The 57671-nt window shown below is 55.0% G+C and carries 59 protein-coding genes and 2 tRNA genes (1 of these 61 running past the window's edge); 2 read left to right on the top strand and 59 right to left on the bottom strand.

Annotated elements, in window-relative coordinates:
- From fliF to rny, 10 genes are all read right to left on the bottom strand, one after another.
- Positions 1-774, bottom strand: partial view of a flagellar basal-body MS-ring/collar protein FliF gene (gene fliF / locus HMPREF1992_RS05950; RefSeq protein WP_021684954.1) — the 5' portion only. 807 nt of this gene lie to the left of the window's left edge; only the first 774 of its 1581 coding nucleotides appear in the window; it begins with the start codon at positions 772-774; its stop codon lies off the left edge, out of view.
- Between the two features lie 71 nt (positions 775-845).
- A complete protein-coding gene (gene fliE, locus HMPREF1992_RS05945) occupies positions 846-1148 on the bottom strand; it encodes a flagellar hook-basal body complex protein FliE (protein WP_037358891.1) in 303 nt (100 codons plus the stop codon).
- 33 nt (positions 1149-1181) lie between these two features.
- Complete coding sequence (gene flgC, locus HMPREF1992_RS05940; protein ID WP_021684952.1) at positions 1182-1637, bottom strand: flagellar basal body rod protein FlgC; 456 nt, start codon at positions 1635-1637, stop codon at positions 1182-1184.
- Between the two features lie 18 nt (positions 1638-1655).
- Positions 1656-2078 carry a flagellar basal body rod protein FlgB gene (gene flgB / locus HMPREF1992_RS05935; protein WP_021684951.1) on the bottom strand — a complete coding sequence of 141 codons (423 nt, stop codon included), beginning with the start codon at positions 2076-2078 and terminating at the stop codon, positions 1656-1658.
- A gap of 173 nt (positions 2079-2251) precedes the next feature.
- The gene (locus HMPREF1992_RS05930; RefSeq protein ID WP_021684950.1) at positions 2252-3103 is read right to left on the bottom strand and encodes an Asp23/Gls24 family envelope stress response protein; all 852 of its coding nucleotides are present in this window, start codon (positions 3101-3103) and stop codon (positions 2252-2254) included.
- A gap of 35 nt (positions 3104-3138) precedes the next feature.
- Entirely contained in the window at positions 3139-3972 is an 834-nt protein-coding gene (locus HMPREF1992_RS05925; RefSeq protein WP_021684949.1) for a PHP domain-containing protein, read from the bottom strand.
- Between the two features lie 15 nt (positions 3973-3987).
- Positions 3988-4770 (bottom strand): TIGR00282 family metallophosphoesterase, encoded by a 783-nt coding sequence (locus tag HMPREF1992_RS05920; protein WP_037358767.1) that lies wholly within the window; start codon positions 4768-4770, stop codon positions 3988-3990.
- Between the two features lie 30 nt (positions 4771-4800).
- Complete coding sequence (locus HMPREF1992_RS05915; RefSeq protein WP_021684947.1) at positions 4801-5358, bottom strand: hypothetical protein; 558 nt, start codon at positions 5356-5358, stop codon at positions 4801-4803.
- 26 nt (positions 5359-5384) lie between these two features.
- On the bottom strand, positions 5385-7160 hold the full coding sequence (locus HMPREF1992_RS05910) for a diguanylate cyclase (protein ID WP_021684946.1): 1776 nt from the start codon (positions 7158-7160) through the stop codon (positions 5385-5387).
- Between the two features lie 88 nt (positions 7161-7248).
- The gene (gene rny / locus HMPREF1992_RS05905) at positions 7249-8805 is read right to left on the bottom strand and encodes a ribonuclease Y (RefSeq protein WP_021684945.1); all 1557 of its coding nucleotides are present in this window, start codon (positions 8803-8805) and stop codon (positions 7249-7251) included.
- Positions 8806-9004: 199 nt separating this feature from the next.
- Here rny and HMPREF1992_RS05900 point away from each other — a divergent pair, with 199 nt between their 5' ends.
- Complete coding sequence (locus tag HMPREF1992_RS05900; protein WP_021684944.1) at positions 9005-10078, top strand: M48 family metallopeptidase; 1074 nt, start codon at positions 9005-9007, stop codon at positions 10076-10078.
- Positions 10079-10131: 53 nt separating this feature from the next.
- Here the strand turns inward: HMPREF1992_RS05900 and HMPREF1992_RS05895 are convergent, their stop codons facing one another.
- From HMPREF1992_RS05895 to motA, 43 genes are all read right to left on the bottom strand, one after another.
- Positions 10132-10599 carry a hypothetical protein gene (locus HMPREF1992_RS05895; RefSeq protein WP_021684943.1) on the bottom strand — a complete coding sequence of 156 codons (468 nt, stop codon included), beginning with the start codon at positions 10597-10599 and terminating at the stop codon, positions 10132-10134.
- A gap of 10 nt (positions 10600-10609) precedes the next feature.
- Positions 10610-11608, bottom strand: a complete 999-nt coding sequence (gene floA / locus HMPREF1992_RS05890; RefSeq protein ID WP_021684942.1) for a flotillin-like protein FloA — start codon at positions 11606-11608, stop codon at positions 10610-10612.
- Positions 11609-11641: 33 nt separating this feature from the next.
- A complete protein-coding gene (locus HMPREF1992_RS05885) occupies positions 11642-12274 on the bottom strand; it encodes an NfeD family protein (RefSeq protein WP_021684941.1) in 633 nt (210 codons plus the stop codon).
- Positions 12275-12339: 65 nt separating this feature from the next.
- Positions 12340-12416, bottom strand: a tRNA-Pro gene (locus tag HMPREF1992_RS05880).
- 35 nt (positions 12417-12451) lie between these two features.
- Complete coding sequence (locus HMPREF1992_RS05875; protein WP_369791853.1) at positions 12452-13255, bottom strand: hypothetical protein; 804 nt, start codon at positions 13253-13255, stop codon at positions 12452-12454.
- A 58-nt stretch (positions 13256-13313) separates the two neighbouring features.
- Positions 13314-13649, bottom strand: coding sequence for a hypothetical protein (locus tag HMPREF1992_RS05870; RefSeq protein ID WP_021684938.1), 336 nt, complete (start codon positions 13647-13649; stop codon positions 13314-13316).
- 17 nt (positions 13650-13666) lie between these two features.
- Positions 13667-15265 carry a DUF342 domain-containing protein gene (locus HMPREF1992_RS05865; RefSeq protein ID WP_021684937.1) on the bottom strand — a complete coding sequence of 533 codons (1599 nt, stop codon included), beginning with the start codon at positions 15263-15265 and terminating at the stop codon, positions 13667-13669.
- Positions 15266-15328: 63 nt separating this feature from the next.
- A complete protein-coding gene (locus HMPREF1992_RS05860; RefSeq protein ID WP_021684936.1) occupies positions 15329-16084 on the bottom strand; it encodes a FliA/WhiG family RNA polymerase sigma factor in 756 nt (251 codons plus the stop codon).
- A 29-nt stretch (positions 16085-16113) separates the two neighbouring features.
- Entirely contained in the window at positions 16114-16515 is a 402-nt protein-coding gene (locus HMPREF1992_RS05855; RefSeq protein ID WP_021684935.1) for a hypothetical protein, read from the bottom strand.
- A gap of 16 nt (positions 16516-16531) precedes the next feature.
- Positions 16532-17017 (bottom strand): chemotaxis protein CheD, encoded by a 486-nt coding sequence (locus tag HMPREF1992_RS05850; RefSeq protein ID WP_021684934.1) that lies wholly within the window; start codon positions 17015-17017, stop codon positions 16532-16534.
- 1 nt (position 17018) lies between these two features.
- The gene (locus tag HMPREF1992_RS05845; protein WP_021684933.1) at positions 17019-17642 is read right to left on the bottom strand and encodes a chemotaxis protein CheC; all 624 of its coding nucleotides are present in this window, start codon (positions 17640-17642) and stop codon (positions 17019-17021) included.
- A 45-nt stretch (positions 17643-17687) separates the two neighbouring features.
- Entirely contained in the window at positions 17688-18155 is a 468-nt protein-coding gene (locus HMPREF1992_RS05840; RefSeq protein ID WP_021684932.1) for a chemotaxis protein CheW, read from the bottom strand.
- An 18-nt stretch (positions 18156-18173) separates the two neighbouring features.
- On the bottom strand, positions 18174-20225 hold the full coding sequence (locus HMPREF1992_RS05835; RefSeq protein WP_021684931.1) for a chemotaxis protein CheA: 2052 nt from the start codon (positions 20223-20225) through the stop codon (positions 18174-18176).
- Between the two features lie 18 nt (positions 20226-20243).
- Positions 20244-20864, bottom strand: a complete 621-nt coding sequence (locus HMPREF1992_RS05830; protein ID WP_021684930.1) for a CheB methylesterase domain-containing protein — start codon at positions 20862-20864, stop codon at positions 20244-20246.
- On the bottom strand, positions 20857-21546 hold the full coding sequence (locus tag HMPREF1992_RS05825; protein ID WP_037358761.1) for a flagellar brake protein: 690 nt from the start codon (positions 21544-21546) through the stop codon (positions 20857-20859). The genes HMPREF1992_RS05830 and HMPREF1992_RS05825 overlap by 8 nt, the downstream gene beginning before the upstream one ends.
- An 18-nt stretch (positions 21547-21564) precedes the next feature.
- A complete protein-coding gene (locus tag HMPREF1992_RS05820) occupies positions 21565-22455 on the bottom strand; it encodes a MinD/ParA family protein (RefSeq protein ID WP_021684927.1) in 891 nt (296 codons plus the stop codon).
- 1 nt (position 22456) lies between these two features.
- Positions 22457-23845 carry a flagellar biosynthesis protein FlhF gene (gene flhF, locus HMPREF1992_RS05815; RefSeq protein ID WP_021684926.1) on the bottom strand — a complete coding sequence of 463 codons (1389 nt, stop codon included), beginning with the start codon at positions 23843-23845 and terminating at the stop codon, positions 22457-22459.
- Positions 23846-25930 (bottom strand): flagellar biosynthesis protein FlhA, encoded by a 2085-nt coding sequence (gene flhA, locus HMPREF1992_RS05810; protein WP_021684925.1) that lies wholly within the window; start codon positions 25928-25930, stop codon positions 23846-23848.
- 143 nt (positions 25931-26073) lie between these two features.
- A complete protein-coding gene (gene flhB, locus HMPREF1992_RS05805; RefSeq protein WP_021684924.1) occupies positions 26074-27195 on the bottom strand; it encodes a flagellar biosynthesis protein FlhB in 1122 nt (373 codons plus the stop codon).
- A complete protein-coding gene (gene fliR, locus HMPREF1992_RS05800; RefSeq protein WP_021684923.1) occupies positions 27158-27940 on the bottom strand; it encodes a flagellar biosynthetic protein FliR in 783 nt (260 codons plus the stop codon). Before fliR ends, flhB begins: the two co-directional genes overlap by 38 nt.
- Positions 27941-27955: 15 nt before the next feature.
- Positions 27956-28225 (bottom strand): flagellar biosynthesis protein FliQ, encoded by a 270-nt coding sequence (gene fliQ / locus HMPREF1992_RS05795; RefSeq protein ID WP_021684922.1) that lies wholly within the window; start codon positions 28223-28225, stop codon positions 27956-27958.
- A gap of 15 nt (positions 28226-28240) precedes the next feature.
- Complete coding sequence (gene fliP / locus HMPREF1992_RS05790; RefSeq protein WP_037358758.1) at positions 28241-28990, bottom strand: flagellar type III secretion system pore protein FliP; 750 nt, start codon at positions 28988-28990, stop codon at positions 28241-28243.
- A gap of 29 nt (positions 28991-29019) precedes the next feature.
- On the bottom strand, positions 29020-29532 hold the full coding sequence (locus tag HMPREF1992_RS05785; protein ID WP_021684920.1) for a flagellar biosynthetic protein FliO: 513 nt from the start codon (positions 29530-29532) through the stop codon (positions 29020-29022).
- On the bottom strand, positions 29532-29894 hold the full coding sequence (locus HMPREF1992_RS05780; RefSeq protein WP_006307432.1) for a response regulator: 363 nt from the start codon (positions 29892-29894) through the stop codon (positions 29532-29534). Before HMPREF1992_RS05780 ends, HMPREF1992_RS05785 begins: the two co-directional genes overlap by 1 nt.
- Positions 29895-30051: 157 nt before the next feature.
- Positions 30052-31221: a flagellar motor switch phosphatase FliY gene (gene fliY / locus HMPREF1992_RS05775; protein WP_021684919.1), complete on the bottom strand. Its 1170-nt coding sequence runs from the start codon at positions 31219-31221 to the stop codon at positions 30052-30054.
- On the bottom strand, positions 31214-32215 hold the full coding sequence (gene fliM, locus HMPREF1992_RS05770; RefSeq protein ID WP_021684918.1) for a flagellar motor switch protein FliM: 1002 nt from the start codon (positions 32213-32215) through the stop codon (positions 31214-31216). Before fliM ends, fliY begins: the two co-directional genes overlap by 8 nt.
- Before the next feature lie 39 nt (positions 32216-32254).
- Positions 32255-32773: a flagellar basal body-associated protein FliL gene (gene fliL, locus HMPREF1992_RS05765; protein ID WP_021684917.1), complete on the bottom strand. Its 519-nt coding sequence runs from the start codon at positions 32771-32773 to the stop codon at positions 32255-32257.
- A 119-nt stretch (positions 32774-32892) separates the two neighbouring features.
- A complete protein-coding gene (locus tag HMPREF1992_RS05760) occupies positions 32893-33093 on the bottom strand; it encodes a flagellar FlbD family protein (RefSeq protein WP_037358756.1) in 201 nt (66 codons plus the stop codon).
- 150 nt (positions 33094-33243) lie between these two features.
- Positions 33244-33975 (bottom strand): DNA repair protein RecO, encoded by a 732-nt coding sequence (recO, locus tag HMPREF1992_RS05755; protein ID WP_021684914.1) that lies wholly within the window; start codon positions 33973-33975, stop codon positions 33244-33246.
- Positions 33976-34665, bottom strand: a complete 690-nt coding sequence (locus tag HMPREF1992_RS05750) for a DUF502 domain-containing protein (RefSeq protein WP_021684913.1) — start codon at positions 34663-34665, stop codon at positions 33976-33978. It lies immediately after the preceding gene.
- A complete protein-coding gene (gene era / locus HMPREF1992_RS05745) occupies positions 34652-35548 on the bottom strand; it encodes a GTPase Era (protein WP_021684912.1) in 897 nt (298 codons plus the stop codon). Before era ends, HMPREF1992_RS05750 begins: the two co-directional genes overlap by 14 nt.
- Positions 35545-36003 (bottom strand): rRNA maturation RNase YbeY, encoded by a 459-nt coding sequence (gene ybeY, locus HMPREF1992_RS05740; protein WP_021684911.1) that lies wholly within the window; start codon positions 36001-36003, stop codon positions 35545-35547. The genes era and ybeY overlap by 4 nt, the downstream gene beginning before the upstream one ends.
- Complete coding sequence (locus tag HMPREF1992_RS05735) at positions 35993-36973, bottom strand: PhoH family protein (RefSeq protein WP_037358754.1); 981 nt, start codon at positions 36971-36973, stop codon at positions 35993-35995. The genes ybeY and HMPREF1992_RS05735 overlap by 11 nt, the downstream gene beginning before the upstream one ends.
- 92 nt (positions 36974-37065) lie before the next feature.
- Entirely contained in the window at positions 37066-37971 is a 906-nt protein-coding gene (locus HMPREF1992_RS05730; RefSeq protein WP_021684909.1) for a DMT family transporter, read from the bottom strand.
- Positions 37972-39327, bottom strand: a complete 1356-nt coding sequence (gene glmM / locus HMPREF1992_RS05725; protein ID WP_021684908.1) for a phosphoglucosamine mutase — start codon at positions 39325-39327, stop codon at positions 37972-37974.
- Between the two features lie 34 nt (positions 39328-39361).
- Positions 39362-40957, bottom strand: coding sequence for an NAD(P)/FAD-dependent oxidoreductase (locus HMPREF1992_RS05720; RefSeq protein WP_021684907.1), 1596 nt, complete (start codon positions 40955-40957; stop codon positions 39362-39364).
- Positions 40957-41886 carry a YbbR-like domain-containing protein gene (locus tag HMPREF1992_RS05715; RefSeq protein ID WP_021684906.1) on the bottom strand — a complete coding sequence of 310 codons (930 nt, stop codon included), beginning with the start codon at positions 41884-41886 and terminating at the stop codon, positions 40957-40959. Before HMPREF1992_RS05715 ends, HMPREF1992_RS05720 begins: the two co-directional genes overlap by 1 nt.
- Positions 41883-42722 carry a diadenylate cyclase CdaA gene (cdaA, locus tag HMPREF1992_RS05710; RefSeq protein WP_021684905.1) on the bottom strand — a complete coding sequence of 280 codons (840 nt, stop codon included), beginning with the start codon at positions 42720-42722 and terminating at the stop codon, positions 41883-41885. The genes HMPREF1992_RS05715 and cdaA overlap by 4 nt, the downstream gene beginning before the upstream one ends.
- A 220-nt stretch (positions 42723-42942) precedes the next feature.
- On the bottom strand, positions 42943-43968 hold the full coding sequence (locus tag HMPREF1992_RS05705) for a branched-chain amino acid aminotransferase (protein WP_021684904.1): 1026 nt from the start codon (positions 43966-43968) through the stop codon (positions 42943-42945).
- 57 nt (positions 43969-44025) lie between these two features.
- Positions 44026-45570 (bottom strand): bifunctional ADP-dependent NAD(P)H-hydrate dehydratase/NAD(P)H-hydrate epimerase, encoded by a 1545-nt coding sequence (locus tag HMPREF1992_RS05700; protein WP_021684903.1) that lies wholly within the window; start codon positions 45568-45570, stop codon positions 44026-44028.
- Complete coding sequence (gene acpS, locus HMPREF1992_RS05695) at positions 45570-45944, bottom strand: holo-ACP synthase (RefSeq protein WP_021684902.1); 375 nt, start codon at positions 45942-45944, stop codon at positions 45570-45572. The genes HMPREF1992_RS05700 and acpS overlap by 1 nt, the downstream gene beginning before the upstream one ends.
- A 117-nt stretch (positions 45945-46061) precedes the next feature.
- Positions 46062-46985, bottom strand: a complete 924-nt coding sequence (locus tag HMPREF1992_RS05690; RefSeq protein ID WP_021684901.1) for a flagellar motor protein MotB — start codon at positions 46983-46985, stop codon at positions 46062-46064.
- Between the two features lies 1 nt (position 46986).
- Positions 46987-47784, bottom strand: coding sequence for a flagellar motor stator protein MotA (gene motA / locus HMPREF1992_RS05685; RefSeq protein ID WP_021684900.1), 798 nt, complete (start codon positions 47782-47784; stop codon positions 46987-46989).
- A gap of 223 nt (positions 47785-48007) precedes the next feature.
- Between motA and HMPREF1992_RS05680 the strand changes: the two genes are divergently transcribed.
- Positions 48008-48904: a LysR family transcriptional regulator gene (locus HMPREF1992_RS05680; protein WP_021684898.1), complete on the top strand. Its 897-nt coding sequence runs from the start codon at positions 48008-48010 to the stop codon at positions 48902-48904.
- A 60-nt stretch (positions 48905-48964) separates the two neighbouring features.
- On the opposite strand, the gene HMPREF1992_RS05675 is transcribed toward HMPREF1992_RS05680, so the two are convergent.
- The 6 genes from HMPREF1992_RS05675 to HMPREF1992_RS05650 form a co-directional block, all read right to left on the bottom strand.
- Entirely contained in the window at positions 48965-50308 is a 1344-nt protein-coding gene (locus HMPREF1992_RS05675; protein ID WP_037358752.1) for an anaerobic C4-dicarboxylate transporter, read from the bottom strand.
- A 133-nt stretch (positions 50309-50441) separates the two neighbouring features.
- A complete protein-coding gene (locus HMPREF1992_RS05670) occupies positions 50442-51242 on the bottom strand; it encodes a class I SAM-dependent methyltransferase (protein WP_021684896.1) in 801 nt (266 codons plus the stop codon).
- Positions 51242-53140 (bottom strand): DNA mismatch repair endonuclease MutL, encoded by a 1899-nt coding sequence (gene mutL / locus HMPREF1992_RS05665; RefSeq protein ID WP_021684895.1) that lies wholly within the window; start codon positions 53138-53140, stop codon positions 51242-51244. The genes HMPREF1992_RS05670 and mutL overlap by 1 nt, the downstream gene beginning before the upstream one ends.
- Complete coding sequence (gene mutS / locus HMPREF1992_RS05660) at positions 53137-55749, bottom strand: DNA mismatch repair protein MutS (protein ID WP_021684894.1); 2613 nt, start codon at positions 55747-55749, stop codon at positions 53137-53139. Before mutS ends, mutL begins: the two co-directional genes overlap by 4 nt.
- 421 nt (positions 55750-56170) lie before the next feature.
- Positions 56171-57484: a tRNA (N6-isopentenyl adenosine(37)-C2)-methylthiotransferase MiaB gene (miaB, locus tag HMPREF1992_RS05655; RefSeq protein ID WP_037358749.1), complete on the bottom strand. Its 1314-nt coding sequence runs from the start codon at positions 57482-57484 to the stop codon at positions 56171-56173.
- Between the two features lie 75 nt (positions 57485-57559).
- Positions 57560-57633, bottom strand: a tRNA-Cys gene (locus HMPREF1992_RS05650).
- Positions 57634-57671: the final 38 nt, after the last annotated feature.

Raw genomic sequence — 57671 nt, 5'->3', positions numbered from 1 at the left:
AAGGGTCTGGTCGAGCAGAGACTGGACTTTCTTCTCGATGTTGTCCTGCACCTTGCGCGTCATGTCGAGCTGCGTAAGCGTCTTGACGCCGATGGAGTTCTCATCCTGGTCATCTGGATCGTTTAGAATTTTTCCTGTGTCGTCAACGATCGTAATATTCTCAGGCGTCAGTCCCTTGACACTGTGCGCCGCAAGGTTGACGATGCCCTTAATCTCTTTCTTCGTCAGCTCCGCGTGCGGCTTGAGGCGCAGCATAATAGAGGCTGTCGCAGGCTTCTCCTCTTTCTTGTAGAGGCTATCCTCTGGCAGCACAATATGGACACGTGCCTTCTCAACAGCCTCAAGCTGCTCAATCGTACGCGTCAGTTCTCCTTGGAGTGCCTGAAGATAGTTCACACGGTTCTGGAACTCAGTGACGCCAAGCTTACTGTCATCGAAGATCTCAAATCCCTTGTTCCCACGAGGAAGCCCCTGCGTTGCAAGATTCAGGCGTGCCTCGTGGACATTCGTCGTCGGTACAAGGATCGTTGTGCCCGTCTTGCTCTCCTGTACCTCATATGCGATATTCGATTCACGCAGTTGGTTGGCGACCTCACCTGCATCCTTGGTCTCCATGTTGGTGAACAGCGGCACCATATCCGGCTTGCTGCCATACCAAAAGCTCAGTCCAAAGATGAGGACGAGGATCGCGAGTGCCGACCCGAGCATGATGTAGCGCTGGCGCTTGTCAAAGCGTTCCCACATGGCAAGGCCGCGCTCTTTCCACTCTCCCATAATCTCTTTCCCTTCAAGTCATCACGGTTATGCGGTGCCTCCAATAGGCACACGAAAACGGCAGGCTGCAATTACACCTGCATTCGCATGATTTCCTGATAGGCAGATATAGCACGATTACGCAGCTGCAGTGTCAGCTGGAGTGCGATCTCTGCCTTCTGCCCTGCCACGACGACCTGAGAGATATCCGAGACTTCGCCAGCAGCAAGCAGTTTGTTCTGCTCATCCGATGCCAGCTGAAGCTTGTTCACCTCGGAGAGGGCGTCTTTCAGATAGGTACCGAAGCTCTTTGGCGGTTCTTTCTCAATGGTCTCACCCAGATGGCTCGTTGCGCGCATCGTTACGGGGGTCATTTGCAGTGCTTGTACTTCCATATACATTGATCTCCCTTAAAATGTGCGCACGGCTTAGTTGCCCGCACCAATACGAAGGGCTGCCGTCACCATAGATTTTGCAGCATTGATGGTCGTTGTATTTGCTTCGTAGCCGCGGGATGCCGAGATCATATCTACCATCTCAGCGACAATATTAACATTTGGACGCTCTACATAGCCATCCGCATTCGCATCCGGGTGCCCCGGATCATAGACAAGCGGCCCCTGCGTGCGATCCGACTGGATGGATACCGCACGCACGCCATCCCCGGGGCGCATACGATCCGATGCACGCGCAAGGAATGCCTCGAATCCGATGCCATTCCCCTTCTCGCGCGGCTGAAACACAACGTAGCGACGATGGTAGGCACCGCCTCCCTGTGCACGCGTTGTGTTTGCGTTTGCAATATTGTTGGAGATCACGTCCATGCGCAGGCGTTCCGCCGTAAGGCCGGAAGCGGCCGCATCAATTCCCAGAAACATTCCCATATCGTGTCCTCCCGCTTATCAGCTGCCCTGTCCACTGGTGATGACAGACTTTAGTTTACTGATATGTCCGCCCACCGCTGTCGCCAGAGCACTGTAATAGAGCTGATTCTTTGCGACCTCAGCCATCTCGATGTCAATATCGACGTTGTTGCCGTCCAGGCGCATGTTCGTCCCAGCATCCTGCTCGATCACAGGACGCACCTTTCCGTGAAAGGCAATGGGAAGATGCCGGTCATGCGTACGCACAACCTTCATCAGGGGGTCCCTGTCAAGTCCGAGTTCCTGCTTCAGAAGATCCTCGAAACGGACATGACTCCGTTTGAAGTTCGGTGTATTCACGTTGGCAATGTTGTTGCTGAGCACTTCGTGCCGCAGAGATGCTGCCGAGAGCGCTCGGCTGCCGATATCAAGCGTCGAGGTGTTTACCAGCTGCTCAAGCATGAAACGTCACATTCCTTTCCCCGTAATTTTTTGAGTACAGAAAAAAACTGCACACAAAACAGATATATATTTAGTTCTACGTTTCTAAAAAAAACCCTTTTCATTCTAACATTTTTTCCAGAAAAAGTGAAGAACGGTTTCGATGATGGCGGCAAATCTAATCTATGGTCGTTCTACGCACGCGCGGCAATTGCCTTGTCCACATGCAGGCTCTTGACGAGAATATCAATTTCGTGCACGACCATGCCCGTCATACGCTCGATCTCGACTTGCAGGTCTTTGCGCAAAGCTGCCATCGTTTCCGCAATGGCATGCCCATAGGAAAACACGACTTCGATCGTCACCATGATCCCGAGATCATCATCGCCATTCACAAGATGTTTTACATGGGTCGTGCCGACACGGTATACTTCTTCAAGTTTTTCTGCAACGATGTGCACAATGCTCTTGATCACTGAGTCATCAATGACGAGTTTTCCATAGTAGCTAAATACTGGCCGTACAATGGAACGTTCGCCGAGACGGCGGCGCTTCGAGGACGAAGTCTTGAAGAGGCTCTTGATCGGGTCGATCAGATATCCGGAAAAATGGGGCTTCAGCTCGATGGTCGGCACGGGAATGATGTGTTCTCCACGCCGCAGGCGGTGGTACTGTGCAAGTTCCATATCCTTCTTCGAGGCGATGTCCTCAATGCGGATTATTTTGCTCACAGAGCCGATCTTGAGTGCCTTTGCAATCTTTTGCACCATATTTTCCGAGGTGCCGAGGATCAGGATGCGGCGCGGCTGCGACTCTGCAATCGCCCGACGTACGTCGGAGGCATGTCCAGGCAGCACGAAGATCGCACGCCGAACAGCCATGATGCGATTCTTCTCCTTTTTTGCAGAGGTACCGCCAATCACCTTTCCATCCTTGATGAGAATGCCATCATCGATGATGGCATCTGCGCCATTTTTCTGAGCTACCCATAGGGCGCGGTGGCTTTTGCCGGTACCGCTTGGTCCGACAAGTGCAATGACGTCCATTGTGTCTCTCCTCTTTCATTTCACGCGACGATCTCTCACACCGGAAGCGGCGGACGATAAAAATTTTCTGCGTAAATATCTTCGATTGAAAACTCTCCAAGTACATCGGGTTCGCGTCCACTGAACCCGCGATAGCCTGACCCCCCAGAAACGAGAAGGCCATTTTTCTGTGCGATGTCGAGATAGTGTTGCGTATCCTGACGGTCATACGTCGGATAAAATGCCTCAATTCCCCCAATTCCCTGCTCGATAAGGCGCTCAATGATGCCCTCGTCCTTAATTTCTTTGGGGTTGGCGAGGACGGGAACCCCTCCCGCCTCTTTGATGAGTGCGATCAGCTCCTCCGAGCTGAGTTTGAAATGCGGTACATAGGCCGGCTGTCCACGGCGCAAAAGTTCATCAAAGCAGTCGCGTATCGATTCAAAGTATCCCTTTTTCACAAGTACGCGTGCCACGTGAGAGCGGCCAACTGCCTTGCAGAGCCCCTCATCCGTCAGCACCTCGGTCTCACCGATTTCATAGCCAAGGCCACGCAGTCGTTCCACAATCTCTGTAAAACGGATCCAGCGCGCTTCACTGATCTCTTCGAGCTTCTCTTGAAGCCCGGCATCGTATATATCGATGTGGTAGCCAAGGATGTGGATATCGTACTCTGCACCACCCGCAGTGAACCCCACTCCAGGAATGATGCGGAGGCTGCTGCCTGATGTATAGTGACCACTTTCATACAGTGCAGTAACGCCCTCAACACTGTCATGATCTGTAATGGCGATGTAGTGCAGTCCCGCACTCTTTGCAGCCTCTGCGACCTCCTCTGGTGTATCCCGACCATCGGAAAAGCTCGTATGAATATGCAGATCACTTGGCATACGTCTTCTCCTCACTCAAGATTCTTCGCGGAGCAAAATGCGCTCGATCGTCGCCGCACGGCTCCCACTGGGGTCGATGTCGACGATCACGGCGGCATACTCCGATGGCCCCTCCGCCATTTCAAACCGCACGGGCATGCCCGTGCGAAACTTCTGAATCACGATGTCCGTACGTACACCGAGGATGGAATCGTAGGGACCCACCATGCCAAGGTCCGTGATATAGGCAGTGCCCCTTGGAAGGATCTGCGCATCTGCAGTCTGCACATGCGTATGTGTCCCGACCACGATATCGACGCGTCCATCAAGATAGTGACCCATCGCTAGTTTTTCCGAGGTGGTCTCGGCGTGAAAGTCGAGCACGATGACATCCACCTGCCCTTCGATCTCACCGAGAAGCTCATCTGCCTTCTGAAATGGACAGTCAAGCGCAGGCATGAAAGAACGGCCTGATAGGTTGAGCACAGCAATGTTTGCTGCCTTGAACGGGAAAATGCAGTATCCTTTTCCTGGGGTCCCCTCCGGATAGTTCGCAGGACGAACCAGAAACGGTTCCTCATCGATGAAGGCAAAGACATCCTTCTTATCCCAGACGTGATTGCCCGCAGTTACAATATCCGCGCCGCCTGAATAGAGTTCGTCAAGAGCCTTGCGTGTAAAGCCCTTTCCGCCGGCCGAGTTCTCTCCGTTGACAATGACGACATCGATCCTGTGCTCCAGGCGAAGACGCGGCGTAATCGTACGAAATGCCCGTCGTCCCGCACGGCCGACAACATCACCGACCAGCATGATACGCACGACTATTCCTCCTCCGAAGCTCCATTCTGCTCATCGATTGTAGACGACGACCTGGTCACGCTCTCGGATACCGACGAGACGGTCCCGCAGAGGAAGCTCCCGCACCGCCATCAGCATGCGTTCAAGCGTCTCATGCTGAAGTGTACGAAACTCCGAGTCGAGGGTATCCGCTCCATGCGGATCGATGCGCAGCTTTTCCCCAAAACGATCTTTCAGAATCTGCACGACGAGATTCAGCTCCCGCTCTGAAACCTCATCCATTCTGCGTGAGAGATGAAACATCGTGAGGCCCTCATGCCGCTCATAGGAGAAATCCATCTCGCTAACCGTGCCTCCCTCGATCATCTGATACGTTTCAATGCTCTCGGCGAGGAGGGCCGCAAATTTCTCGATCTCCGCCGGGGGCACAAGATCACGAACGATGAAGTCCATCGTCAGCAGTTCCTCTGCAGGATCATAGGAAACAGCCTCGATCTCGGGGAAACAGACGAGAACGGAGGCGAGCAGCTGAACCCCTGGGCGAACTTGGTCGCTCTTTGTGGAAATGGAGCGGCGCCCCGAAAAATGTTTGCGCAAAAAATCAAACACGACACCTGTCTCCTTTCCTCATCTTATTATTCCGCACTGCTGATACGTCCAAGGCCGAGCGCATAGACTGCATTGCGGCCTGCGTTCTTTGCCTGATAAAGAGCCTCATCGGCATTCTTAAAGAGCTGAAGCTCGTTGTCGTTCTCCGAGTCAAACGCTGCGACGCCGACACTGACCGTAATGTGACGATCAAAGGGCATATCGGCGGCCTCTACCCTACGGCGAATGCGCTCACCGACTCTGCCTGCAACAGCGATCGGAGCTCCCTCCAGGATGATAAAGAACTCATCGCCGCCCCAGCGACAACCAGCGTCTGATCCGCGGATCGTATGTGAGATAGCATCTGCAACGACCAACAGCACCTTATCTCCCATATCGTGGCCATAGGTATCATTGACTTCTTTAAAGTGATCAATATCCATCAGAATGACAGAGAGCGGTGTCTTAAGTTCCTGCGAGCGTGCAACAGCATCCCTCAGGAGACGATCCATCTCGCGGCGATTCAGGAGATTCGTCAGAGCGTCACGGCTTGCGAGGTCGCTGAGGCGCTGATTTGCCGTAGAGAGTTCCGCCTCCGAGACACGAATAAAGTGGGACATAAATGCGAGCATCTTGCGATTATAGGAAAGATGTGCAACACGTTTGGTCTGGAGTCGAATATTCTTGACATACCCTGGATCCTCTTTCAGTCCAACGAGAAGGACATTCAGATTCGCTGGGGAGATACGTTTTCCCACGCGGCGCACCTCACCGAACACAAATACGGTCGATGATGGAAAGCCCGCACATGGCGTCATCTCTGCTAGAATATCATCTCCCAGCAGAAGATAGTGTCCGATGCAGGAGGTGCCAAGGATGACCTGAGGAGAAAACTCTGACATACCGCGCGCATTCTCTGCCGCCTTGGAGAGGATCCAGTAGGGATCACCATAGGAAAGGCGGAACTTCGTCCCCACCTGCATGGGAATGCCGAAGGTGAGCTCGCCGCTCCCCTCCTCGATCTTGATGGGCACGCGTGCAGAGATAGATCCATCTTCCTCCTCAAAGCAGAGGGGAAAGAGCGCGGCATCCGCACTGAAGTCGCCATCCCCCTTGATCCCGAAATATCGTTCATAGATCTTGAGAGGGGTGTCCCCATCAAGCTCCTTGATCGTGCAGCCATCCACACGTGTTGCAACGATCTCACGCCCGAGTGGGTTCCATCCGAAATTTTGTGTGACATATGCCTCCAATGTTTCGCCGTGGAAGGCAACGGCGAGTATACCGAGGTTTATCACAGCATCATCGGCGATAATGTAACCATGTGCATCCATAGGCGCCGCATCAACAAATGCGCCGAAAACCTCAATGCGCTCATCAATCGCAGAAAAACCCTCAAAAAGATCATCAATTTGATCCATTAGACCAACCACAAAGAACTCGATGAGCCTCGTGTGCGGGCGCGCAGCGACAAAGTTGATGAAATGCTCCGTCGTTGCCGTATCCGATGTGTTGCCGTCCACGGTAACGAATTCCACCTGCGAGGCCTCAAATGCCGTAAAGGTCAGCATAACCCCATCCGTATCGAGGCGCAGATCAGCCATCTTAAGGGCACATGTATGCACCAAAATACGTGCATCCGGAAACAACTCACGCACGGCCTTCTGTATACGCAGGGCCTTATCAATCGGCATCTCACAAGGTGCCGCGATCGTGATCAGCAGGGACTCGACATGTGGGATGCGATCCAGTTTTTCCTTTGCCTGTTCCGCTTTGCGCTGGGCATCAGCGGTACCGGAAACGATATATGTCAGCTGCTGCATATGCCCTCCTAGCAAAATCTCTGCACAGCGCAGAGATTCCTGGAAAAGGGGTTATACCCCCATTCGATCCGTCACAATGGCATTGACATTACTTCGCATAGTCTACAACACGTGTTTCGCGAATGACCGTCGCCTTGATCTGACCAGGATATTCGAGGTCGCCCTCGATCTTCTTCACGATGTCATGAACAAGCACGGCCGCTCCCGCATCATCCACCTTATCCGGCTTCACCATGACGCGGATCTCACGCCCTGCCTGGATAGCAAAGCAGCGTTCCACGCCGTCAAACGACTCAGCAATCTCCTCGAGGGCTTTGAGGCGCTTGATATACGACTCCAGACTTTCACGCCGTGCGCCGGGGCGTGCTGCCGAGACAGCATCTGCTGCCGCAACGAGAACGGCCTCGATCGTCGTCGCCTCCACGTCGCCGTGATGGGATTCGATAATATTGATAACCTCTTTGGACTCACGGTACTTGCGCGCGAGATCCGCTCCGACCGTGACATGCGGTCCCTCGACTTCGTGGCTGACAGCCTTGCCGATGTCGTGCAGGAGTCCGCCGCGCTTTGCCAGCATCACGTCACACTCGAGTTCTGCCGCCATGAGCCCCGCAAGATGTGCAACCTCAATAGAATGCGCAAGAACATTCTGCCCGTAGCTTGTCCGATAGCGCATCCGTCCGAGAAGGCGAACCAGTTCGGGATGAATGCCATGCACCCCCGTCTCAAATGTCGCCTGTTCTCCTGCCTCCTTGATGCGCTGATCGACCTCACGACGAGCCTTCTCGATCATCTCCTCGATGCGTGCCGGGTGGATACGGCCATCCTGGATCAGCTTCTCGAGAGCAATGCGCGCTACCTCGCGCCGTACGGGATCAAATCCTGAGAGGATAACCGCCTCCGGTGTATCGTCGATGATGAGATCGATGCCCGTCAGTGTCTCAAGGGTACGGATGTTGCGTCCCTCTCGTCCGATGATACGCCCCTTCATCTCGTCGTTTGGAAGAGCGACGACCGAGACCGTCGTCTCTGCCACATGGTCCGCCGCACAGCGCTGAATCGCAACGCTCAGAATCTCGCGCGCAGCCTTGTCAGCCTCATCCTTCGTCTGCTGGATGTACTCCTTGATTTTGCGTGCCTTTTCGTGCTTCAGCTCCTCCTCTGCCTCAGCCATGAGGATCGTACGAGCCTCCTCTGCAGAGAGTCCCGACACACGTTCCAGTTCCTGTTTCTGACTTTCATAGAGGGCCGTGATCTCCGCCTGTGTCTTGTCGATCCGTGCCTCTTTACGCGAAAGCCCCTCTTCTTTCTTCTCGATGGATTCGAGTTTGCGGTCGAGGTTTTCTTCCTTTTGAATTGTACGGCGTTCAAGACGCTGCAGCTCACTGCGGCGCTCCTTCGTATCCCGCTCGAAATCCTGCCGCTGACGCTGAATCTCTTCCTTTGCCTCGAGCAGAACTTCCTTCTGCTTAGTCTCTGCACGCCTCTCGGCCTCTTCGAGAATGCGTCTTGCCTCGTTTTCCGCTGATCCTATCTGAGCCTCTGCCGAGCGCCTGCGTGCATAGTATCCTGCAGCAGCACCGATGGCAACAGCAATAATTACCCCCAGTATTTCAGTAAGAATAACGGCCACCTCCTTTTTCATTGTCCATAAAGTCATATAGAATACTTCTATCCATTTTAATGTTTTTTCTCTATAGTGTCAAGAATTCTATGTAAGACGGGTCCTCGTTATTCATGAAATCAGCCTCATATTCACAGGTGTTTTATAACCTCTCTTCCATAGACGAGGATCACTCTATCATATATAATATTGTCCTAGGATGGTGGAATGAGGAGGACATATGAGAAATAAAAAATGGATGAAGAGAGCCATTGCTCTCGCACTCTCCGCGGTGATGACAGGGGGTATTGCTTTGCCGCCTGCCACCGCGGAGGCAGGTACGGGCAGCATCATCGGGGCCGTTATCGGCGGTGCGGTCGCAGCAACCGAAATGAACAAGCAGATCAAATACTACAACACGACCGAAGAAGGTCGCCAGCAGCTCTTGGATGAACTCAAGGGGGAATATGGCATCTACTATCGCCATGATCTCAATAATCAGCTCGACCGCATCTTCGCAAATCTGACGGCAGCAATTGGTTCGATGGACCCTACGGTCTACGATCGTCCCTACAATTACTTCATCAATCGTGAGGAAAGCTTCAATGCCTTCTGCACACTCGGGCACAATATGAGCGTCAATGTTGGACTCTACGGTTATCTGACAAACGAGGACGAAATTGCCGTTGTTCTCGCCCATGAGATGGGGCATGGCCAGAAGGACCATCCTGCAAAAGGGATGAAGCGCTCGTTGGGGCCTGCTATCCTGGCAAATGCTACCGGGACCGTCCTCGGTGCCATCGCTGCAAACATTTGGAAGGGACAGGGACTCACGAAGCCGATGGAGTGGGAGGCAGATAATCTCGCATTTGAGTACATCTCCCGCTCACCCTACAACCCCGGTGCAACGGCTGCTGTCTGGCAGCGCGTCATTGATCTCTCAGGAAACAACTCTGCGAGTGCCTTTGACATCATGTCCGGTGCTGCCGATCATCCATCCAATGCGGCGCGCCGCGACAACTATTCAAAGAAATTGACAGAGATGAGCGGCGGCAGGGTTACGGTAAAGGACGGCGTCGTATCTGTAAATAAGAAAGTTTTGTTAACTCCTGCCCCATCTGGCGGCATGAGCTCTGCCGAACGTGCTTATTTCGTCATGGGGAATCTTGCAGCAGCATATAAAAACGGGCATGCTGCTTCCGGGGCACACGTCGAGGGCCGCACCGTTATGCTCGGTGCACAGCCCATCATTAACTGCACTGACCGCGATGCAAATCCATATGCAATCGCAGAGCTGCTGAATCAAATTAAATAACTGCATCAAAAAAGCCGAGCCCCATCGCAAAGCGTGATGAGTCTCGGCTTTCTTTATCTCTGTGGAAATCTGCGCAGGGCGCGCGGTTTTCCAAGGATTTCAGCAAAGACGACAGCCTGTTTCATCGCATCTGGCGTGAGCTGCGGAAGCACGGCAGCCGTTCTTCGCCCAGCCGCTCGCGGAGCAGCTGAAAGCGCCGCCTCCGCCTCCTCTGCAGCAAGGCGGGCGGCACGCTCTTCACGCTCACGCGCGCGTTTTGCGCGCTGTGCCTCCTTGCGTGCATCTTCCCACTTTGTACGAAGCTCCTGGGCATGCAGTACATCTTCCTCTGCTGCGATCTGCACATCAACAGGAACGCCGCGCATCGGCGGGATATCGAATGTCGCATTCTGTTCTGCACGCTTCTTCGGACGCGGAATGTCCTGCGGCACGGTCGGCGGCGGCACCTTCTTTTTGCCGCGCACACGATCGTCCAAAAGGGCAACCGCTACGGCGATCACAATGAGTATGAGATATGTCATACCACATCCCTCACTTTAGAGGCTGTGCCGGATGTTTTTCCTCCGCCTTGCCTGCTGAACTGATCGCCTGACGCATGTCGGTATCGGATTGGATATTGTTCAGCTGATAGTAATCCATCACGCCAAGTTTTCCCTCGCGCAATGCCTGTGCCATCGCGTGCGGCACCTCGGACTGTGCCTCGACCACCTTTGCCTCCATCTCCTGCGTATACGCCTTCATTTCCTGCTCACGCGCAACCGCCATCGCGCGGCGTTCCTCTGCCTTTGCCTGTGCGATGCGCTTGTCCGCCTCTGCCTGATCGGTCTGCAGCTCCGCACCGATGTTGCGCCCAACATCGACATCCGCGATATCGATCGAGAGAATCTCGAACGCCGTTCCGGCATCAAGGCCCTTGCCAAGAACCGTCTTGGAGATGTCATCGGGATTCGCGAGCACGTCCTTATGGTTCTCCGAGGAACCGACCGTTGTGACAATGCCCTCACCGACACGCGCGATGATGGTCGGCTCGCCCGCACCGCCGACGAGACGGTCGATATTCGCACGCACGGTGACGCGTGCCTTGATCTTCAGTTCGATACCGTTTGCCGCAACGGCGGAGACAATCGGCGTCTCAATGACCTTCGGGTTGACACTCATCTGCACGGCATCCAGCACATCGCGGCCTGCGAGATCGATCGCTGCCGCCCGCTCGAAGGGCAGATTGATCTGGGCGCGATGCGAGGCGATCAGTGCATCAACGACCTTGTCCACATTTCCGCCCGCAAGATAGTGGGCCTCAAGCTGATTAACGCTCACATCCAGTCCCGCCTTATTTGCCTTGATGAGCGGCAGAACGATGCGACTGGGCGGCACACGGCGCAGGCGCATACCGATGAGCGATATGATGCCCACCGAGACATTGGCCGAGATCGCGGACACCCACAGGCCAAGGGGCACAAAGTGCAAAAAGATGGACACAGCCAGAATAACGATGACAATGAGGAATGCTCCTCCAAACAATGTTCCCATACGAACCTCCTTAATTATCTCCGTGAATCTTTATTATGCCTCGCGCACAACGACTCGGCTGCCGTTCACGGACAGGACAACAATCTGCTTTCCCTTCTGAATGAAGGTGCCCTCTGAGATCACATCCACAGGACGCCCGTCGATGCGAGCCGTCCCCGAAGGACGCAGCTCTGTCAGCACCTCGCCCACTTTCCCTACGATATCCAACTGTTCCTCAGCACTGACATAACCTTCTTCCGTGCGTGAACTCTTTTGCAGAACAATCTTATTCCAGAGTTTGCTCGACGGCAGACGCGAGACGATGAGCAGGAACAGCACAATCGAAATGACAAGCGCGATCCCAAGTGCGGCCAGTGCACCAATATCCCCACCGAGAGCAAGGACAATGCTGTAAAGCATTGCCGCAACGCCGAGTCCCGCCAGAAGTCCTACCGTCGGCAGCAGGATCTCCACAATGATCATCAGGACACCCGCGAGAAAGACCGCAATGTGATAAAGCTCCACAAGCCCACGCGTATACTGACTGCCCCAAAAGACGGCAGCCGCAACGATGCCAAGCAGAACACCGACGCCGAGTCCTCCTGTTTTGACCTCCACCATGACAGAGAGGAACATAACGGCAATCAGCAGCACCTGCAAAATGCCGTTATCTACGATCAGATTCATAGAAACCCTCCTCCTTACGCAAAAAACCCTCCGCGCACTCGCGCGGAGGTTCCTATGCTGAAAAATGGTCGGAACGACGAGATTTGAACTCACGACCTCTTCCACCCCAAGGAAGCGCTCTACCAAGCTGAGCTACGTCCCGAACAAGAGGTATTATATCGAGGTTTTGTCCGTTTGTCAATCCCTCTGCGTCATCTGCTTCATGAGGCGAAGCGCACCGATCTCAACTCCAGTTTCACGTGCTACCTGTTCAATACTCCGCCCCGCACGCAAAAGGGCACGTGCCTTGATGAGAGCCTCGTCTTCCTGCACATCCGCTGTCTCCTCGATCACAGCAGGTTCCTCTGTAGGCAGGATGGGCGGAGGCGTGGAGGGATATTGAATATGCGGCATCTCCTGCGGAGGCATATGAGGTATGCTCGCCTGTACGTGTTCCTGCACAACAGCTCTCGGCATCGGTGCGGAAATTGGTGTTGGGCGAGGCGCTGCATAAACCGGCTGCTGGGTTACGTCACTGGCGCGAGCCTGCTCACGCAGAATGGATTGGTGCAGCACAGCCGCGAATTCATCCCCATCCGTACGCCTCGTCTCCTGTACCTGAGGGGGAATCTCTGCCATATGCGCAGCATGGCTCTCCGCAGGATGCACGACTGGTACAGCCTGTATCTGTCCGAGATCACTCAGGCGCCGCTCCAGTTCTTCAATGCGCTGACGCAGCGCCCATTCGAGGCGCTGTGCATCTGCCACGCGCGTCTCGAGACGCACACGGCGGTCATCAGCCTCACGCAGGAGGCCCTCGAGTTTTGTCACGTGAGAGCCGAGCCTCTTGATAATTGTATCTGCGGACTGTTGCAGTTCTTTTTTCAGTTTATCAATGGACGCCGCAAGATCCTCATCATCCTCCTCGCTCCGCTGCCTGCGATGAAGGATATACCGCACGATGAGCAAAAGGACAGCGCCGAGGATGATGAGTGCGCCCAAAATTTCGGTGATGGATATAATAACAGGATGCCTCCCTTATCGGTGCTTTCCTAATGACTTACAAAGTAATATCGAGATGTACGCCGCGATTTGGATCAGAAGCCAGGCGCTGCAGCAGCTCCGCCCCATGATCCTCGCCGCGTGAACGACGGCGCTGATGCTGCTCCTGACCGCCCTGGCGGCGCTCACGTTCCGGGTCATCCTTCACGCGGGCATCCTCACTCGCCTCTTCCTTTGCACGCACCTGTTGGCGCGCAAGTTCGGCATCCTCTTTCTGACGGATCGACTCAAAGCTCTGCTGGATATTAACCTGGTTCTGCAAATTGCTTTGCACATTCCCCGCCTCATTGGACTGCGGAAACATCATCTGCATGCTGATCGGTGTAACATTCATGGCGATACCTGCCTCTCTTAAAAGATACCTACAGCAATCTCCCCGTCAATCATCTGCAGACGTGCGTGATGCAGCTCTCCCTCAATGGATTTCTTTACCCCATTGATCGTCACATTGACACCGGGGTAGATCGTTTCCGAGGCAAGAATCACACCGTTCTTCATCTGCTCCAATTCCTCATTCATCCGCTGAAGCTCTTCCTGCATTTCTTTGACTTTGCCGGCAAGCGGGAACTGCGCGTGCGTCATCTCGACGAGCTGTTCTCGGCGGCGCTCAGAAAGGCTCATAAGAGGTTGTTTTTTTAACGTTTCGAGCGAGAGCCGCATTTCGGTCAACCGCTTGACCGCCATCTCGCATTCCTTGGACAGCGCCTCATAGCGATGCTTCAAGTTTGGATCAACACCAACATGCAAATTTGTCTGCACGTAGAAGTTATTGCCATAGGTCTTAGCGAGGATGGATTCTCCAGCGCCGATGCTCCCTCCGGTAATAACGCCGCGTCGCCCCTCTACACGGACGTGATGTCCGGCCCGCATCTCCGAATGCAGGACGACGTCATTGACGTATATATCCCGTCCAGCAGAGATGTTGGCATTCTCGACGAACGAGATGCTGACATCCTCCGTAGCAGATATCTTTCCAATATTCATGCCGCGAATGCCGCCGTGCACGATGACGTTGCGCCCTTCCACCTGCGCACCGCCGATCATCCCCTTGATCTCAACATCTCCTGCAGCCTTAACCGTGAAACCGCTCTCCACATCCCCCTTAATTTCGACGCTGCCGGCAAAATCAATATTGCCCGTCCCGACATCGACGCTCGAGTCGATCACCAGGTGCGGATCGACGCTGATCTTCTTCCCATCATCCGCAATCTGCCCGTCAATGAGTGCCACGAGCTCATGCTCGTTTACAATCTTGGTATTTTTACCTTGCGGCAACACCGCAGGTTTCCCCGGCCTCGCCGGAACCTCTTCACCAAAGACATTTTTTCCGGACACGCCGGCAGTTTCAGGGATGCGAACCGCGAGCACATCACCAATCTGTGCTCGGATAAAAATATTCATATCCTTATAGTCGACACGATCATAGGCACGCTCAGCAGGACGTCCCTTGGTGCCCATATCAAATTTCTTTTCAATGCGTGCATCTGTTCCCGCCTCGGGCTGCGTCCCACGCGCTGCCATAAAGGGTGTGAGTCGTGCGACACCACGTCCAATCGCCTCGCGATCAATGCCGTAGATTACTTTTTTGGCTGCAAGCGCATTGAGCACATCAGTGACATCAGGCGGCAGATTTCCATGCTTCTCATCGAAACGAATCGCAGCCGTCATTGCATCACGTGCAATCTCAATGGAAAAGGGGATGACCTCGTTGCCCCCCTCATCGTCCGATGCCGGATTCAATTTCACCTCAAAACCGTCCGCTGCACGCACAAGACGGGCCAGCTGGATATCATCATAATTGATGACCCCCTCCTCTGCGAGACGGTCCTTCAATACCGCAACGCTGATGACAGGTCTATCCTTGTCCTCCGGGTAAACGGTAACATAATTTCCATCCGCTTTGATAACAAGCTGAAACCCCTCGCGTACTCCCCCAATAGTTCGATCCACAATACCACTCCCGATCCATCAAAATTGCGGCTCTATTACAACTATTTTCTGTGCAAACGTAGCTCATTCCTCGTCATTCATGCGGGCCAAATACCCGCGCATACGGAAAATCGCCTTCGTGTGCAGCTGTGAGATACGAGCCTCCGAAAGATGCAGAATGGCTGCAATCTCTTTTAGGGTCATCTCATCGTAATAATAAAGACCAACAACAACTCGTTCCTTCTCTGGAAGTTTCTCAATCGCTGCCGCAAGTGTATCCTTGACCTCGCTCCACTCTGCGTACTCGACGGGACCATCTTCCATAGACGCAGGTGAGTCTGTGCGCAGATACTCCTCAAGCGGAATGATTGTCGCAGCACTAACCTGCCCCTCCAGACGGTGCAGACCTTCGATCGAGAGATCCAGCTCTGCAGCCAGTTCCTCATCGGTTGCTGTGCGGCCAAGCTCTCCCTCAAGGCGCGCAACCGCTTTCTCATACTTCTTGATATTCTGGCGTACACTGACCGGAATCCAATCTTTTGCACGCAGATGGTCAAGCATTGCTCCGCGCACGCGCACGCCTGCATATGTCTCAAATTTATTGCCGCGCGCGAGTTCGTAGCGCTCAATGGCATCCAGCAGACCGAAAAAACCGCTGCTCAGCAAATCCTCCCGGTCGACATGCTGTGGGAGACTGATGGCGATGCGTCCGGCGACCAGCCGAACAAGGGGAAGATAGTATTCGGCAATGCGATTGCGCACATCAACCGTCTTCTCGGTTTCATACAACTGCCAGAGGGCCTCAATATTTTCTGCCTCCTGCATCGCCATCTTCATCATCTCCTCCCCTCGAACGCTCGGTGTATGGGTCAAGCCGGCGCTGCCGCTCCGTCTCTATCCTCCGGCTCATCCGCCGCGGGGCTTCTCATATGTGTGAAAGCACCCTCTGAGAGCGGTCGAAAACTCGACGATGCCGCAAACTCCTCTGTTGCACCGCTCCCCTTCTCCACTGCTTCAAAGTCGATATCCTCTGCATCGTAGAGCGTCGCCTGCATATCCTTCATTCGCTCTGTGGGATCCTTATCAAAAGCCGCCCAGCCCTTTGCCTCCAGAATGAATGCGGCGAGATAGGTGAATATTCCCGCGCTTACAAATGCGATAAAGCCGCGGCCGAATGCCGTCATAATGCGTGCATCGCTGACGAGTCCTGTAATAAATACAACGAGCGCAGCAATCACGGAAAACACGAGTGCCATGCCGAGTTTGAACATACTTTTCACCTGCCCCTTATATTGTCTTATCTCCCTTGCTTACGGTTTTCACGGTATAGGTACCATCGTTGAGATCGATTGCCACAGTGCGGCCATAGTTTAGGCCAGTATCCTCCGCAATAAGACGGATACCATGCTGTGCCAAGAGCTCTTTTGCCGCCTGTGCATTCCGCTCCCCGACACGCATGACACTCGTCGTATTGGAGAACGCGAACATCTGTGCACCGCCCGCAATCTTTGCTACGAGACGCGTTTTTGACGCGCCAAGCCGCAGGACATCCGCCAGCATGAGCGGAAATCCCGTATCAATAAACTTTGCCGGCGTATCTGTAGGACGTGCCTGTTTGCTGTCCGGCAGCATATAGTGGAGAAGTCCGCCCACCTTTGCTTGTGGATCATAGAGAGAAAGTCCGATACAGGAGCCCAATCCATAGCTGATGAGTGTGGATGGAGCTGCGCCGACTTTGTAGTCGGCCATACCGACTTTTATCAAATCCGGCATATCATTCAACTCCTACCGCATTCATAATGCTGCTGAGCGATCCGGGATCCGGGACCAGGAAGAAATGGCCGCTGATGCTCCGATCCTCCGCAACAAAATTCGTTTCAATGAGCAGCGCATGGTCGCCCATCTCACCAAGCTGAACCAGAACGACGTTGAGAATGGCACCCGCCATATCCACAGCAAGTGCGGGGATGGACGGCAGCATACTCATGCCTGTAAACGTATAGAACGCATTCAAATAGGATCCTGCGAGGATGTTGCCGATTTCCATGAGAGCCGATTCATCCATCGCGTCGAGTTCTGTCGTCTTCCCCCTCTCGCGCCCCAGCAGTGTGTCTACAAGTGCGAACGCGCTGTCCCGCGGGATGAGAAACAGAATGTTGCTCGGCGCCTTGCCATAGACGCGCAAGAAAATACCGACGACAACCAGTTCCGGTCCGCCGACAAATTCTGGTACATCTTCAATTGGCACAAGTGCCACATGGGGCACATTCATCTCGATGCGGCGCTGAATAAGACGGGAAAGCGCCGTCGCGGAGTTCCCAGCACCGACGTTTCCAATCTCTCTGAGCACATCCAGCTGCAGCTCTGACAGCTCTGTCAGATTCTCATCTACGCTCATTGACTTTACCTCTTAGCACGGCGCAATGACAGGAAGCAAGCTCCCTTATTTCGCATCCTTCGAAAGTCCGACGATCTCCTCCAGATTGAGGAGAACGATAAGCCTTCCTCTGATATTGCCAATGCCGCTGAGGAATCGGCTGCTCTCGCGTGCATTCATCGCCTTCTTCGTATCGACAGGCGCATTCTCGAGGCTGAGAACCTCCGTTACAGCATCGACAAGCATGCCGACATGGACGTCCTCAACGGAGACCGTGACGATACGCGTGCGGTCCGTATAAGGAGTCTCAGCAAGTCCGAGCCGCTGCTTGAGATCGATGACGGGGAGCACCGAACCGCGCAGATTGATGACACCCTTGATAAAGTCTGCCGCAAACGGAACACGCGTGATGTCCGTCAGATTGCGTATCTCCTGCACGTTCAAAATGCTGACACCATATTCTTCATCGCGAAGATTGAACGCCACATACTGCGAGTTCTGCGGCGCATTCCCCTGATTCATATCCTCTGCCATCTTCTTTGCCCTCCCCTTTTACTGCTGTATCATCGTCGCAACGTCAAGAATCAGTGCGACTCTTCCGTCGCCAAGCACAGTTGCTCCGCCAAAGAGTTTGAGTCCGGCGAAGAGATTGCCAAGTGTCTTGATAACGATTTCCTGCTGACCGATCAGGTTGTCCACAACGATGCCTGCCTTCGCCTCGCCCGCATGGACAACAACAACGAAATGCTCGTCGGAATCCTTCGTATGCGGAACCTGAAGAGCTTCCTCCATGCGGATGATCGGGATAATCTCCCCGCGCAGGACGATAACCTCCTTGTTCTGGACGGTCTGAATGTCACTCGGCTCGATGTTGATCGTACTGTCGATCGATGTGAGAGGAATGGCGTACATCTCCTCCTGCACTCGTACGAGCATCGCCTGAATGATCGCAAGCGTGAGCGGCAGCTTGATCTTGAACACAGACCCTTCGTCGATATGGGTCTCCACATCGACGTGCCCGGAGAGTGCCTCGATCTTGCTGCGCACAACGTCCATGCCGACGCCGCGGCCGGAGATGTCCGTGATCTGCTCTGCCGTCGAAAAACCCGGCAGGAAGATCAGGCGAACGGCATCCGCGTCGTCGAGACTATCCGCTTCACTCTGCGTGACCATGCCCTTCTCGACCGCCTTGCGGCGAATCTTGCTCGCATCAATTCCTGCGCCGTCGTCCGTGATCATGATGACGACGTTGTTGCCCTCGTGCCGCGCGATGAGCCCCACCTCGCCGGTACGCGGCTTCCCCTTCGCCTCACGCGCATCGGGGCTCTCAACACCATGGTCGAGCGAGTTGCGCAGGAGATGCATGATCGGATCACCGATCTCGTCGATAACGGTACGGTCAAGCTCAGTCTCCTCACCCTCGATCGTGAGGTTGATGTCCTTGCCAAGTTCCTTCGATACATCACGCACCATGCGTGGGAAGCGGTTGAACACAGCACTGACTGGAACCATGCGGACCTTCATGACAATGTTCTGCAGATCGCCAGTGACACGATCCATCTGCTCGAGAGTCTCCATAAGGTCGCTCAGGCGATGTGTCTGACCAATCTGCTCCAAACGAACTTTATTGATAACGAGCTCACCCATGAGGTTCATAAGCGTATCAAGTTTTTCGATGTCAACGCGGACACTCTGACTTTGATGCGGCTTCTTCGCGGGAGCTGCAGCAGGCTTCGCAGCCTCCTTCTTGGCCGCGGGTGCGGCGGCCTTTGCCGCAGGCGCAGGAGACGTCGCCGACGCAGGAGCCTCCGACTTTCCGACTTTGTCCGGATCGAGCGGCTCAACGAGAACATCTTCAATTTCCGAAACCGTATCCACGGCATTCTGCACCGCCTGGGCATCACCACCCGTGGCAATCACCACATCAAAGCTGCGCTCGAACTTCTCTTGCTCGAGATCCTCTGCCGGCGGAATGCTCTTAATGACATCACCGATCTCATCGAGTGCATGCATAACCATGACGGAACGCGCGGCCTTGAGCACACAGGTTTCCATGAGGGTAACCTTGACATGGAACATATTCATGCCGGCTTCTTTTGCCTTTTTCATGACATCAAGGTCGATATCGTCGAGTTCAAGGTCCACGCTTTTAGCGCTGTCACCCTCTGATGCCGCAGGTGCAGCAGAATTCGCTGCAGCGGGGGTTGCCGCAGCGGGCGCAGGAGTCCCCTTGGAGATAGAGCTGAGCTTTGCGACGAGATCAGAGACATCGACGACATCTTCTGCCTCACCGTTACCAACGCTGTCCACCATCTGCTCGAGCGAGTCCAAACACTTGAACAGCGTATCCATAATATCCTCGTTGAGCTTCAGCTGCTCTTTGCGGACGAGATCCAGAACATCTTCCATCTCGTGGGTGAGTTCTGCAATCTTGGCAAAGCCCATGGTCGCTGACATGCCCTTAAGCGTATGTGCGTTGCGGAAGATGTCGTTGACGACACCGATTTCCTCCATGTTCTCCTCGAGGCTCAGGAGTCCTTCGTTCAGTGACTGCAGATGCTCATGCGACTCATCCAGGAACATGTCCATATACTGGTTATCCATTGGTATTCCCCCTATTTCCTATCTTCTCACAGCCGTCTCGATCGCGCTTGCAATCTGCGGCAATGGGCATATCTCATCGGCCAGACCTGCTTCGATTACGGATTTTGGCATTCCGTAAACGACACAGGTCGCTTCATCCTGCGCAATGCAGTAGCCGCCGTTTTCCTTGATCTTTCGCAGCCCATCGCGCCCGTCATTGCCCATTCCCGTGAGAATCACGGCAACGACATCTCTTCCAAGATGTGCGACGGATTCATACATCACGTTGACTGCGGGACGATGGTTCCCAACAGGTGGCTCATCGCTGAGCGCAATGCGGCGAATAGCAGCTTCGTCCAGGATACGCAGATGGTAGTTCCCAGGCGCAATGTAGACGCACCCTGCCTCCAAGACATCGCCGTTTTTTGCTTCGCATACCTTGACTTTTGATACCCCGTCCAGACGTCCCGCAAGAGCATTGGTAAATCCTGCCGGCATGTGCTGTACGATGACCACAGGGCAGGGAAAATGCTCTGGAAGCCCTGTGATGACAGTCTGGAGTGCCTGTGGTCCTCCTGTCGAAGATCCGATGACGACAAGACGCATCCGGGAGGATCCATTTTTGCCGAACATCATGTTTTTCCTTAGTGCCTTACTCATCTTTCACGCGCTCCACCTGGGTTCGCTGTATATGGAACAGATAGCGTACGATTTTATCGCGTATGCCGCGTGAAATCCCTTGAAACTGCACACCGACGTGATAAATGGGGACGTCGTCCTCGCGCTCAATGCGCGTACACCGTATGATGCGCGTCATGAGTTCGATTGTCCCGATTCCAGGAATATCGTTGAGTGCGAGAGCCGCATCCGAGTCGAGAGGCACCTTTTTGGGCCAAGCAAAAGCTAGCCCGTTGCCGCTGAGGTCTACCAGGGGCACTCGCCGCGGGGCATCGATCTTTCCTTCATGGTCGACCAAACGAACCGTCGCAGTAAGATTCACCTTGATGCGAAAGAACGCACGTTTTTGGAAGCGCTCCGCAACTTCGGGAACAGAAATACGAAGGACGGGAATATTGTCATGACGACCATGGCCGCGATGAACGCTAAAAAAGCGAAAATGGCATCCATCTCCTGCGGCCAGCACGTAAAGGTTCTCCCCTACGCGTGGTATGACTGGAACATGGCGCTCATCTACGGGCATAGCAACAACGAGTTCATCATCGACGATGTCTTCCACCCTGCTTGTATAGCCGGAGGTTCCTTCCTCGCTGTTTTCAAAGAATATTTCCAGCCTCTGTCCGATTGCTAAAATACTCCTTGCCTGTACCAATTCGCCCGCCATCTGAATTTTCCTCCTTGGCTACGTTGAAAACTTAAAAATTTGCTGTAAAAAACCCTTCCATCCGCGCTTAACATGCATTTCATTCCCTGTAATAAGTGCCTCCGCCAATGCGTCAATACATCGTGCAGCTGCAGTATTCGGTTCTGCATTGAGGAGAGGTGTCTGACGTCGTACTGCTTTTGTGACCGATGTGTCCTCGAATACATATCCAAGACAGTCCACCGGCATATGGAGGAACTTCTCGGCAGCACGCTGGAGTTTCTGGGCGACCTCACGACTCTCCTTGACTTCGTATACGCGGTTGATGATGAGTCTGAGATTCTTCTGACTCGCATAGATACTGTAGGCCTTCATCACGGCATAAGCATCGGTGAGAGAGGTTGGCTCCGGCGTCGTTACGAGAAGCACCTCATCCGCCGCAAGAATGAAGTCCATGACGTTGCGCCCAAGACCTGCTCCCGTATCCACTAGGATGATATCAGCACGTGCGGCGCAGTCCGCAAGTTTTTGCTGGAGGAGTACCTTTTCCGCATGATCGTATTCGAGTGCCTTTTCGATCCCGGAGCCGCCTGAGATATATTGAAGCCCATGCTGCGTTTCTACAATGACATCTTCCAGGCTGACCTCCGGACGAATGAGATCGAGCAAATGTTTTCGCGAGGTAGCCCCAAGCAGGATATCCACGTTTGCCATACCGAGATCCGCATCAATGACAAGGACGCGATGCCCCCTGTTTCGAAGCGCGATGGCTAGGTTAACAGCAATGTTCGTCTTGCCGACTCCGCCCTTCCCACTCGTGATTGCAATCACACGCACATTTGCCCAAGCCTCAGCCTGAGTGGATGAGATAGGTGTCTGGGGGCTCTCAGAATGGACCATTTGACGCAGTCGCGTTGCCTGATCTGCCATGTCATTCCCTCAAAAGCAATCCGGCAAGGCGCTCTGCAGTTGCCGGTATGATGTCATCGGGGACGCTCTGCCCATTTGACAGGAAGGAAAGAGGGATCTTCCCGCCTGCGAGAAGATTGAGCACCATGCCGATCGTACGCGTCTCATCCGTTTTGGTGAAGATGATACGATCCGGGCGGCATGCAGAAAATCGCTCCATAATCTCTGCAGCATCCTGTTCTTTGGTGGTCGCACTGACGACCAGGTGTTTTTCCATGCGCGGATGTGCTGCAATCAGGTCCTTGAGCTCGTCCATCTGGTATTCGTTGTATTGACTGCGTCCCGCCGTATCCACAAGGATGAAATCCTTGCTGCGGTGGCGCGTAATCGCCTTTCTGAGATCTGCGGCTGAGTATACAACCTCTACAGGCAGTCCAAGAATCTCAGCGTATTTCTTAAGCTGCTCAACGGCTGAGATGCGGTAGGTATCCGCTGTGATGAGAGCCCCCTTGAGGTTCTGCTCTAAAACGAAGTGCGCCGCGACCTTTGCAAGTGTTGTAGTCTTTCCAACGCCTGTTGTTCCAATAAAGGCAACAACACGGGAGCTGCGGGAACCTGGATGGAGGCCATCGGAGAACTGCATCACCTGTGCGAGATATCCCGCAAGGACATTGACGGCTCGCGGGTCAAGACTGTCCAAGTTCACATCCGCAAGGGGGATCTTGCTGGAGAGTTCCTCACAGAGTTCCTCCCGCACATCCTGTCGGCGAAGGGCATCACGGATGGAGACAATCTCCTTCGGCTGGTTCGCCGCCATCATAGAGGCGAGCATTGTCTTCATCTGCGAAAGCTCATCTTCCAGGAGACGAATACGCTCCGCAGAGCCATCCTCCTCGGCAGAAGGCTGCTCTGGTGCAGTCTCTGCGGGAGTCTTTGACTGGACATCCGCCGCAGGCGGAGGCGGTGCCGTCGACGCATACGCAGGTGTCAGTGCCGAAGCGACAGAAGCTGCCGGTATGGCATATGCCTCCGGCGGATAAGCTGCAGTTCCCTGCAGAGGATAGGTTGAAGCTGCTGGTGATGCTGCGCCATAGTCATAGACAGGCGGTACAATCGGTTCCGCCGTCGGCACTGATTTCTCCGATACGAGCGGCTCCGTCATACGATACTGATTAAGAACGCTCGTGGGAAGAATCGGAGACGCTGGAGGCACATAGGCCGATGCGGCACGCGGAGTCCGCGATTGTTTTTCATCCACGGCAGCGGTCACTTCGATCATCTCGACGCCGCCAAGCACGCCGCCCTCACGATATTTTTTCGTATGAAGGAGCACGGCATCACTGCCGAGCTCATCTTTAATCTGTTCCATGGCCTCCTTCACCGAAGAGGCCCGCACGGTCTTGACCTGCACTTAGATTCTCACCACCCCGAGGATTTGGATCTCAACATTCTGCTCTATCTCTGCATGAGAGAGGACGATCAGCCCAGGTATAGACCGCTCGACGAGATTTCGGAAATAGGGGCGCACCGTTGGACTCGTCAGAACGATGGGCTGATATCCCTGATCGGTTAGTTTACCAAGTTCCTCCTGCAGTGCTGTGAGAAGCTTTTGCATAGAGTCTGGATCGAGGCTGACATAAGAGCCATGCTCCGTGCGCTGCACGCTGCCCGCAATCTTATTCTCGATTGCAGGGTCGAGCGTGATACATGGCAAGGCACCGTTCTGGACATTCTGCTGTGTAATGTGGCGCGCCATCGCATGGCGTACGTATTCCGTAAGAACATCCGTATCCTTTGTTGCCATGCCATAGTCAGCCAGCACCTCGAGGATCGTACTCATATCACGGATAGAAATGCGCTCATGCAGGAGGTTTGCAAGAACTTTCTGCACCTCGCCGACACTGAGCAGATTCGGAACAACCTCATCCACAAGTGCCCCATTCGTCTTGCGCAGATTGTCAAGGAGATTCTGCGTCTCCTGACGCCCTAGGATCTCAGCAGCGTGCAGCTTGATGATCTCCGTCAGATGTGTAGCAAGCACCGAGACTGCATCGACGACGGTGTACCCATTGAGCTCTGCCTGCTCGCGCTCGTTCTCCGAGATCCAGAGCGCCGGCAGGCCAAAGGCCGGCTCCGTCGTCTCGATGCCCGGCACTTCCTCGAACACTGTCCCCGAGTTCATCGCAAGATAATGATCAAGCATGAGTTCGCCGCGTGCAATCTCAACGCCTTTGAGCTTAATAATATACGCATTGGGCTTGATCTGAATATTGTCACGGATGCGGATGGTCGGCACGACAAGGCCAAGCTCAAGAGCACACTGACGTCTGATCATGACAATACGATCGAGGAGGTCTCCTCCCTGTCCTGTATCGACAAGCGGAATAAGACTGTAGCCGATCTCGAGTTCCATCGGGTCAACCTGAAGGAGTGACACAATGTTCTCGGGGGTGGTTGCCTCCTTCTTCGCCTTCGCTTTCTGCTCGACCTGCTGTACTTCTTGCTCCACGGTCTGTCCGCGCTGGAGGTTCCATGCAATAACACCGCAGATCACTGCAAGCACCGTGAACGGAATGCCCGGCAGTCCAGGCATGATGGCAAGGAAGAGGAGCACACCCGTGAGGATCATAAAGATACGCGCGTTGCGGAAGAGCTGCTTCACGAGATCTCCTCCGAGGTTACCCTCCGCCGCTGAACGCGTGACAATGATACCAGTTGCCGTTGAGATAAGGAGCGCAGGGATCTGAGCGACAAGGCCTTCACCGACAGTCAGCAGTGTGTACGTCTGCAGTGCCTGTGCCGCGTCCATATCACGCTGCAGCATACCGATGACAAAACCGCCGCCAATGTTGATGATCATAATTACGATCGCGGCAATCGCATCACCCTTGACGAATTTCGAAGCACCATCCATTGCGCCGAAGAAGTCTGACTCACGCTGCACCTTCTCGCGGCGGCGCTTTGCCTCCGCGTCCGTAATCGCACCTTGGTTCAGATCGGCGTCAATCGCCATCTGTTTGCCGGGCATCGCATCGAGAGTAAAGCGTGCGGAAACCTCAGCGACGCGCTCGGATCCTTTCGTGATAACGATAAAGTTGACAATGACAAGGATGACGAACACAATAAAGCCAACCACCGCGTTACCGCCGACAACAAAGTTTCCGAACGCAGTAATAACCTCACCGGCATAGCCGTCGAGGAGAATCAGCCGCGTCGAGGAAATGTTCAGTGCCAGACGAAAGAGCGTCGTAATCAGCAGCAATGAGGGAAAGACGGATAGATCCAGCGCCTCTATGTTGTAGATTGCCGACATCACAACGAGAAGTGCAATTGTAATATTCAAGCAAATAAGGACGTCAAGCAGAATCGTCGGCAACGGAATAATCATCATAATGACGATGGTTACGATGGCGACGGCGATCAGGACATCACTGTAGCGTTGTATGAGATTGCCGGATGAAAGAGGATTTACACTGCCAGTCTGCGGTGCTGCCATGCTCTCACTCACTCCCTCGAATGCTTAGGTGAACGAAAAAATTTACGTTTCTCCTAAATATTATACCAAAATATGATGTTACGTCAAACACTAAACAAGACTTTTGTCGCAGATTAGGCGGCACAGATAGCTCCTGTGCTCCCTTAGGCTCCACGCCGTGCATGTTTCAGGCGATAGACATATGCGAGTACTTCGGCGACAGCCTGGTAGAGCTCCTGCGGCACAGTATCGCCAACCTGAACTGCGGCATAGAGCGTACGCGCGAGGGGTTTATTCTCGATAATGGGGACACGTGCATCCCTGCCGATCTCCTTAATGCGCTGCGCGACGAGGTCCTGGCCTTTGGCAATAACAGTCGGAGCGACCATCCCCTGCTCATAGGAAAGGGCAACCGCATAGTGGGTCGGGTTCGTAATGATGACGTCTGCCTTGGGAACTTCCTTCATCATACGAGCCATCGCCATCTGACGCTGCTTCTGGCGAATCTTTCCCTTGATCTGAGGGTCGCCCTCCGTCTGCTTCATCTCGTCCTTGACTTCCTGTTTGGACATCTTAAGATCCTGTGTCGTCTGCCATTTCTGGTAGCCATAGTCCATGATCGCCATAATCATAATGACCCCGATGACGACAAATGCCATCTGGAAGATGAGCTCCGCAACAAGTGTGAGACTCGTCGTCAGATCAAAAAACATAAACTGCGGCATTGCGAGAATCTGCTCACGAATGAAGCGGTAGAGGAAGAAGCCAATGACGATAATCTTGAAGATGGATTTTGCAAGCTCCACCAGAGAGCGTTTCGAGAAGATACGCCCAAAACCATTGATTGGGTTCAGCTTATCCAGCTTGAATTCAATGGACTCTGTATTGAAGTTTAGTCCCACCTGAAAGAAGTTAACCGCAAGCCCAATGAGCATGATAAAAAGCATGATGGGAAACGCAGTTTTGGCAAGGACAATGACAATCCCGATAAAGATGCGGAGAATGTTCTCCGTATCTACCGTCTGGTTGAGATTCGAGAATACGTAGGTTGTATAGGCTGCAATAGATAGATAGATTGAGTCCCACAGCAGCTTTAGTCCAAAGAAGCCCACAAGCAAGACAAACGCGCTGTTGAGCTCTTGACTGCGGCCAACTTGGCCTTTCTTGCGCGCATCCGCACGCTTTTTCGCGGTTGGTTCTTCTGTCTTTTCCCCTGCGAAACGCTGGAGATCAAAGACGAGATGCGCACTATCGGAGAGCGCGTACCGCAAGTGATATGTTTCCATACATTTCATTGAACAGCACATCCAGGAATAAGACATAGAACGGGATGATCATCGAGAGTACGACAATACCAATCATCAGCTGCATGGGAATACCGACGACGAAGATATTCATCTGCGGCATTGTACGTGCAAGGATTCCAAGTCCCACATTCGTAAGCAGGATTGCAAAGGTAATCGGCATCGCGATCTTCATCCCCGTAATGAAAATCGTACCTGTAAAATTCGCAAGCATGAGTGCGATTGAAATGTTCGGCTCCATACCTGCGAGCGGCACCGCGCGAAAGCTTTCTGCAAGTGCGGCGAGTATCATGTGATGCCCGTTTGTAACAAGCAAAATAATAATTGCCAAATTATAAAGAAAACTTCCGATGAGCGGTATTTGCTGACCGGAAGTCGGATCTACGACATTGACGATGGCAAAGCCTACCTGCATATCCATAACCTTGCCGGCCATCGTAATGGCTGCAAAGGAGATATATGCTACGAAGCCAATCAGCCAGCCAATGAAGAGCTCCCCGATCGCAGTGACAGCAAACATGATAATAGTGTCCGGCGCTGCCGGTTCCCCCAGACCATCAATGACGGGAAACAGCACGATCGTCATTGCAAGTGCCAGTCCCACGCGAAAATATGGTGAGATGTTCATACTGCCAAAAAAGGGCGAGATGAGGAAAATCCCACTGATTCGCGTCAGTGTCAGCAGGAAAGCCGCTATATGACCTTGCAGCAGCTCATACAAATCCATGCACGGCCGCCCCCTTCAGCGTAAATAGCTCGGCAGGTTGACGAATACACTCGTCACGTACTCGACCATGATGCGCAGCATCCAAGGTCCAAAGATCAAAATAGCAACAAAGACGGCAATGATCTTGGGGATGAACGCAAGTGTCTGCTCCTGAATCGAGGTAGTCGCCTGAAACACTGCGACCAAAAGGCCGACAATAAGTCCAAGGCCCAGCATAGGCGCTGAGACGAGAAGGACAATCATGAGTGCCTCTTGGGCGAGCTGGATGACCAAATCTCCGGACATCGCATTGCCTCCCCACTAACGGAAACTCATGATGAGTGACTGAATCAAGAGGTGCCAGCCATCGACCATCACGAACAGCAGGATCTTAAACGGCAGTGAAATCATGACCGGCGGCAGCATCATCATACCCATCGACATGAGCGTACTTGCGACAATCATATCAATGACGATGAATGGAATATAGATCATAAAACCAATCTGAAAGGCCGTCTTGAGTTCACTGATGATAAACGCGGGAATGAGGGTAAATGTCGAAACATCCTCAGGCCCCTCAGGGCGGGGTGCCTCTGATAGATTGACAAAGAGCGCGAGATCAGACTCCCGCGTCTGGCGGAACATGAACTCACGCATCGGATCAACAATATTTTCAAGTGCCTGTTCCTGCGAAATTTGTCCCGCAAGATACGGTTGGATCCCATTTTCGTTCGCCTGCCCCCAATAGGGAGCCATAATGTAGAACGACAAGAAAAGCGACAGTGCAATAACAACCTGATTCGGCGGTACATTTTGCGTCGAAAGAGCGTTGCGCAGGAATCCAATGACCACAACAATGCGAACAAATGAGGTCGTCATCACCAGAATCGCAGGTGCCATTGAAACGATTGTCAGCACCGCAAGCAACTGCATGCTGGTTGCTACATCCTGTGGATTCTCCGATGTTCCTACGTCAAGACTGACGGTAGGAATCAAGGGAGCCGCATACGCATGACCTGCCGCCAGCAGGAGGAGCGCTGCGCCTCCTATCACAAGCAATTTGCGCCCCAATCCTGTCCCCCCATTTCTCTCAACCGCCACTATTTACGAAAAAGAGGCGGTATTTTTTGTACAAAATCTGACAATGAGCCGAACTGCTCTTGAAAGACACCACCCTCTGCAGGGCCGGCCGCACGAATCTCTTCCAACGTCTCCGAATCATCGATCTCCGTGATCAAATGTATGTTGGCATCCGTAACCCCAAGTACGAAAACACGCCCAAAGAGTTCTACGACACAGAGCGAACGGTTTGGCCCAAGCGGCAGCTGCAGATATATCTGTCCCCCGCGTGCGGCAAGCCTTTGCATGGAGTTTTTTCCAAAGGCACGCGCTGCAAAATATGCTAGAATGACGACAAACGCAAAGACAGCAAAAAGGCTGACCACATAGGCGACCGTCGACCACCATGACACGGCCGACGGGCGCGGGTCAGCCTCCTCATATCCGGCCAAATATCCGCTGCCCGTCTCACCCGCAGCGAATACATCCCCTGTACACAGCATATAGAGGATGTATCCGAGCAGCAAGGACAGAGAAAATATCCGTTTGTTCATCAGCCGACGGCTTTACGAATAGCCTCCAGCACGCGATCGGCCTGGAACGGCTTTACGATGAAGTCACGTGCACCAGCCTGAATGGCTTCGATAACCATCGCCTGCTGTCCCATAGCACTGCACATGACGACCTTCGCTGCAGGATCGACCTTCTTGATCTCCTTTACAGCAGTAATGCCGTCCATCTCCGGCATCGTGATATCCATCGTCACGAGATCTGGCTTGAGCTCCTGATACTTCTCGAGCGCCTTCATGCCGTTTTCAGCTTCACCAACAATCTCGTACCCGTTCTTCGACAGGATGTCCTTTACCATCATTCGCATAAAAGCTGCATCGTCAACAATCAGAACGCGAGTTGCCATTTTCTCATCTCTCCTTAATTCGATAGAACATCCCTATTCGAAAGGGGCACAAACACGCACATATATATGTGCTTTTTATCGTTATTCATTATAACGAAATCTGCCCCTTGTGACAAGGATTTTCTATACCACACCCAAAAGTTCCATATTCCTTCCGCTATTGGAGGCGTGCAGCACGCTCCAGCGGGCTGACAATCTCCGTAATACGAACGCCGAAGTTCTCGTCAATAACGACAACCTCACCCTTCGCCAAATACTTTCCGTTGACCATGATATCCACAGCCTCTCCGGCGAGTTTGTCAAGCTCCACGATGGATCCCTTCGTGAGATCGAGAATATCCTTGATGGACTTCTTCGTCCTGCCAAGCTCTACATTCACCTGGAGCGGTACATCGAGAATAAGCCCGATATTGGCATCATTCACCTGAACGGGAACAGAACTCAGCGGTGTAAATTGTGCCGATTGTACCGGCACATTAGATGCTACATGTGGCTGCATAGGCGGTGCTCCATATCCATAGTTCGCAGGCGCTGCTGCGGCGGCGGGCGCTGCCGGAGCTGGTGCTGCGGCCGGCGGCGCTGCTGCAGCAGCCTCGACGGCTTCTTCCTCGTTGTCGACATCTGCCTGCTGATTCATCAGGGAGTCGACCATATCCTTTGCGACATCGACCGGCAGAAGCTGCATGATCTCACTGTCAATGAGGCCATCTACCTCCATACGGAAAGACGCCTGAATAATCGGATCTACCTTGTCGAGGAGCTTGGACACAACCTCCTCTGTCCCAAGGTCGACGAGCGTAACCACAGGTGGGGTGATGTCCACTTTCTTATTGAACATCGAGGAAAGCGAGGTCGCAACACTGCCCATCATCTGGTTCATGCATTCGCTGACCGCACTCATATGGAGTTCGCTCAGTTCCGTATCAGGATTTGTCCCGTCATTGCCCATCATCAGATCAGCAATGATCGCGGCATCCTTCGCCTGTATGCAGAGGACGTTGTTCCCCTCGATCCCGATGCTGTAGCCAACCTCAACAACGAGGAAGGGAATCGGATATTTTTCCTTCAGTTTGCGCAGATTGGACACCGAAACGGTCGGCGTCGTAATCGAGACCTTGCGCCCGAGAAGAACGGAGAGGGTTGTCGCCGCTCCGCCCATGGAGATATTACCAATCTCCCCGAGAGCATCACGCTCCAGATCCGTGATGCCAGCATCATCATCGTCAGAAGGCGAGTCGGCTGCGGCATCATCTGCAGGCGAGTCACTCGCTGCTCCGCCGTTCAGGAGGGCATCGATCTCCTCCTGCGAGATCATCTCATCACTCATTCGCTTCGTCATCTCCTTCTATAATGCCGGATATTTGCACGGCCATACGCTTCCCAGCAGTACCCGGGCGCGCGCGGAATTTCGCATTCGAGCCGACGTAACAGACGAGTTCATCCTGCGTTTGCGTATCAAGCTGCAGCACATCGCCAAACCCGAGTGTGAGAAACTCATGAACCGTAATATCAACCGTACCGAGTTCTACCTTAAACGGCACCCGTGTGCGTTCAATCTTGCGCTGGAGCTCCTCCACCTGTTCTGGGGTACTCTCCTTGTCGGCAGAGGCCGCCACCCAGAACGATGTGGTGAGTTTTGACATAACCGGCTCGAGCACCAGATAGGGAATGCAGATATTCATCATGCCGTCCACATCGCCCATCTTGATGTGGATCGTGACGAGCACGACCATGTCGCTGGGCGGAACGATCTGCGCAAACTGCGGGTTCGTTTCCATCGTCTCAAAGTTCGGACGGAACTCTACCACATTGCTCCATGCTTCCTTGAAATAATTGGTGACCGTATCGATGAAGCGACGCATCACCGCCGTCTCAATATCCGTCAATGCGCGCGACTTGACGCCGGATTTCCCTTCCCCGCCAAAGACGCGGTCGATATAGGCAAATGCCAGATCCGTGCCGACCTCGATGATGATATTTCCCTTGAGCGGCGGCAGTGCAAGGATGCCGATCACGGACGGATTTCCCATGGACTGAACAAATTCCTGATAGGTCAGCTGTTCAACGGACATAACCTCAATGTCGACCATAGCCCTAAGGCTTGCCGACAGATAGGTATTCAAAAGTCGCGAGAAGCTTTCATGCAGCATGAAAAGCGTGCGGATCTGATCCTTTGAGAACCGATCCGGCCGCTTAAAGTCATAGACCTTGACCTTGCGTTCCTCTTCTTCCGCCTTGACTTCCTCGGCGGAAACCGAGCCATCCGAAAGTGCTGAGAGCAGCTTATCTATTTCGGATTGAGACAGTACGTCCTCAGCCAAGACTCTTCCCCCTTCCTATTGTGCAGTGCTTCATATTACTTACTGCAGCAGGAAGCTCGTGATGTAAACATCATAGACAGAGCCCTGACCCAGACGATCGTTGAGCGCATCCTTCAGCTGCTTCTTGAGCGCGTCCTGCTTGGCCGCGTCAAATTCCTCGAGCGGTGCGGCGCGCAGGAACTGCATCGTCGTGTCGAGAATCTTCGTCTCCGCAACAGAACCGACCTTGCCGTCGGTCACATTCTCAGATTTTCCAGGATTGAGTTCCAAGACGATGCCCGCCTTCAGGAACTTCCCGGAGCGTCCGCCGCCGACATTGACAAGAATACCTTCCTTCGGGTCGCCAAGCTTGTAGAACACACCGGGGTCACGGTGCGAGCTGCCGCCGCCGTCTTCCGCATGCGAAGGCGACTCCGCCTGCGAGAAGATATAGTACGATATGCCGCCGGCTGCTGCCACTGCGACCAGAACTGCCACGACAACCACGACGACCATCATGATCATGGGTGACTTTTGTTTTGGCTGCTCTGCCGCCTGTTCTTCCTTTTCCTCCGCCATGAGTTAATTCCCTCCCTAAAAACAACTACGAAGCCGCAGCGGCTCCACATCGGGGCACTCCCTTGCCGCGTGGAGAAGCATGTTCTCCCCATTATACCAAAGGAATGGAAATTCGCCAACTAATTTTGATGAAGAGCACGACGATACTTGATTGTGCGGCGCACGATCTCCTCCATCGGCTCTTCAACAATCAGCTTCTTCCCGTTGGTCAGTGTGATTACAGTATCCGGTGTCTCCTCAATACTCTCAATGATCTCCGCGTTGAGGACGAACTCCCCTCGCTTGTTTGTCTTGGAGTTGAACTTCGTCAGCATGATCATGACAGGCTTCCCCTCCATTCTCTTCCAGTTTATGGATGCAAGACAAAAACAACATAGAAATCATTACCTGATATATTTTCGCCGTCATCCTCACTTTTCCTTTTTTTTCAGAAGTATTTTTTCATAGGTTCCTAAATATTTCTAACGGTATTATGTCAGCTGGGACAAAAATGAGAGTGATCGCAGCGGATGCCCAACAAGCTCCTGCACGTGTGCAAGCACGATAGACTCGGCTGCCATGAGTATTCCTCCGCGCAGTGAGAGCGGCGCAGGGTGGGCCCAGTCGAGCATCTCGAGGCTGCACAGCAAAGCGCGCAGCTCCTCCGAAAAGGACGTCGACGCCTCCGTTCGGCAGTCCACACAGAGTGCGCCTCCCTCCTGCGTGAGAAAGTAAGCATCTCCTGTGATCTTTGCACCGCAGTGAAGGCAGTGCCCATAGTTCTGCTGCAGACCTGCGGCCGCGAGTGTCTGAAGGACAGCCGCAAGCGCTGTTACACGAGGATTACGCGTTTCGAATGCCGTCAGGATCTGTGTCAGACGATCAAAAAATTGCTCGTCGGCAATACCTTCCGGCATAAATTCACGAATCACCTCTGCCACAAAGGTCGCATATGCAAGCGCAGCCAGATCAAGCGAGAGCTTTGCATGATGTGCGCGCACGGAAGCACTCTTCACTGTCTCGAGCCGTCCTCCCTCGGCAAACTGCAGGTCGACGTGCACGAACATCTGCATCGCACCCGCCAGGGGGCTTCGCGGACGACGGCATCCGAATGCCGCAGCGCGCACGAGACCACGCTCGCGCGTAAAGATCGTCAGCACCTTGTCTGCCTCGCCCCAGTTGCGGGTGCCAAGCACGATTCCCTCTGCGGCATAGAGCGCCATCTACGAGTCCCCCTCGTGCGGCCCATCCCCCGTATGCGCATCACGTGCTGCAGGCTGCTTTCTGCCTGAGAAAGGCATAACAGCACCGGCGGTAAGCATATACTGCAGAGCCTCATCCTTTGGTACCGGGATGTCGACGACATCCTCTTCCTTGACGAGCAGGGTCGTTCCCGAAGTCATATTGAGACTCCAGGGGATGAAGACACAGACATAGCCGCCCCCCATCGCCTCCTGAAAGCGCGGCGGCAGATCCGCCATGACAAAACCAAGTGCCCGTGCCCCCTGATAGGGCACATGAACGACACGCTTGAAGTTGTTGCGGGGATCCAGTACAGCCTCCGATAAACGCTTGACGCTCGTATAGATGAACTTGACGACTGGAATGGTTCCGATCATGGTCTCCCCGAGAGAGATGAGCTTCGCGAGCGCCCAGTTCGTCGATGCCCAGCCCACCAGATAGATGATTAGTGTGAGTGTGATGATGCCCATCCCGGGGAAATAGAAAGGCAGATACTGCCCCAACACCCCCTCGGTAAGGCGCAGTGTCCAGTCTATGACAAGCACGGTGATGATAATCGGAACAAGCACGAGAAGACCGTTGACAAAGCGGTGCGGCAATCGATTTAACTCCCGCTGATAAATCTGGTCCACCTTCGGCGTCACAACCGCAGTTTCTTCAATCGGATTCATAAAACCCAAACTCCCGAAGGGCGCTTGCACGATTGCGCCAATCCTTTCGCATCTTTACCCAGAGATCAAGGTAAACCTTTGCCCCGAGCAGAGTCTCGGCATCAGCGCGGGCGTGCTCACCGATCGTCCGCAGGAGTGCTCCGCGTGCACCGATGACAATTCCCTTCTGCGATTCACGTTCGACGTAGATGACAGCACGAATGTAGACATCACCCTTGGGGCGCGTCGTCATCTCTTCGATATCGACGGCGACCGCATGCGGAATCTCATCCCGCGTCAGCGCGAGCACTTTCTCGCGCACGAGTTCGGCGACGATCAGCCGCTCAGGCTGATCGGTCACCATATCAGCAGGGTAGTACTGCGGCCCCTCGGGCAGACGTGCTTTGATCTCCGCAAGCAACCCGTCCAAATTCTCCCCTTCGCGCGCCGAGATCGGCACAATGCCCGCAAAATCATGCACCTTAGCATAGCTTGCGATGATCGGCAGGCTCTGTTCACGCGGGATGCAGTCCACCTTGTTGACGGCGAGCAAAATGGGTACACGCACATTTGCGAGCTGTTTGAGAATATATTGCTCGCCTGCGCCCATCTTCTCCGTCACATCCACAACAAAGACGATGACATCGACGCCGTGCAGTGCCCCCTCTGTCGCCTTCGCCATGTAGGTGCCGAGCTTGTGCTTTGGCTTGTGTACGCCCGGCGTATCGAGGAAGATGATCTGCGCATCCTCCTCGGTCAGAATGCAGAGGATGCGGCTGCGCGTCGTCTGTGGCTTGTCGCTCATGATGGCGATCTTCTGCCCAATCAGCGCATTGATCAGCGTCGATTTTCCGACATTCGGCCGTCCAATGACGGCCACAAAGCCAGATTTATGCATATTCATCGTTCAATCCCCAATTCCTCCATGACATGCCGCTGCTCTGTCTCCATCTCGAGGCGCTCGTCCTCCTCCATGTGGTCATAGCCGAGAAGGTGCAGCATACCGTGAACGGTAAGAAACGAAAGTTCACGCAGCGCACTGTGCCCATACTCCTCGGCCTGCGCCTGCACACGCTCGAGCGAAATCACGAGATCCCCCAACACCTCGCTCGCCCCGCCGATGATTTCCGGCTCATCACTCTCCATGAGAGCGAAAGAGAGTACGTCCGTAGGGCGATCGACACCGCGGTATTCGCGGTTGAGAACATGGATATGGGCATCGTCCGTCAGCGTCACGCTCACCTCTGCCTCCTCTGCCCCATAGAGGCGTCCGACCGTCTCGACCACACGCCTCACTGCGTCCATATCCTCCATGGATACAGTGAGATGTTCCGGCTCTCTCCGAATCTCAATCTCCATGTGCGTGCCCCCGCTTCTTCTCCCAGGCACCATATGCCTCGACAATCCGCGTAACAACCTCGTGCCGAATGATATCCACAGGCTCGAGACGAACAATGCCGACGCCGCGAACGCCCTTGAGGATCTGACACGCCTGTTTCAGTCCCGAGGTCGTGCCGCGCGGAAGGTCGACCTGCTCCAGATCTCCTGTCACCACCATACGCGAGCCAAATCCTAGGCGGGTGAGAAACATCTTCATCTGTGCGCCCGTCGTGTTCTGAGCTTCATCGAGAATAATGAACGCATCCTCAAGCGTCCGTCCGCGAATGTAGGCAAGCGGCGCCACCTCAATGAGCTGGCGGCTCATCATCTTCTGGTAGCCCTCCGTGCCGAGAATATCCTGGAGAGCATCGTAGAGAGGGCGCAGATAGGGGTTGATCTTCTCCGTCAGATCGCCGGGCAAAAAGCCGAGGTGTTCCCCTGCCTCCACGGCGGGGCGCGTAAGGATGATGCGGCTCACCTCACGGTTCCTGAGTGCCGCAACTGCCATCACCACCGCAAGGTAGGTCTTGCCCGTCCCCGCAGGGCCGACCCCGAGCGTCACGGCATTGCGGCGGATCTTCGCAAGATAGTCACGCTGACCGAGCGTCTTTGCGCGCACCTCCTTGCCCTTTGCCGTCACAAGCAGCACCTCAGAAAAGAGACTATGCAGCTCCTCTACGCGTCCTGCGCGCACAAGATCTGCTCCATAGGTGACCTCGTGCGTCGTCACCTTGGCCCCCTGCTTCTGATAGAAGATGAGCTCCTGCACGAGCGTCCGCACGGCGGCGACATCCGTCTCTGCTCCCGTCACAACGAGAGCATTGCCGCGGCTCACCATGCGGCATGGAAAGGCCTCCTGCATCGCCAGCAGCAGTTTATCCCTCTCTCCGAGAATCGCGTACGCCTCCTGTTGATCCCGGAACTCTATCGTATCCGTCGTTTCCTGCAAAAACAAACCTCCCAGAAAATAATCTGTCATCCCTCGATAAAGAGCAGTGACTCCTCATCACAGTGAGAACACATCGTTCCTATCCCCCGCAATCATGTGTGTCCCCATTTCCGCAGCACATTCGGCGCGAGAATCGCTGCGAGGACGAGAACAATCCCGACAATCTGCATGACGACAAAATGTGTATCGAAGATCATCCATGCAAAGATGACACTTGCCACCGGCTCAATCGTCGCCGTGATCGCTGTCTCCTCGGGACTCAGCCAGCGCAGCCCCAAATTAAATGCGAAGAAAGCGACAACCGTCCCGAGCCCGATGATGACAAAGAGATCAAGCCATGTTCCCGCCGTAAAAAATGACCCAACCTCGGTAATCACCTGTGTCATGGGCAAAAGTGAAACGGCACCGATCAGCATACAGACAGCAAGCAGGAAAAAGCGGTCAAAGAGGCGCAGGAGATGCAGGGGATAGATCATCGCAAAGGTGAAGGTCACGCCTGAAAGCAAACTCCACACAATGCACGCCATCGGCACGGAGAGCCGTCCGATGTCACCGCCCGTCACAAGCAGGAACACCCCCGCCACGGCGACAATGACCGTCCCTGCCTCCACAGCCGACGGCAGGCGTCGGTAGCGCACGGAAAAATAGAGAATCATCATCGCAGGACTCGTATAGCCAATGACCGTAGTCGCCGCCGCATCGCCCTCGGCAATCCCCATAAAGTAGGTGAACTGCACGATCATAATGCCAACGATCCCATGAATCGCAAGCTGCAGAAGAAGACGCGGATTTTTGCGCAGGGAACGCACACCGCGCCGCAGCCCGCCGCTCCACCATGCGAGGAGGAAGAAGAGTCCGCTCGAGAGAAAGAGCCGTACCTGCGTCAGCTCGAGAGGAATATGCTCCGACTGTGTGTAGAAGTGCTGTGCCGCTGTACCGCTCGCCGCCCACATCGTCCCGGCAAGGAGTACGAGCAGCACGGCGGAAAGATGCGACATTTACGCCTCTCCCTGTTCCCGTTTCACAACATCTACAATCGCACCGCAGACCTCCTCGAGCTGCGCCTGATCACTGCCCTCCGCCATCACGCGGATCAGAGGCTCTGTGCCCGACGGACGCACAAGGATGCGTCCGTCGCGGCCGAGGATTCGTTCCCCTTCGGCAATAGCAGTACGGATCGCCGCATTTTTCTCCCAGCCCGCCTTCGTCTTGACGCGTACATTCACAAGGAGCTGCGGATAGGTTGTCATCATCGCATTCAGCTCCGATGCCTTCTTGCCGCTGCGGCGCAGTGCCGCGAGCACCTGCAGAGCCGTGATGAGGCCGTCGCCCGTCGTCGCATGTTCTGCAAAGATAATATGCCCCGACTGTTCTCCGCCGATTGTATAGCCGTTTGCACGCATGGACTCGAGCACATAGCGGTCGCCGACCGCCGTCACCTCGACACGTCCGCCGAGCTCGGCGATTGCCTTGTGGAAGCCAATGTTTGCCATCACAGTCGTCACGACAGTCTTGTGCGGCAGACGTCCCGAACGAATCATCTCAGCAGCACACGCTACCAGAATGTGATCTCCGTCGATCAGCTCCCCCTTCTCATCCAGGCAAAGACAGCGATCCGCATCCCCATCATGTGCGATGCCGATGTCGGCACCACGCTCGAGCACAGTACGGCGCAAGGATTCCAGATGCGTTGAGCCACAACCGTCGTTGATGTTCACTCCATTTGGGAGCGCGTGGATCACCTTGACCTCAGCGCCGAGGCTGCGCAGCAGTTTTGGCATTGCCTCATAGGCAGCACCATTCGCACAGTCGAGCACGATTTTCATACCGTCGAAGCGCTCTGTGCACGTACTTGCAACATAGTCAATATATTGGTTGAGCAGATCGTCGCGATACTCGACAACCCCGATCTTCTTCCCCGTTGGACGCGCCGCATCATCGTTCGTTTGCAGCCGATGGACGAGATTTTCGAGCTCGTCCTCGACCGCATCCGGAAGCTTGTAGCCGTCACCGCCAAAGAACTTGATCCCATTGTCGGGAAATGGGTTGTGCGAGGCAGAGATCACAATGCCAGCCTGCGCCTTGTGCTCACGCGCAAGATAGGCAATCGCAGGTGTCGGAACGACCCCCACAACAAGTGCGACGCCCCCCGCAGAGCAGATACCTGCCATGAGCGCCGCCTCGAACATCTCACCCGAGATGCGGGTGTCACGGCCAATCAAAATCCGGGGGCGCACCTCCGATTGCGCACCAAAATAGAGCGTTGCCGCACGTCCGAGATGATACGCCAGCTCCGGCGTCAGCTCCGTATTGGCTTCGCCGCGCACGCCATCCGTTCCAAAAAGTCTCACCATGAACAGCCCCCTAATTATAGTATATCTTTATAATCTACTTTATCTTATCCAAAAATGCAAGCGCTGCTTTCATGCCGTCGAGTCCTGCACTCATAATTCCGCCGGCGTATCCTGCCCCCTCTCCGATGGGATAGAGGCCTGCTGCGGAGACCGACTCCATCGTCGCCGTATTGCGTACAAGACGACACGGTGCGGACGAGCGTGACTCCACACCTGTCAGCGGCACATCCACACCGCCGAAGCCCGGCATACGCGACTCCCAAAACGTGAGTGCACGCGCAAGAGACGACGTACACTCTGCTGGAAGCAGCTCCCGTAGATCGGCAACGGCCACGCCCGGCTGATACGTCGGAGAAACGACAAAATCCCGTGTGTTCGTCTGCCCAGTGAGAAAATCGCCAACCGACTGCACAGGTGCACGATAGTCCCCCCCTCCGAGACGATAGGCGCGCGTCTCAAGCTCCCGCTGAAAGCGAATGCCGCCAAGCACATCACGCCCCCAGTCCGCAGGCACCACCTGTACGAGGAGAGCACTGTTTGCCACGCCGGAATTACGGCGGTAGTTACTCATGCCATTTGTCACGAGCCTGTGTTCCTCCGAGGCGGCGGCGACGACCAGTCCGCCGGGGCACATGCAGAACGAGTAGACACCACGTCCGCCTGTTGAGTCGCGATACGTCATCGCATAGTCTGCGGTGGGGAGATGAGGGCTCCCGGCCGCATCTCCGTACTGCATGGTGTCAATGAATTCCTGTGGATGCTCGATGCGCAGGCCGACAGCAAACGCCTTTGGTTCCATTACAAGCCCCGATGCGTGCAGCATTTCGTAGGTATCGCGGGCAGAGTGACCGATACCGAGGAACACGGCATCGGTCAAGATCCGCTCCGTACCGTTGACAACAACAGCAGCAATGCTCCCCGCCTGCAGTTCCACATCCGTCACCTGCGCACAAAACCGCACCTCGCCGCCCATACGGATAATCTCCATGCGCAGATGCTTCACCACATGACGTAAGATGTCTGTCCCGATATGCGGCTTCTGAAGATACCGTATCTCCTCGGGCGCGCCCGCCTGGATAAAGGCCTCAATAATCTCCCGCATACGTGAATCATTGCTGCGTGCCGTCAGCTTTCCGTCCGAAAACGTACCAGCCCCGCCCTCACCAAACTGCACATTCGACGCAGGGTCGAGCGTTCCTGTCTGCCAGAAGCGGGCAACATCCTGCGTCCGTCGATCAACATCCTGTCCGCGTTCGAGAACAAGCGGTGCGAGACCTGCGCGTGCGAGCACCCATGCCGCAAAGATACCGGCAGGGCCAAAGCCAACCACAATCGGACGCAGTGTACGAGCCCCCACAGTTGCGATGACAAGGGGCTTTGCCGGCGGTGCCGGAAGAATATCCGCGTCCTTTCGGAACTGAGCGAGTACATGGCGCTCATTTTCCACCGCAACATCGAGGATGTAGACGAATGCAAGCGGTGCACCGTGTCGGCGGCGCGCATCCAGAGACTGATGAACGACAATCACCCCGTGCACGGCACAGGGTGATTGTTTGAGACGTTCTGCTGCAAGTTCCTCGATGGGCTGCACGGAGTCATAGGGGACACGCAGGTTCTTCACACGTATCATTACATTGCCCCCACTTGGATTTCCACCATCACATTCGGATCCGCGGCCGTCACACCGACAGGCAGAGAGAGTCTCACCTGACGCTTCTCCGTTTTCTGCACATCTGAGAGAGAGAACTCCTCTGTCTCGATGCTCGTAATCTTCGCGATCACATCCTCTGCTCCCGCGATCTCGATGCGGGAGGGTTCCACCGCAACCCCTACAAGTCTGAGATTCGGCGCGAGATCGCTGCGCGGACGCGCCTGCACCTCAACGACCTTGCGCGTGAGGCCGTGGGCAAGATGGACAGAAGTCTCCATTGATGCGGGCTTAAGCACGAGACCTGGAATCTCACGACCATCAGCATTCAGTGCGAGGAGAGGAACCTCCGTCGTATAGGTGTTTGACTGCCCAGTCAAGTTGATATGCCCAACAATGTGGACAACCTGGTTGACAAGGCTCCGCGGTCCCTCGACCGTTGCCGTCTCACCCACCTGTACAATCTTATCCACCGTAAATCCGGCGGCAGGGGTACCGCTCAGAGTCATCTCCGCCTTGAAGGTCTTTTGAGTGATGCGGTCGAGATTGACCGTAACCCTGTCCGGCGAAATGCTCACGACCTCAAAACCATACGGAATCGACGCCTCCACAGCATAGGCGCGGTCGCCCTCCGTAAAGTCAGAGAGATTGATGCGTGCATGAAAATCACCGCGCTCTGCAGCAACGAAGAAAGAACGGGGGCCGCGCACGCGAATCGTCACCGTATCGATATCAGAGGTCAGCTTGTAACCGTCCGGCGCCTGTTCCACTGTCACTGGGACAGTATATGCCCCCTCGATTGCGGGGTTCTGATCGTTCATCACGTAGAGCCAGAGTACAACGGCAACTATGAGTGCCACAATTTTCGCGAGCAAATTGTGCTGCACAAAACTCCGAAGCCTCGTCATCATTTCTTCCTCCAGCTTCGAATCAACTCGAAAATAGATGAACCCGAACTGTATGTGAATGCGGGGGTCAGCACATGTGTCAGCTGATCCTCGTCGAGATGACGATGGATCCGCCCATTCTCCGCAACTGAGATGGTCCCCGTCTCCTCACTCACAACCACAACAAGGGCATCACACTGCTCCGAAAGGCCGATGGCGGCGCGGTGGCGTGTTCCCAGCTCCGTCGAAAGTGCACGGCTCTCCGTCAGCGGCAAAAGACAGCCGGCAGCGATCAGACGTTTTCCGCGAATAACCGCTGCTCCGTCATGAAGCGGCGTATTTGGAATAAAGACATTCATGAGAAAGTCCGATGTAATAAGTCCATCGATCTGTATGCCCGTCGCACTGATATCATTGAGCCGCATGTTGCGTTCAATGACGAGCAGCGCGCCGATCTTATTTGCCGACAGGATTTTCACTGCACCGCGGATCTCTCGAATCGTACTCTGCGCCTCCTCATCATCGAGGAGTCCACCCGAACGTAAAAAACGCCCTTGTCCTAAGTGTTCAAGCGCACGCCGCAGCTCTGGCTGGAACACAATCGGCAGTGCAACAAAAAGCAAGGTCACAGATTTCTGTAAAAGCCATGAAATCACGTGGAGATCGAAATAGCTTGCCACAACGGTCACACCAAGAAGGACGAGAATCCCCTTCCCAAGCGTAATAGCACGTGTGTCCTCCAGCATGAGATAAACACGATAGAGAATAACCGCTACGATCAAAATATCGAGAAGATCGAGCAATGTGATGGTCGAAAGGATGCCATGAAACTGGGTTGGCATCGTAAAGTCAAGCGGCATATGAACCCCCAAAGAGAAAACGCCCTTCTCATATCCCTAAATCCATCATCCGAGGCACCCCCCACGCCACTGACTGCGTGGACGCCGTATACTATTTTACATTTTCTCTTTGAATACGGAAAATCCTTGTGACCTGTCCTATTCTTTCAAAAAAATTTCGCCCTCCGACGAAAGGATTCCAAACACATCCGGATCCCTTCGTAAAGAGGACGAAATCAAATCAGCAGATCTTACGGATCCACCCCGCGGGTGCTTCGACTGTCCCGAGCTGAATGCCGCGCAGTGTATCATAGAGTTTTTGCAGAACAGGCCCCATATGATCCATGCCGCTGGGGAACGCAATCACCTTGTCCCCATGTGTCACGGAGCCAACAGGCGAGATCACCGCCGCCGTCCCACAGAGCCCGCACTCAGCAAAGTCATTGAGTTCCGCAAATGCAACAGGACGCTCCTCCGCCTTCATGCCAAGAATATGTTCTGCGATATAAACGAGTGAACGACGCGTGATCGACGGAAGGATGGAGTCCGACTTCGGTGTCACAACCGTACCATCCTTCGTCACAAACAGGAAGTTCGCTCCTCCTGTCTCCTCAATATGGGTGCGCGTCGCTGCATCGAGGAACATATTCTCATCGTAACCCGCTGCATGGGCAACTATATATGCATGCAGACTCATCGCATAGTTCAGCCCAGCCTTGATGTGACCCGTGCCGTGCGGTGCTGCACGGTCGAATGCGCTCACACAGAGGCGCACAGGCTTTGCTCCGCCCTTGAAGTACGGGCCGACCGGCGTTGCAAAGAGACGGAACTGATACGCATCCGCGGGCTTTACCCCGATGACTTCACCCGTCGCAAAGATCAGCGGGCGCAGGTAGAGCGAGGCATCTGAACCATACGGCGGCACATAGTCACGGTTTGCCGCAACCACCGCATCCACCGCTTCGAGAAAACGGTCTTGGGGGAAGGACGGCATCTCAAGATACGCCGCCGAATGATACATACGCTCTGCGTTCAGATCGGGACGAAACGTCACAATATCCCCATTCGCCGTCTCATATGCCTTCAGCCCCTCAAAGACCTCCTGACAGTAGTGCAGAATACCGGCACATTCACTCATGGTCACAGTCGCATCGGAAGAAAGTCCGCCCGCTCCCCATTTCCCATCTTCATAGTTCACTACGTAGCGCTCTGGCAGCGCGCGATATGCAAACCCCAGATTTCCCCAGTCAATATCTGCTTTTGCCATAATATGTGCCTCTTTCCAAAAAATGTAGTCCTATCATAGTGCCGCAAAAGAATCTTGTCAACTGAGTTCTCTGAGCGACTGCGGCAATAGTTCGAGAATATCGCCCGCCACAAGCCCGTTGCCGCAGTGCTCATAGGCAATATCTCCCGCGCGTCCGTGCACGTATACTCCGACAATCGGTGTCATGCCGCTCTCCATCTGGTGCATGAGTCCAACGATAGCACCCGCGAGCACATCCCCCGCCCCAGCTGTCGCCATCCCCGCATTTCCGCAGGTCGTAAAGAACGCATCCCCATCTGGATAGACCACAATCGTACACGCGCTCTTGATAACGTATACAGCCTGATGATCCCGTGCGGCTTCTCGAGCCATATGCAGAAGATCCGCATGTACCGTCTCCGTATCCGTACTGAGAAGCCCCGCAAACTCTCCAAGATGCGGTGTGAGGATCGGCACCTGAGGCAGCTCACGAAGCGCATCAAGATGTCCGCGGAATGCATAGATTGCATCTGCATCCATCACAAGAGGCGCCTTCACATCCGCAGCGAAAAGACGGACGAACTCACTCGTCTCCGCCGCACGGCCAATCCCCGGGCCAATCAGCACCGCATCTGCATGCGCCGCAAGCGAAAGAGCCTCCTCGAGTGCCTTAATGCCTCCAAAGTGCCCCGTTCGCTCGTCTGAAATCGGCACCACAATCACTTCCGTCAACTTTGCTGCGAGAATGGGATAGAGGCGCTCCGGCACAGCAAGCGTTACAAGCCCAGCGCCAATCCGGAGCGCCGACTCCGCAGCAAGCGCCGCAGCTCCCGTCATGCCGAGGGAGCCCGCAAATATAAGAATGCGCCCGCAGCTGCCCTTGTGTACATCGCGCGGACGCACAGGAAGGATCTTTGCAGCGGTCTCCCGTGTAATGAGGGACTGACGCAGCGCATCTCCCTCAAGAAGCGCATGCGGAATCCCAATGTCATCAACAAGTAGCTCCCCCGTGGCATTTGCCCCCTGTCCGAGGAAGTGACCGATCTTTGGCAGTCCAAGGGCGAGGGTTCGATTTGCACATACAGCACGGGAGGTGATTCGTCCCGTATCTGCCTCCACGCCGCTCGGGATATCAATCGCCATGACGGGTTTGCCCGCCGCATTGATCTCCCCCACGAGACGCGAGACCGTCTCTCTCAGCTCCCCATGTACCCCCGTTCCAAGAATCCCATCCACAACAGCATCTGAGAAACGAAGCGAGACACGCAGACGATCCCAATCGCGATCGCTCACAAGGGGACGAATCTCCACGCCCATCGCCTGCAGTGCATCATGCATTGCACGCGCTGCATCCCCGAGATGATCCCGCTCCCCCGCAAAGAACATCTTGACGCGCGCCCCCATATTCATGAGATGACGTGCCGAGGCAAAGGCATCTCCACCGTTATTGCCGCCTCCAGCAAAGACCGCAAACACCTTGCCAGACGGCGTACCAATCATGGCAGCAGCCTCCTCTGCGGTGCGACGGCCAGCGTTCTCCATTAGGGCAAGAGCAGGCAGCCCATAGTCCTGGACAACGCTCGCATCAATCCGCCGCATATCCTCTGCAAACGATATCTTCATTACTGACCCTCCAAAATACAGTAAGCTGTCGCATAGTCACGCTCATGGCTGAGTGTGACCCACACATGTGTCACCCCCATTGCCTTTGCACGTGCAGCAAAGCAGCCATCCAAATGAACAACAGGGGCACCAAGAGCATCCGGCAGCACCTCGATATCCAGCAGCGTACCATCACGCAGCCCCGTTCCGAACGCCTTGAGTACCGCTTCCTTTGCTGCAAAGCGTGCCGCAAGGCTCGCCGCCATTCCTTTTCCGCGGCTTTCAGCGTAGGCTCGCTCCCTTGCGGTATAGACGCGCTGAAGAAAACGCGGATTTTGGATCGCACGCGCCACACGCGGAATATGGATGATATCACTGCCAATCCCAAGAATCATCGTCGCACACACTTTCTGCCATACCGTTCATGAGCACTCACGCCGCAGACTACACGCTATAATAAAGGGGCCATTGCCGATGCAATAGCCCCTTTCAGATCCATTGTTGCCCTATAGTTACCGCTGGAGCGGTGTCGGAACGATGCCCGGGTTTGTCTGAGCAGGTCTTGTCGATGCACCCATCTCCGATGTACTCGTGGGGGAAGTCTCACCATTCGATGTAGGCATAGCCGACGACGGCGCATTCGCACTTGTAGTCACCTGACCATCAGAGTGAACACTTGAATCCTCTTGCATGAATCGCATGCTGCGAGCGATAAAGACCTCGACGCGGCGGTTCTGCGCACGTCCCTCCTCCGTATCATTCGATGCAATCGGACGATACTCGCTGTATCCGAGCGCACTGAAACGTGCCGGATTCAATGAGGGCTGAGCCCCCATCACTCCGCGCATAAGGCTCACAGCACGCGCCGAACTGAGCTCCCAGTTCGACGGAAACTGCGCGGTCGCGATCGGTACATTATCCGTATGTCCGGAGATCGTGACCCGCTCGGGCAGCGATGAGAGGAGCGCCGCGATCACGGGCACAATTTCCTCTGCCTGTCCCTGTAACTGCGCAGAGCCGGAGGAAAACAGTGCCTTTTCCTTCAGCCGGATCATCAAGCCTTCCTCAGAGAGCTCCGTGCTCACTTGGTCTTGAAGATCATGCTCCTTTATATACTGCTCCAGCTTTTCCTGTGCCTCATTTAGATCAGCGTTTTCCTTCATATAGGCGGCATTTGCATTATCCTCGCCCTTCATCATCGTCGCTGATTCGAGCGAGGTCGAAGGCCCCATGCCGCTAAAGAATGACGGTCCCCCCATATTGAACGCCGCGGTAAATGCCTGCGCCAGCTGCTGCATCTTCGAGGTGTCCGTCTGCGACATCGCAAAGAGAGCAATAAAGAGTGCAAGCAACAGCGTCATCAGGTCGGAGTAGGGCAGGAGCCATGCCTCGCCTGCTTCTTCTTCATGCGGCTTCGCATGTTTCTTTCTTGCCATATCAGCCCTCTCCCTTCAGTGCCTCGCGCTCCGACTGCGGGATAAAGACCATGAGTTTTGCCTCAATTGCCGTAGGAGAATCACCCGCCTGCAGAGACAAAATACCCTCGATTATCATGCGCTTCTGGCTGACTTCCTGCTCGGACATGATCTTGAGCTTGTTCGCAAACGGCATCCAGAGAACGTAGCCGGTGAAGATACCCAGAATCGTCGCAACGAATGCAGCTGCGATGGAATGACCGAGCTTGTCAATATCGTTCAGGTTGCCAAGCGCCGCGATCAGACCGACAACGGCGCCCAGAACGCCCAGCGTCGGCGCATAGGTGCCCGCCTGTGTGAACATCGAACGCCCTTCGGCGTGACGCTCCTGCATGATCGCAAGCTCTGCATCCAAGACATCCCCTACGAAGTCTGGATCCATACCATCGATGACCATACCGAGACCCGTGCGGAAGAACGGGTCCTGAATCTCCTGTGCCTTGCTCTCAAGCGCGAGAATACCCTCGCGACGCGCAATCTGGGACAGCTCAATGAACTGCTGGACGAGCTGTCCCTTCTCCTGTAGTTTCGGAACCTGGCAGGTCTTCTTGATCAAGTTGACAAAATTCCCCAGCTGCTCCATGCGAAAACCAATGAACAAGCACGAGAACGTACCGCCAATGATGATGAGGAACGCCGCCGGGTTATTGAGCGCCGTCAGCGGTGCCCCCTTCAAGATCATACCAACAAAGATCGAGATGACCCCCATGATAAGCCCGATGACCGTTGATTTTTCCAAAGCAAAAGCCCCCCATTCCATTTCTCTCGATCAGCGGACGCACACATATCTGCTCCGTCAGATATACGTCCGCATCTTCCTATATTATTCCATAGTTCCCCGAAAAATCCTACCTCTTTTTGAAAAAAACTCTCTAAAATCCATGAAAAATTTTTCAATAAATTAATATTATCCTATCATACATTCACCGAAAATATGATATAATGGAAAGCGTATAAAAAAAAATTATTAGGAGGATGGTTTTATGGAACTACGGCAGTTGGAATATTTCCAGATGGCGAGTCGGCTCAAAAACATCACCCGCGCCGCCGAACGCCTCCGTGTCTCCCAACCAAATATTACCGTAGCGATCAAAAAGCTTGAGGCGGAGCTCGGCATCCAGCTCTTCGATCGAAGCCAAAAACAGCTATCGCTGACCCCTGAGGGGGCAGTTTTTCTTGGACGTGTCGAGGTTGCACTGCGCAACATACAGGATGCAGTCCTCGAGGTCAACGACTACAAACAGCTGCAGAAGGGCACCATCAAGATCGGCATTCCACCGATGATGGGAGCATATCTCTTCCCGAAGATCTTTTCGAGCTTTCAGCGCCGCTATTCCCATCTCGATGTCTATCTCCACGAGGAGGGATCCGTTGCCATTCGTGAGCAGCTGGAACGCGATGAGCTTGATTTTGGCATTATCATCATCCCAGACGCCTCCCCCAATCTGCAGCTGCTGCCAATGGCGCGGAGCCAGATTGTCTGCTGCGTGCCGGAAGGCAGTGAACTCGCACAGCGCAAGGCAATCACGCTGCAGGACATTGAGGCTCAGAACATCATCATGCTGAAGGAGGGCTCCTTCCTCCGTCAGACCATGCTTCAGAAGATGAAGGAGGCAGGGATTACGCCGAACATCGTTCTCGAGTCAAACCAGGTGGTCACGATCATGGGGCTTGTCGCAAACGGTGTTGGGAACGCTTTCCTGCTCGACATGATCACGCACGATGTTCCAGGGATTCGCGCCATCCCCCTTGCCACACCGGTCTACGTCGATGTCGGTCTTGCCTGGAAACGCGACCGATACATCTCGCGCGCGGCGCAATCCTTCATTGAGTTCAGCAAAAATATCCTCAGCCAGCAGCCGGATCATACAATCCTCTGACGGCCGCAAAAATGGGTCCTGCAGAATGTGCAGGACCCATTTTTATGAAATTCTTCTTTTTTAGAACATCAGATGTGCGATGACGTAGCCGACACAGCAGCCCGAGATGACACCGATCAGGCCTGGGATCATGAATGAGTGATTCAGGATATACTTGCCGATGCGCGTCGTGCCCGAGCGGTCGAACCCAATGCACGCGAGATCGGACGGATACGTCGGCAGGAAGAAGTAGCCGTAACACGCGGAGATGAACGAGAGGACGAGGATTGGATCCATGCCCACGTTCAGCGCCATCGGCACGACAATCGCAATCGCCGCGCCCTGTGAGTTCACAAGCTTCGATGTAAAGAACGCGAGCACCGCATACGCCCACGGATAGTTCTGCACAGCAGATCCGAGGAACTCCTTGAGGAAGCCCATGTGATTCATGAAATACGTGTCCGCCATCCACGCTACGCCGTACACGGAGACGAGCGCGACTACGCCCGAGCGGAATACCTGTGAGTTGCCGACATCCTTCGCCTTGACCTTGCAGGTGAGGAGAATCGTCGCGCCGACGAGCAGCATCACCATCTGGATCACAATGACCATTGAGATTGCCTTCGGCGCAGCATCCGGTTTCGGCGGGAACTTCGGCAGCAGTTCGGGGAAGTTGCCGAGTACCGCGATAGCAATGATGCCGAGGAAGAAAATATACATCGCACGATAGTATTCTTTCGGCAGTTCCTTGTTGAGGAGGCTCTCAGAGTCGCCATAGACATACTGTTTGTTCTCAGGATCACGGATGAACTCCTGGAAACGCTCATCCTGCTCGAGGTCCTTGCCGCGGCGGTAGCTCCAAAGAGCCGCGAAGAACACGCCCAGCCCTGTTGCAGGGATGGAGACAGAGAGCACCTGGAACACGGAGAACTCATGCCCCGAGACCGAGAGGAACGCGACCATCGAAACGACTGCGACCGAGACCGGCGAGGCGCAGATGCCCATCTGCGAAGCAACGGATGAGACTGCCATTGGACGCTCAGGGCGAATGCCCTGTTTGATCGCAATATCGTAGATGATCGGGAACATCGTATAGACAACGTGTCCTGTCCCGCAGAGCACGGTGAGGAACCACGTCGTGAGCGGTGCGAGGATCGTGACATGCTTTGGATTATTGCGGAGGAATTTCTCCGCATACTTGAGCATGACTGTGAGTCCGCCCGAGGTCTGCAGGAAGCCCGCACAGGTGACCACCGCAAGGATGATGAGCATAACGTCAATCGGCGGTTTCCCCGGCTGATAACCGAAGACGAACGTGTAGATCACAAGGCCGATCCCACTGATCACAGCGAGTCCCAGTCCGCCATGCCGCACCCCGACGATCAGACAGGCGAGGAGGACAATAAAGCCCAAAAGCATTTCCATAGTATAACTCCCCCATTCTATTACAGAGCCCCCACTCTGCATACAGAAAACAATACGGACATGATTATACAGCATGATGTAATTATCAGTAAAGCTATTTATATATAAATAAAAGTTATCACACTTACTGCTGTCAACAATCCATGACAGCGTAGGCAATACGACTGTACTTCCCTCCCATAAACCGTGTAAATCCAAGGCGCTCAAACTCTGCGCTCTCGCGGCGTTCCTTCATGACGACACGGCGGCGTGCAACACGCCGTGCCTCAACGATGGTCTCCTCCGTGAGCGCACGCATATCCGCGATGCTGCGCAGGGCGTTCATCCCTGCGCTCTCGTGCAGGGGACGGCGAAACATCGGATCAAAGTAGACGACATCATAGCTGTCGTCTGCCGCTGCCTGCAGAAAAGCGAGCGCGTCCGTATTGTGTACGATAACACGGCGCATTGCCGCGTGCATCTCGTAGTTGTCGCCCGTGGCGTGCGCGAGTCCATCCGCGATGACCGCTGCGATGAGGGGATTCGACTCGAGCGCCGTGACGGTTCCCGCTTCGCCCACGGCAAAGCTCTCGACAATCGCGTCTGCACCCGTACCGAGTGTGCAGTCGAGAACGTGCATGCCCGCAGTGAGTCCAAGCGCGGTGACAAGGTGGTCGCCATGCCCGAGCAGAAGATTCTTGATGCGCAGATGTGCCATGCCCGGATGAAAGAAAAGCTCCCCCTCCGCCGTAACGAGGGTGAGCAGTCCGCGCCGTGCGACAAGCACAGCATCGGCATTGTATGCCGCGCGCAGTTCCTCAAGGGAATCGTTCCCGCGCGGGACGTTCGGGATACCGAGCGCCTTTGCCGTATGCGCCGCAAGGGCGCGATTCACCTCCGTATACCGCTGTCCGCGCCGCACGGTCGTCACAATCGCACGGATACTGCCCGCCATCAGAGATTGAACCCCGTACGCTTGAACATCTTCGCGAGGTCATGCGTATCGAATCGGAGAATCGTTGGGCGTCCGTGCGGGCAGGTAAACGGGAACGGCGTCGCACGGAGTTCGTCGAGCAGAATCTCCATCTGCCGTACGCTGAGCTCCTCGCCCGCCTTGATCGCAGCGCGGCACGCCATCGTGGCAATTCCTGCCTGACGCAGGTTCACAGGAGTTGCGGCATGCAGATCACCGAGGGACATGAGGATCTCACGGATCGTATCCTCCGCCTCATCGAGCGGAATATCCGCAGGTGCTTCCGTCAGACGATACTCGCGCTCCCCTGCAGGCTCGAGATGGAAGCCGAGGCGGTCGAACAGCTCCGCATTCTCATCGATGTACTGCGCCTCACGCGCATCAAAACTGAGAATGGCGTGAACAAGCATCTGCTGGGACGGAATGCCGTCCGCCTGTGCGGAGAAGCGGTCGAACAGGATGCGCTCGTGTGCCGCATGCTGATCGACGATGTAGAGACTCTGCGCACTCTGGGCAATGATGTAGGTGAGATCGACCTGACCGATGGGAAGGAGGCGTGCCTCCATCTCCGCTCCCTGCTCTGCATGCGGAGGCGGCGCTGCTGCGGTCTTCGCAGAAAACATTGCACGCTCTCCGGTGCGTGCGGCAGTGACAGAATCCTGTGCCGCGCGCAGGTCAACGCTCTGTCCGCGCCACTGCACTGCCTCGTGCACGGTCTGCGGGCGCACGGGCGGCATCGCGTAGCTGTTTGCACGCGCAGTGACAGGTGCGGCGGTGTGCGATGCGTATGGAGCACCACTTGCAGGTGCGCCGACGTTCAGCGGTACGGCTTCGTAGTGGAATTTCGGCTTTTCGACCGATGCCGCGATCGCCGTCCCATCCCCCGCCGCGCCGCGAATCGCGTCGAGCACAGACTTGTAGACCGCCTTGAAGATGCGCCCCTCGTCCTCGAATTTCATCTCTGTTTTCTGCGGGTGCACGTTCACATCGATGGTCCTCTGCGGCACCTCAATGCGCAGGACAGCAAGCGGAAAGCCCATCTTCGGCACGAGTGCACGGTAGACATTGTCAATCGCTTTTGCAATCGCACGGTTCTGTATGGTGCGCCCGTTGACGATGTACGTCTGCCACGCGCGGCTGCTGCGTATCACGGACGGTTTTGAGATGTAGCCCGTGATGCGGATCTCCGCCTCCTCATCGTGGAAGTCAAGGGGAATCAGCGCCCCCGCCGTATCGCCGCCGTAGATGCTCTCGATGGCGCGGCGCAGGCTGTCATCGCCCGCCGTCATGATGGTGAGACGGTTGTTGTTGATGAAGCGGAATGCGATATCGGGACGCGAAAGCGCGAGCCGAATCACATAGTCGCTGATCTTGCCCGCTTCGGTCGTATTCGTCTTGAGAAATTTCTTGCGTGCGGGCGTGTTGAAAAAAAGTTCCTCGACGCGCACACTCGTCCCGATCTCGCAGCCCGCGTCCTCGATCTCGGGCGTTTTGCCGCCGAGGATATCGACGCGCGTGCCGAGGTCATCCGATGCCCGCCGCGTCAGAAGGGAGAACCGCGAGACAGACGCAATCGTCGGCAGTGCCTCGCCGCGAAAGCCAAGCGTTGCGACGGTCTGGAGATCCGAGACGGAGCTGATCTTGCTGGTCGCATGGCGCAGGATCGCGGTCTGGGCATCCTCACGCGTCATGCCGCGCCCGTTGTCCGTCACGCGGATGAAGCTGACACCACCGCCCATGATTTCGATCTCAATCGCCGTCGCGCCCGCATCCATTGCGTTTTCGACCAGCTCCTTCACGACGGAGGCGGGGCGCTCCACGACCTCGCCTGCCGCAATTTTATTTATAGTGGTATCGTCCAGTACGTGAATCTGCGTCATGCTTCCCCTGCCTCCTTCCGTGCCTGCTCCTGCAGGCGATAGAGTGTATTCATCGCCTCAAGCGGCGTCATGGTCATGATGTCCAATGTCCGAAGTTCCTCGAGTGTGCCGTCCGCAAAGAGGGACGCCATGCCGTCGGTCGCCGCTGCCGTCCGCACAGACGAGGCGGCGTCCTCCTGTGACGGGAGCGCGGAACCGTCCGGTGCGGCCGCTGCTGTTTGCTCGAGCGTGTGCAGGATCTCCTCCGCACGCTCCGTCACTTTCGGCGGGAGTCCCGCGAGACGCGCGACGTGGATACCGTAAGACTTGTCGGCCGCTCCCGCGACGATGCGCCGCAGGAATGCGACGTTCTTCCCCTTCTCTCGCACGGCAATACAGTAGTTGCGGATGCGCTCGTTCTCCATGTCCGTCAGTTCGTGGTAATGCGTCGCAAAGAGTGTCTTGGCATGAATGCGTTTGTCGATATGCTCCACAACCGCGCGCGCAATGCTCATGCCGTCAAACGTACTCGTGCCGCGCCCGATCTCATCGAGAATGACGAGACTGTCACGCGTCGCCTCACGCAGGATCTGCGCGACCTCATTCATCTCCACCATGAATGTGCTCTGTCCGCTCACGAGGTCGTCGCTCGCGCCGATACGCGTGAAGATGCGGTCAACGGGTGCGATCTCAGCTGTGCGTGCGGGGACAAAGCTGCCAACCTGCGCCATGAGCGTGAGGAGTGCAACCTGACGCATATAGGTGGACTTGCCCGCCATATTCGGCCCCGTGATCAGCATCGTCTCCGTGCCGCCATGACTCAGGTCGGTATCGTTCGGGACGAACACCTCGCGCTGCAGCAGCCGCTCCACGAGGGGGTGACGGCCGTCCCGTATGAGGATTGCGCCGCCCGCCGTCACCTTCGGACGCACGTAGCGATAGCTTGCCGCAGCCTCGGCGAGGCTCTGCAGGACATCGACACGCGCGATTGCACGCGCGACATTCTGGATGGGGACAAGCTGCGCCTTGACCTGTTCGCGCAGCTGCGTGAAAATGTGATACTCGAGCGCAGTGATCTTCTCCTGCGCTCCGAGAATCTTCGCCTCGAAGTCCTTCAGCTCCTCCGTGATGAAGCGCTCCGTATTCGCGAGCGTCTGCTTGCGGATATAATTGTCAGGAACCTGATCCCGTCCGCTATGGCGCACCTCGATGTAGTAGCCGAACACCTTGTTATAGCCGATCTTGAGCGTCTTGATGCCCGTGCGTGTGCGCTCGCGTTCCTCCATCTCCTGCAGGAGTGTCTTGCTGTCATGGGAAAAGGCGTGCAGTTCATCGAGTGCTGCATCGTAGCCCGCGCGGATGATACCGCCCTCACGCACGGACAGCCCCGGCTCGTCCACAATCGCACGTTCGAGCGTGTCGCGGAGTTCGTCAAACGTCTGAATGGATGCATACGCACGCATCAGAAGGCTGCTCTTTGCCGTGCTGAGACTGTCGCGCACGGCAGGAAGTGCAGCAAGTGAGACGCGCAGAGCGACGAGGTCGCGCGCGTTCGCTGTCTGTGTCTCAATGCGCGTCAAAAGGCGCTCGAAGTCATAGACCGAGCGCAGATGTTCGCGCAGTGTTCCGCGCAGAGATCCCTGCTCCACAAGCTCCGCCACGGCGTCGAGACGCGCATCGATGCGGTGCGGCACAAGAAGAGGATGCTCGAGCCACGATTTCAACAGACGTGTGCCCATCGGCGTGCGTGTAAAGTCGAGCACATCGAAGAGCGTATTCCTCTTGCCGCCGTCGCGCAGGCTGCGCGTAATCTCGAGGTTGCGGAGCGTGTAGGTGTCGAGCTGCATCGTATCTGCCGCATCGAGAAAGGAGAGGCGGTTCAGTTGCGAGAGGTCGGCCATCACCGTATCATGCAGGTAGCGCATGAGTGTCGCAACGGCCATCCGTGCGCCTACATCCGTCGGAATCTCTGCCGCAGAAAAATGCTGCGCAAGCAGATCATCATCTGCCTGTGCCGAGACCGTCCCGATGGCGCACTGCGGCAGGCGCTGCGCGGTGAATTCACGCACGCCGTCCGCCAGCGAAAAGCGCTCCGTCATAAGGAGTTCTGCCGTCATGCGGCGATAGAGTTCGTCGAGAATCTGCTGCGCCGCCGTCTCGCCTTCATAGCACGCGTAGAAGGTCTCGCCCGTCGAGATATCCGCCCCCGCAAGGACAAACTTCCCATCGTCGCTCTCATGCAGGAGTGCTATGTAGATGTTCGCCGCGTCGCGCAGCACCTCATCCGAGAGTGTCGTGCCGGGCGTGACGACCTTGACCACCTCGCGATGCGTCAACCCCTTTGCTTTCGGATCGCCGATCTGCTCGGCGATTGCAACCTTGAACCCCTTTGCGACAAGACGTGCGATATAGCTGTCCGCCGCATGATAGGGTACGCCGCACATGGGACTTTTGTCTAAATCTCCGCTGCGGCTCGTGAGCGTCAGTCCGAGCTCCTTTGCCGCCACCTTTGCATCGTCAAAGAACATCTCATAGAAGTCGCCGAGACGAAAGAAGAGCAGTTCGTTCGGATGCGCCTGCTTCGCGGAAAGGTATTGCTGCATCATCGGCGTGACATTCTGCGCGTCCATAACGAACCTCCTAAATCATGTGATAAAAACAAAAGATAGCAGTGCATTGTTCAAAGCGCCCCCACTGTCACGCTGACGCGTGCCACCTCCCCCGCTCTGGCAGGGGAGGCTTTCTGAGTGTGCGGTGTGTACATGATGTGAAGCCCTGAGCGAACCCTAGTGAAGCAAGTGAGAAAATACTGACCTGTCCAAGAAGCAAGCCCATAGGGCGTAGCTGATTGGGAAACAGGTCGTATGGGAAAACGTCCCAAGAACACGAGCGTTAGCGATGTGTGATTGGTTGACGTTGACCGCTCTCGCGTTTCGCCCCCTGCGAATTTTATTCGTTCAAGCGAAGCGCGTTTGGAATTCGCAGGTATTTAGGCGAATAAGCGTGCGATCACTTGCGTAACGAGGTGTTCGCGTAGGGCTCACATCGTAATCAATGAACGATCTCGCCCTTCAGCACCCATGTCTGGGGCTGCATGATGCGCACCTGGATGAAATCCCCCTCCTGCTCTGTCCCATGCGGGAAAAGGACGATCTTGTTCGTGCGTGTACGTCCGCTCCAAACAGTCGGGTCGTTCTTGCTCGCGCCCTCGACCATAACTTCGACTTCCGTGCCCGTCAGCGCCTCGTTGATCTCGCGGCTGATCGTATTCTGCTCCTCCATGAGTGCATTGAGCCGCGCATGCTTGATCTCGTCCGCCACCTGATCCGCCATAGTTGCGGCAGGCGTACCCGACCTCTTCGAGTAGATGAAGGTATATGCCGAGTCGTAGCGCATCTCACGCAGAAAGGCGAGCATCTCCGCAAAGTCCTCGTCCGTTTCCCCCGGAAACCCGACGATGAGATCGGTCGTCAGACTCGCGTTCGGCAGTGCTTCACGCACGCGCTGTGCACGCTCGCGGTACTTCTCCACCGTGTAGACGCGGTTCATCGCCTTGAGAATGCGGTTACTTCCGTACTGCACAGGCAGATGGATGTGTTCGCAGATGTGTTCACCATTTTTGATCGTATCGATGAGCTTGTCGCTGATGTCCTTCGGATGCGAGGTCATAAAGCGCACGCGGCGGATCCCCTCGACCTCGTCCACCATACGCAGGAGGTCGGCAAAATCTGCCACCTTGTGATCCCTGCCGTAGGAGTTCACATTTTGCCCGAGTAGGGTCACCTCGGTGTACCCCTCCGCAACGGCACGGCGCACCTCCGCCACGACCTCCTCGGGCGCGCGGCTGCGCTCGCGTCCGCGCACATAGGGTACAATACAGTAGGTGCAGTAGTTGTTGCAGCCGTACATGATGGGCACCCATGCCGAGAATTTCCCACCGCGTGCAACGGGCAGATGCTCCGCGATCGACTTGTCTGCAAGCGTCACATCCACCACAGGCGCACGCTCTGCCTCGATCTCCGCAACGATGCGTGCGAGCTCCTGCACCTTGCCCGTGCCGAGGACGAAGTCGATGTGCGGCGCACGGCGCATGAGGTTGTCGCCCTCCTTCTGCGCCATACATCCCGCGATACCGAAGATAAGTCTGGGATTCTGCTCCTTGATCTTTTTGATTTCGCCGATCTTCCCGTAGGCCTTATCCTCTGCCGTCTCACGCACGCAGCACGTATTGATGAGAATGATGTCGGCATCTGCCGTCTCCTCCGTCCGCGCATAGCCCGCCGCCTGCAGCTGTCCCTCCATGCGCTCAGCATCGGCAATGTTCATCTGGCATCCGTAGACAAGTATCTTGTAACGTCCCCGCATTCGTTCCCTTTCATTTACCATATACATAGATAGTAAAAAAGTCTGGAAGAAATCCTTCCAGACTGCATTTCATATTGGAGGCGACACCCAGAATCGAACTGGGGATAAAGGTTTTGCAGACCTCGGCCTTACCACTTGGCTATGTCGCCGAAAGATGGAGCGGAAAACGAGGCTCGAACTCGCGACC

The sequence above is a fragment of the Selenomonas sp. oral taxon 892 str. F0426 genome, assembly GCF_000468035.1.
Lineage (GTDB): Bacteria > Bacillota > Negativicutes > Selenomonadales > Selenomonadaceae > Centipeda.
This window is presented reverse-complemented; position numbering and strand designations above follow the sequence as displayed.

Excerpts from the sequence above, each read along its gene's own strand:
- fliE (WP_037358891.1), bottom strand. The coding sequence starts at position 1,148 with ATGGAAGTACAAGCACTGCAAATGACCCCCGTAACGATGCGCGCAACG.
- flgC (WP_021684952.1), bottom strand. The coding sequence starts at position 1,637 with ATGGGAATGTTTCTGGGAATTGATGCGGCCGCTTCCGGCCTTACGGCG.
- flgB (WP_021684951.1), bottom strand. The coding sequence starts at position 2,078 with ATGCTTGAGCAGCTGGTAAACACCTCGACGCTTGATATCGGCAGCCGA.
- HMPREF1992_RS05930 (WP_021684950.1), bottom strand. The coding sequence starts at position 3,103 with ATGGACGTCATTGCACTTGTCGGACCAAGCGGTACCGGCAAAAGCCAC.
- HMPREF1992_RS05925 (WP_021684949.1), bottom strand. The coding sequence starts at position 3,972 with ATGCCAAGTGATCTGCATATTCATACGAGCTTTTCCGATGGTCGGGAT.
- HMPREF1992_RS05910 (WP_021684946.1), bottom strand. The coding sequence starts at position 7,160 with ATGCAGCAGCTGACATATATCGTTTCCGGTACCGCTGATGCCCAGCGC.
- rny (WP_021684945.1), bottom strand. The coding sequence starts at position 8,805 with ATGAAAAAGGAGGTGGCCGTTATTCTTACTGAAATACTGGGGGTAATT.
- HMPREF1992_RS05900 (WP_021684944.1), top strand. The coding sequence starts at position 9,005 with ATGAGAAATAAAAAATGGATGAAGAGAGCCATTGCTCTCGCACTCTCC.
- HMPREF1992_RS05895 (WP_021684943.1), bottom strand. The coding sequence starts at position 10,599 with ATGACATATCTCATACTCATTGTGATCGCCGTAGCGGTTGCCCTTTTG.
- floA (WP_021684942.1), bottom strand. The coding sequence starts at position 11,608 with ATGGGAACATTGTTTGGAGGAGCATTCCTCATTGTCATCGTTATTCTG.
- HMPREF1992_RS05885 (WP_021684941.1), bottom strand. The coding sequence starts at position 12,274 with ATGAATCTGATCGTAGATAACGGCATTTTGCAGGTGCTGCTGATTGCC.
- HMPREF1992_RS05870 (WP_021684938.1), bottom strand. The coding sequence starts at position 13,649 with ATGAATGTTACACCGATCAGCATGCAGATGATGTTTCCGCAGTCCAAT.
- HMPREF1992_RS05860 (WP_021684936.1), bottom strand. The coding sequence starts at position 16,084 with ATGATGAAGATGGCGATGCAGGAGGCAGAAAATATTGAGGCCCTCTGG.
- HMPREF1992_RS05855 (WP_021684935.1), bottom strand. The coding sequence starts at position 16,515 with ATGTTCAAACTCGGCATGGCACTCGTGTTTTCCGTGATTGCTGCGCTC.
- HMPREF1992_RS05850 (WP_021684934.1), bottom strand. The coding sequence starts at position 17,017 with ATGCCGGATTTGATAAAAGTCGGTATGGCCGACTACAAAGTCGGCGCA.
- HMPREF1992_RS05845 (WP_021684933.1), bottom strand. The coding sequence starts at position 17,642 with ATGAGCGTAGATGAGAATCTGACAGAGCTGTCAGAGCTGCAGCTGGAT.
- HMPREF1992_RS05840 (WP_021684932.1), bottom strand. The coding sequence starts at position 18,155 with ATGGCAGAGGATATGAATCAGGGGAATGCGCCGCAGAACTCGCAGTAT.
- HMPREF1992_RS05835 (WP_021684931.1), bottom strand. The coding sequence starts at position 20,225 with ATGGATAACCAGTATATGGACATGTTCCTGGATGAGTCGCATGAGCAT.
- HMPREF1992_RS05830 (WP_021684930.1), bottom strand. The coding sequence starts at position 20,864 with ATGAGTAAGGCACTAAGGAAAAACATGATGTTCGGCAAAAATGGATCC.
- HMPREF1992_RS05825 (WP_037358761.1), bottom strand. The coding sequence starts at position 21,546 with ATGGCGGGCGAATTGGTACAGGCAAGGAGTATTTTAGCAATCGGACAG.
- HMPREF1992_RS05820 (WP_021684927.1), bottom strand. The coding sequence starts at position 22,455 with ATGGCAGATCAGGCAACGCGACTGCGTCAAATGGTCCATTCTGAGAGC.
- flhA (WP_021684925.1), bottom strand. The coding sequence starts at position 25,930 with ATGGCAGCACCGCAGACTGGCAGTGTAAATCCTCTTTCATCCGGCAAT.
- flhB (WP_021684924.1), bottom strand. The coding sequence starts at position 27,195 with ATGGAAACATATCACTTGCGGTACGCGCTCTCCGATAGTGCGCATCTC.
- fliR (WP_021684923.1), bottom strand. The coding sequence starts at position 27,940 with ATGGATTTGTATGAGCTGCTGCAAGGTCATATAGCGGCTTTCCTGCTG.
- fliQ (WP_021684922.1), bottom strand. The coding sequence starts at position 28,225 with ATGTCCGGAGATTTGGTCATCCAGCTCGCCCAAGAGGCACTCATGATT.
- HMPREF1992_RS05785 (WP_021684920.1), bottom strand. The coding sequence starts at position 29,532 with ATGAACAAACGGATATTTTCTCTGTCCTTGCTGCTCGGATACATCCTC.
- HMPREF1992_RS05780 (WP_006307432.1), bottom strand. The coding sequence starts at position 29,894 with ATGGCAACTCGCGTTCTGATTGTTGACGATGCAGCTTTTATGCGAATG.
- fliY (WP_021684919.1), bottom strand. The coding sequence starts at position 31,221 with ATGAGTGATGAGATGATCTCGCAGGAGGAGATCGATGCCCTCCTGAAC.
- fliL (WP_021684917.1), bottom strand. The coding sequence starts at position 32,773 with ATGGCGGAGGAAAAGGAAGAACAGGCGGCAGAGCAGCCAAAACAAAAG.
- HMPREF1992_RS05760 (WP_037358756.1), bottom strand. The coding sequence starts at position 33,093 with ATGATCATGCTGACGAAGTTCAACTCCAAGACAAACAAGCGAGGGGAG.
- recO (WP_021684914.1), bottom strand. The coding sequence starts at position 33,975 with ATGGCGCTCTATGCCGCAGAGGGAATCGTGCTTGGCACCCGCAACTGG.
- HMPREF1992_RS05750 (WP_021684913.1), bottom strand. The coding sequence starts at position 34,665 with ATGAATCCGATTGAAGAAACTGCGGTTGTGACGCCGAAGGTGGACCAG.
- era (WP_021684912.1), bottom strand. The coding sequence starts at position 35,548 with ATGAATATGCATAAATCTGGCTTTGTGGCCGTCATTGGACGGCCGAAT.
- ybeY (WP_021684911.1), bottom strand. The coding sequence starts at position 36,003 with ATGGAGATTGAGATTCGGAGAGAGCCGGAACATCTCACTGTATCCATG.
- HMPREF1992_RS05730 (WP_021684909.1), bottom strand. The coding sequence starts at position 37,971 with ATGTCGCATCTTTCCGCCGTGCTGCTCGTACTCCTTGCCGGGACGATG.
- glmM (WP_021684908.1), bottom strand. The coding sequence starts at position 39,327 with ATGGTGAGACTTTTTGGAACGGATGGCGTGCGCGGCGAAGCCAATACG.
- HMPREF1992_RS05720 (WP_021684907.1), bottom strand. The coding sequence starts at position 40,957 with ATGATACGTGTGAAGAACCTGCGTGTCCCCTATGACTCCGTGCAGCCC.
- HMPREF1992_RS05715 (WP_021684906.1), bottom strand. The coding sequence starts at position 41,886 with ATGATGACGAGGCTTCGGAGTTTTGTGCAGCACAATTTGCTCGCGAAA.
- cdaA (WP_021684905.1), bottom strand. The coding sequence starts at position 42,722 with ATGCCGCTTGACTTTACGATGCCAACCCAGTTTCATGGCATCCTTTCG.
- HMPREF1992_RS05705 (WP_021684904.1), bottom strand. The coding sequence starts at position 43,968 with ATGGCAAAAGCAGATATTGACTGGGGAAATCTGGGGTTTGCATATCGC.
- HMPREF1992_RS05700 (WP_021684903.1), bottom strand. The coding sequence starts at position 45,570 with ATGAAGATATCGTTTGCAGAGGATATGCGGCGGATTGATGCGAGCGTT.
- acpS (WP_021684902.1), bottom strand. The coding sequence starts at position 45,944 with ATGATTCTTGGGATTGGCAGTGATATCATCCATATTCCGCGTGTGGCG.
- HMPREF1992_RS05690 (WP_021684901.1), bottom strand. The coding sequence starts at position 46,985 with ATGGCAAGAAAGAAACATGCGAAGCCGCATGAAGAAGAAGCAGGCGAG.
- motA (WP_021684900.1), bottom strand. The coding sequence starts at position 47,784 with ATGGAATGGGGGGCTTTTGCTTTGGAAAAATCAACGGTCATCGGGCTT.
- HMPREF1992_RS05680 (WP_021684898.1), top strand. The coding sequence starts at position 48,008 with ATGGAACTACGGCAGTTGGAATATTTCCAGATGGCGAGTCGGCTCAAA.
- HMPREF1992_RS05675 (WP_037358752.1), bottom strand. The coding sequence starts at position 50,308 with ATGGAAATGCTTTTGGGCTTTATTGTCCTCCTCGCCTGTCTGATCGTC.
- HMPREF1992_RS05670 (WP_021684896.1), bottom strand. The coding sequence starts at position 51,242 with ATGGCGGGCAGTATCCGTGCGATTGTGACGACCGTGCGGCGCGGACAG.
- mutL (WP_021684895.1), bottom strand. The coding sequence starts at position 53,140 with ATGACGCAGATTCACGTACTGGACGATACCACTATAAATAAAATTGCG.
- mutS (WP_021684894.1), bottom strand. The coding sequence starts at position 55,749 with ATGGACGCGCAGAATGTCACGCCGATGATGCAGCAATACCTTTCCGCG.
- miaB (WP_037358749.1), bottom strand. The coding sequence starts at position 57,484 with ATGCGGGGACGTTACAAGATACTTGTCTACGGATGCCAGATGAACATT.